Below are 56,868 nucleotides of genomic sequence, written 5' to 3'. Positions count from 1 at the left end.
CAGACGCGAGAGTGGCTTTCCGGTCGCCAGCGAGTTGATGCGTATGGCTAATGACGCTCAGCAAGCTTCACGCCATCTGACAAATATGCCAAGTACACGCGAGCTCAAGGCTCAGATGATTCGCACCATCCTTGGTGAGTGCCGTTCGCCTACCCGACTTCAGTATGCCATGTCCCAGCGACTCTATTACGAGGAAATCTCTCGAGGCGCTCTTTTCTGGATTCAAAATGACCCTCAGTGCGAGATGCTGGACAGTGACGGTGGGCGAAGGCGTTTTTTCATCCATTGGGCTGTCTACGACAGCCAGGTCAATCTGCCTGTCATCTACTTGATGGAGGTCGATGACAGTGGTTCTGCCCCTCTGCCAAAAGACGAATACCGTTGGCCAGCTGTCCAGGCTCACCTGATGGCCCAGTCCCTTGCTGGACTGACATTGCTGACCATTGCCCGTGGGTTGGATGCGGACTTTGATGACGTTCATCCAAAACGGCTCCACCGCTATCACATTGGGCCCATGTACTCGTCCTCCTATACCGAGCAGGCCGGACCGTTGCGGCAGATTCTCGAGCAGGCCTGTCCAGGGGGAGAGGACGATTGGGCCTTGGCCTGGACCCAGGAGGAGCTCGATAGTGATGGGACGCAAGAAGAACGTAGTGGATGGTTCAGTAAGGTCGAGCGCGAAATCTTTGCCCTGGACCCCTTCTCTGATGGTGCAGGTCACTCCGGAGCTACTCGTACGTTACGCTCCATCATTTTGCCTCAGCGTCCGTTTCAGGTCCTGGCTGAGCTGGCCCCCTCCGGGTTTGCCGATGTGCAGAAGTTTGTGGTCAGCCCATCGGGACAGGTGCTGCACTTATAACACGATGATGGCGCCGTCCTGAGGTGCGAAGCAACAATAGATAACCGTGGCAGGAAGGCCCGGTAGCGAGGGATTCATGAGTCTTGACAGCGATCAGATGGAACTGCGCGAAGATGATATCCAGAGGCACTACGCTGCGGCTGAAAGGATGCTGGAGGGCTTTGATCACAGTCCCCGTATCGCCCGCCCACGGCAGCAGCTTACGCTTGACGAGAAAGAAATATCTCCAGGTATAGGTCGTACTCGCAGGCTTCGATCGACCACGCCGGGGCTCGCCACACGCTCCACGGGGCGCCCGGATGGAGTGCACTTGGGCGAACGGATAGCGACAAGCAATGGAGGAGACCCATTGATGTCTCCGCTCCAGGCGACCGTCCAGCATGGCCTCCGGCGATCCATCGCGATTGCTCTGGCGATTGGCGAATGCTGGGCCGAGCGCAATGGGTTGCTGGAGCTTAAACAGGCCAATCTCTCTGGCTCACTGGCTTCATCGCGGCGTACCGAGTTCACGGAGCTGCTTGCCGCCGAGGCGCTGATCTCCACCCATGTTCTTGCCAACGCCTTGGCATGGCTATTGCTCGATCATGGCAGCGAGACACAGGTTGATGTGGGCGAGTTACAAGAACTGGTTACTGACAACGCTCAACTGGCTCTTCATGGTGTCTTGTGGGAACTGGATCAGATTGTCGCTTTGCATGCCAGCGATGACGTTCACCTTGTTGCCGCCCTGCTTGCCTGGACCGAACAGTTGTTGGAGAAGGTGGTTCTAAGAGCAGAGAACGCTCCGCGACTGGGATCCTTCACCGCCAGCGTATGGAGAGTAGAGGCAGATAGGCTCACATTGAGAGGTTTCGAGCCGGCGCGTCGAGGTGGATCCAGTAATTTGAACATGGTGTTCAAGCGACCTGAAGAGGTCATCGGAAATCATATCGCCAAGCACCAGGCGCAGAGGCTTGCCCGTATGGTGATGGCGTATGACTTTGAACGTCGCATGAACCCCTTCGCCGAGCTGGGAGGTTTTATCTTCACCTTCATGGGGGACGGTAAACCAGGCACCGGCAAGACCACTCTGATCCAGATGATGGCGGGATTGATTCATGACTACTGTCAAGTGGCGGGTTACCCCTTCCGCTACCAGAACTTCGGTGTTGACAATATTGACAGTTATCAAGGCAAGTCGGGACAGAACGCCAAGGCCTTCATTCATCATGTCATGGATCCTTCGGTGATAGGATTTGGAACTATTGATGATATCGACCAGATTGCTGGAAAACGCGGTGACCGTCAGTCCTCCGCCGGGCAGCAGGAGGTGACTGCCGTGTTGATGGAGGCATTTGCCGGCGCCAATACCGTGGTAAGAGGGAATTGTACTTTCGGATTGTTTTCGAACTATCCGGAAAATGTCGACGACGCTCTTCGCCAGCGGGCGGGTGCCAGATTTCTGGCTGATGGACCAAAAACCAGAGAGGACTATATCGATATTCTGCATCTTTTGCTGGGCAGTCACCATGGTATCCCACTCGGAAAGCACGAACTCTATTCTTCTCAGAGCATAAAGCAAGTAATCGCTCAATCCTTTTCTTCCTACAATAGGCCTGCTGAGCCACGCCTGAAAGAGGTTCTTGAACGAGTTTTCGAGAAATTCGGCGATATTGATTCAGTTGCTGCTTTGGGGACATATCTGAAGGAGATTCAGCAGGTTGATGAGAAATTTACCGGCCGCGCAATAAAAAACATAAGCGACGCGGTTAAAGTTCGCTCGATGGATTTCGATATACCTGATGAGTGGATGGAGGTTCCGGATGTCTTTCTGGCCAAGGACTATGAAACGAAGAAGGCGATGATTTCAGAGCTTCGTGTCCCGATCACTTCAAATATGGTCCTTCAGGAAATCAATCGCTACGCCGACAGCGAGTTTCGCTATGCAGGAAGCTCCGATGAAGCAGCGATTGATGCCTTGGTACGTGATATGGAACGTCGTCACGAAGCTCAGCGTCGCTTCCAGGATGGCAGAGGGTGATCCTATGCAGCGGCTGATCGAAAGTGGTCTGATGTATTCCAATCTTTTCCACGTCGACTCGCCTGTGTTGGTGGATCGCTACAACAGAGTACTCGAGCATCTGACTGGTGCGACCACCCAGCTTTCCGAGTTTCATGTTGATGTTTCCGGGTATTCCCCGGAAGTTGGTTCAGAGTTGGGTGATCATCAGTACTTGAATCATGGCGGAGTCAATCGTCAATTCATTCTATTGAGTAACGAACAAGGCCGATGCCCCTTGCTCAACGCCCATTTTTCCACCAGTCGACAAATCTTGAACCGATTTATCAGAGAGAACGAACGACAACTATTTGCCTTGACAGCGACCGACGCCATAGCCGGTGAATTGGAGAATTCTGTTTTCAGTGTCGAGAGCCCCCGGGACCTTTTCGATATTCGTCAAATCAAGGTGGTTGCGGACACGACGAATGGCACCATTGCCAAGGCAGGCCACCTTGCCAGACTGGTGGATCGTTTCCACGATGAGAAGGATGGCTGGTTCAATGAACTACTGATCAACGAAATGATCGATGTTGCTCGTTGTACTGGTGATGTCACGCGGAACCCGATCCAGCTCCAGCATGCTGTCTTCGAGCAGAGGAATTTCTGGACGTCTTTGTTTGGCGGTCTGTATATCTTTCAAGATATGGAGAAGCCGAGTGTTGTCGTGCGCGAAGAGAAGTACCGGCGCCAGCTGCCGTCGGCGCTTGTAATGCTGCTCGATGATCGACGTGATGTGGCCCGTTTTTTGAGTGACAACGAGCTTGTCGAGACTGTCGTCAAGTTTCCAGGCGATGAGGGTGTTGCTGTCCTGCGCCGAAAGCTGGACCTTATGCTTGGTCTGGAGTTGGCGAAAAAGTCTGTTGATTCAACTGGACATGCCGGGTCTCGACTACGTCGTCTTGCGGCCCGCAATGGCGTCTCACTACCCATGGAATATGAAGGGCTGGCGTCCATTGTCCGGTGGGCAGAGGCCGGTGGAACAAGGCCAAAGGTTGGCATAAGTCATCCCGCCTACTTTGCCACCCTTCGTGCTGCTGATACGCCGGTGAAGGATCTGGTCAATATGCTGCTGGCGGAACTGGTTCCGAATGACGTTCTACAGCTCTACATCTGTCACAAGGATGAGTTCTATCGCCGCTACCGCAGCTGGCCGCGTGAGGTCAGAGATTTTTCCGTCGATGCTATTGTTCGTGAGTATATCTCCGATAAAGACTCCGCTCGCGCCATGCTATTTGGCAGTAACAAGGAATAATGCGTGATTGCTTTTGCTCGCCTGATCCTGGTCGTCATGGTGCTTATGACGATCTGCTATATCATTGTCAATGTTTACCTTTTTTTTCGTTGGCGCAAGGGGCTTGAAGATGAATGGAAAAGGCGTTCTTCAGCGGGTGACGAGAGAGTCTTTGTGCGCAGATCGATGCGTCGGTATCGTCGCCGCTGGCGGCCTATATTGATATCCTTGATTTATATCTTCCCCGTCACGTTGATGACTGTTTTGGTGTTTGTTATCAATTTTTTCTAGGGGGCAGTCAATGGCAATCGTGAAGTGGAGTTTCTGGGGTGTTTTCTGGCTGATGGTCGGAGCGGTCATGCATTATAGCCTTCCCCAGTATGACGTCGTTCGTATCGTCGATACCTACGAGAAGCGACAGGATATCAATGATTGGACGCGCATCTTTTGGTCTGATCCGGATGATTTGACCAATACGCTGGAAAATCGTGATGTTCAGTTCATACAAGCAGTTTTCCCTAGTGGTAAAGCGATCGTCTATCGCAATGAGGATACCGGCTGGAGCTGGCCACCTTACTTCAAGTTCGATACCGCAAATCTTTATACGGAGGCCAGTGACCGGATTTCGACACGGGCGGATCCTCAATGGGTTTCTATCATGCATTACGGTTGGCGCAACCAATTCTTTTCCATCTTTCCTAATGCTGTCTCGATTGAGTCGGTCGAGGGCCCGAATGACAAGCCATTCAATTGGTTTACATACGGTTTTCTGGTGCTGATGGGAAGCGCTGTCGCTTTCCTGTGGCGAGCCTGGGTGCGCTTCAGGCGGCGCCATCTCGACCCGGTGATGGAGGAAGTTGAAGGTGGCCTCGATAGTGCTGGTGAAGCTGTAAATCACCGTTGGCACCGTCTACGCCGATGGCTGGATACATGGAAGGGCCGCAACAGGCGCTAGGTGTCGGGTCGCGGATGAACCTCGGTTCTTGGAAAAACCGCATTGAAGGTGGTGTACTCGGAAACTGCGTCCGCGCACGCCCAGCTCGAAGTGTTTTGGCATCAGACGCAACGCCGGTGGAACAGATCGCCGAGCGCCGCCGGCAACGCTAGACCTATTGGCAGATTGCCCAGGCGCTGGGGATTGGCTAAAGCACGGTGGCACGTATTCTCAAGCGCGAGTGGGCCTATCCCTGGTTTTACGGAGCTCGGAGGAGTGAGGCCAGCAGCTGCGCGCCTGGCTTCATCAGGACAACTGGCACCGACCACATGCCTTCCTGAATGATCAGTCTCGCGTTGGCCGGCTGGCCCGTTCCGTGAACAACCTGGCGGGTTTTCACACCTAGCGTTTGAGTTCGTCTCTCAGCGTGCTGACCTGCGCGATGTCCAGCCCCGACAGATCCGCCACCGTCTGGTCGTCCAGCTGAGTCCGCTCGATCATGTTGCGGGCGACCTCCAGGCGAGCCTTCTGTTCACCCTTCTGTTCGCCCTTTTGTTCGCCCTCCTGCAGTCCTTCCTGACGTCCTTGCTTGCGGCCTTCCTCACGTCCTTCCTCACGTCCTTGCTTGCGGCCTTCCTGGCGGCCTTCTTCAAGACCCTGTTGCTTCCACTGCTCGGGCCATCGTTTTGCACGCTCGGCCAGCATGTTGTGTACCTCATTGAGTTCGTTAAGATTCTGCCACTCGGTTCCTTCGCTCTCGGGTATCCAGTTGGGCAGCAGCACGCGTTTGATCCAGATGGCGAAGTGACGGCGCAGACGAGTCTGGTCCGGCGCTTCGAGCCATCTTGCCAGCAGTCCGATCAGTTCGACCGCCTCCCTGGTGCCACGGTGGTGTTCCAGTCGAAATATGGCGGCTACCACGTTGCGTGCCTCCGGCGACCAATGCTCCGAGTCCACGATGGCGCCTTCGTCCAGCAGAAGATAGGGCATTCGTGGGCGGTATCGCTCCAGCTCCCTGGGCACGCTCTGAACGAGGTCCGATACGTCGACGGCGGCGTTCCAACGCTTCTCTCCATTGTAGAGCACGACGGGCAGCACCGGGGGCAACCTGGCGTGGGGCGAGAGCTTCTGCTGCTTGATCAGGTCCTGATACAGGAGGCCCACGTAGGTCATGATGCGCAGCGCCATGAAGGGATCGATGGTGCTCTGGAATTCGATCAACAGATAGACGTAGATCCAGTCATCGCCGAAGCGTGCGCGCCAGATGACGTCGGACTCCCGATCGCGCAGGTCGTCGCTGACAAAGCTGCTGCTGACCTTCTCCAGTGAGTCGAGGTCGAGATGCGCTATCCAGTCCTCCTTGATGAAGCCTGTCAGGAGGTCTCGAATGACTCTAGGTTCGCTGAACAGCAGTTTGTAGCTGTGGTCGTGCTGGTGGTTCATGGGATATCAGCCGCCGACTGGCGAGAGCCAGTAATGGAAGGAGATGGCAATCATCCTGGCGGCTAATGGCTGGCATGTACGGCTACGGAGTCGATTGGGTGGAAACCTGACCAAATGTCAGAAGTTTGAGCAAAGTCTTGTTCAGATCTTTTTCAGAGAGAGGCGTAGTGACAAGCCCTCAGCCCCCCAGGATGGCCTTGGTTTCCAGATATTCCTCCAGGCCCTCTTCGCCCCATTCGCGACCGTTGCCGGATTGGCCGTAGCCGCCGAAGGGGGCATCGAAGGAAAATTCCGCCCCTTGCAGGTAGCACTGGCCGGCCTTGAGGCGGCGGGCGATGGGCAGGGCGGCTTCGGCGCTGGCGGCGTAGACGGCGGAAGACAGCCCATAGGGCGTGTCGTTGGCGATCTCGATGGCCTGTTCCAGGTCGTCGTAGGGAATCAGGCACAGCACCGGGCCGAAGATTTCTGATCGTGCGATTGCCATGTGGTTGCTGACGTCGCTGAAGAGGGTGGGGCGAACATAGTAGCCCTGCTCCAGCCCCTCAGGGGCCTCGGTACCACCCAGCATCAAGCGCGCTCCCTCGGCGATACCCTGCTGAATGTGCTGGCGTACGCTGTCGCGCTGGCGTCGGGACACCAGCGGCCCCATGGTGGTGGCGGTGTCCGTCGGGTCACCTGCCACCTGCTCCCGGGCGACCGTCAGGGCGATGCGTTCGGCGTCGGCCAGACGTGAGCGTGGTATCAGCATGCGGGTGAAGGCGTCGCAGGTCTGACCGCTGTTGGCCATCACGTTTTCCACCCCGAAGCGCACCGCCCGGGGCAGGTCCGCGTCCGCGGTGATGATCAGCGGCGACTTGCCCCCCAGCTCCTGACACACTCGCTTGACCCCGGCGGCGGCGTTGATGGCCACCTCGATACCGGCGCGGGTGGAGCCGGTGAAGGACACCATGTCGACCTCGGGATGGCTCGCCAGCAGAGGGCCGATCTCGCTGCCGGAGCCCGTCACCAGGTTGAAGACCCCGGCTGGGAGGCCGACGCTGTGAAAGATCTCGGCCATGATGAAGTCCTGCAGCGGCGTCTGTTCGGCCGGCTTGGTGACCACGGTACAGCCCGCCGCCAGGGCCGGGGCCAGCTTGCCGACCAGCTGATGCAGTGGGTAGTTCCAGGGGTTGATCAGCGCGCACACGCCGACCGGCTCGCGGACGATGGCGACGCCATTGCGGCGTTCGATCTCTTCGGAACGCAAGGCCCGCTCGGCGTAGTAGCGCATGCCTTCGATGGGGCCATCCACGTGCATGGTGGGTGTGATCTGGACCGGACAGCCCAGGGTGATGACGTGCGCCTCGACCAGGTCTGCGTGGCGCCTTTGCATCTCGTCGGCGACGGCGAGAAGTATCTCGCGCCGTTGCCCGGCGGGGGTCGCCGACCAGTCGGGCAGAGCGCGCCGCGCCGCCTCGACGGCGGCGTTGATGTCCGCTCGGTGCGCTCTTGGCACCGAGGCGCACAGATTCTCGGTGGCAGGGTCGAGGATGCCAAAGCGCTCGCTGTCGCTGGGCGTGTGCCAGCGGCCATCGATAAAGAAGTGTTCTCTGTAGTGCATGGCGAGGTCCTCGTTGGCTCGGATGATGATCAAGACCGGCGTATGCCGTCGCGGTCAGCCTGGCAGCCCTTTATCCGGACCTGCCGCGCACGACCACCTCATGGCCGACCTCTTCCGGCTCGGTGTCGGTCAGTTCGGCGGGGAAGCCGTCGCCGAGCACCTCGACGTCGCAGTCGTCCTCGAGGCGCCGGATGATGTTGGATGACCACTCACGGGGGCCATAGCGCTCTTGGCCATCCTGAAAGATGTCGAGCAGCAGCGGCGATATCTCGAGGGGCACCTCGAGGCTTCTGGCCAGGGCGTCGAACAGGCCCACGTCCTTGAGCACCAGATCCATGGTGAAGCTGATATCGCGGCTACCGTTGAGAATGACCTGGGATTCGGTTTCGTGGACAAAGGAATTGCCCGAGGAGATACGGATGGCCTCGAAGGTGGTGTTCATGTCCAGGCCGGCCTTGCGAGCCACGGTCAGGGCCTCGGCCACCGAACACAGGTTGGCGGTGGCAAGGTAGTTGGTCAGCACCTTGAGCATCGAGGCCGTGCCCAGAGGGCCGGTGTGCAGGACCCGACGCCCCAGGGTGGTCAGCACCGGTAGCACCCGTTCAAAGGTGTCGCGATCACCGCCGGCGAAGATCGAAATGTTGCCGGTGGCGGCGCGGTGGCAGCCGCCGGAGACCGGTGTCTCCATGGCGAGGGCGCCGGTGGCGGCGACCCTGGCGGCGATGCGTACCAGTTCCTGTGCATCGGTGGTGCTCATCTCCAGCCACACCTTGCCGGCAGAGAGCCCGGCGATGACCCCATCCTCGGCTTCCATTACCGCGCTGCAGGCGCGAGGAGATGGCAGGCAGGTGATGATCATGTCGCTGGCCTCGGCCACTGCTCTGGGGCTGCTGGCGGCGGCAGCGCCCTGGTCGATGAAGCGTCGAGTGATCTCGGGGTCGAGGTCGCGGATCGTGACGTGATAGCCGTTGCGCAGCAGGCTGCCGGCGAGCTTGCCGCCGACGTTGCCAAGTCCGATAAAGCCGATGTTCATGGATGTCATCTCATGCCGGTGAGCCGATCACCTTGCAGTGACATCCTTGCGCGGGGGCGGATGAAATGCTGCAGGTAGGCTTCACGCTAGGCACGGCGGGGGCAGACGACAATTCATCTTTTCTTGGTGATTGGTCACTTTTGTTGAGTGAAGGCGACTCAGCCCCGCTGACTCAGCAGCCAGGTGCTGAAGGCCACCACTCGCGGATCGTCGGCCAGATGGGAGGGGGAGGCGATGCCCCATTGGCCGCTGGCGGGCTGTACCTTGCCCATCGGGTTGATCAGCCGACCCGTCGCCAGGTCATCCTCGGCGAAGGGGCCATTGACCAGGGCGACGCCTTCACCTCGGGCGGCCATCTCGAGCGCCGCAGCCAGGGTGTCGACCTGCAGGGCGCGTGGTGGCGCGGGCCGTGTGGCAGGAGGCGACTGGGTGTCGAACCAGCCCTGCCAGCTCCAGCTCTCGGTGTAGACGCTGATCAGCGGGAAGGCCTGCAGCGCCTCAGGGGATAGCGGCAACGAATGCCCCATCACCAGCGACGGGCTGCACACAGGGGTCAGCGTCGAGGGAAACAGCGGTGTCCAGTCAAGTCGAGAGGGTAGTGGGCCATCACGGAAGAGGATGGCGATATCGGCGTGAGCGCTGTCGAAGGTCCAGTCCAGGCTGTAGGTCTTTATCCTCAGTTCGGTCTCGGGATAGCGCTGGTGAAATTGTGCCAGTCGTGGGGCCAGCCAGCGGATCGAGGTGGTTACGTAGACCTGCACGCGCAGAGGCTCAAGGCAGGGCTGGCGACGCAGTGTTTCGGCGCCCAGGATCAGCGCTTCCAGGGCGTCGCGCACAACAGGGTAGAAACGTCGCCCGGACTCTGTGAGCTCGATATGCCGACCCCGGCGGGCGAACAGTTTCGTCCCCAGGCTCTGCTCCAGACGCTGTATCTGGTTGGCGATTGCGGGGTGGGAGAGGTGCAGCTCCTCGGCTGCGGCGCGCAGGCTTGATAGTCGCGCCGCGGCCTCGAATCCCTTCAGCGCACTCAAGGGCGGCAGGCGATCCAGCGGCAGCGGTGCCGTGGATGTCCGATGACGCGGAACGTCAGACAACGCGGGACGACAGCTGGCGCGCGGCCTGCACCAGGTTCTTGGAGTAGCGGCGCGCCTCCTGGGGGCTCAGGGTGTCGCTGCTGATGGCGGCGCTGATCGCTGCGATGGGCTCGTTGCGCAGGTTGAGCACCGGGGCGGCGATGCAGCTGACGCCCTGCTCAGGCGCGCCGTTGGAGGTGGCGTAACCGAGCCGATGGGCCCGCCCCAGTTCCGCCATGACGCCTTTCACTCCCTTGTTCTCGGGAGCAAGACCAAGTTCGTCGGCGAGATAGCCCTGCCAGGAGTCCTCGTCGCGCATTGCCAGAATGATCTTGCCACTGGCGGCTTCGTGCAGCGCCATGGTCTTGCCCACGTAAAGGTTGAAGTTTGCACCGCTGGCACCGTCGATCTTGGACACCACCACGACCTTGTTGCCGATGGGCACGCACAGAAAAATGGTCTTGTGGATTTCGTTTTTCAGGATTTCCGCGATCGGATAGAAGTAGGGTATCAGGCTCTGCTTGTTATAGATGGTGGAGGATATCTGGAAGATGCGTGAGCCGATGCAGTAGGACTTCTTGCGGCTTGGATCCTGGGCCACCAGCTGGTGGTGAAGCAGGGCGTTGATGACACGGTGACCGGTGGCCGGCGAGATACCGGTAGCGTCACAGATTTCCGAAAGCGTCATGGGATAGCTGGTGGCCGCCAGCAGGTCCAGGATCATGACGCTATGATCGACCGCCGGAGCCTTGGTCTTTTCCGAGGTCCTTTCCGAATTCATGATCAGCCGCGGTCTCCAAAACGCGAATGCGAGGACGAACGCAGATGACTCGTCCGGTCAGACTCAGGGGCGATGTGGCTCCTGGGCGTCGTTCAGATCGGGTGGTCCTGAAGGATCAGGTCGGCCCCCTTTTCCGCCACCATCATCACCGGTGCATTGAGGTTACCCGAGGTGATGTTGGGAAAGATCGAGGCGTCGATGACCCTGAGCCCGGACACGCCATGCACCCTGAGACTGCCATCGACCACCGCCTCGCGAGGGTCGGGCCCCATGGCGCAGGTACCGCACAGATGATAGATGGAGCCTGCGTTGGCGCGAAAGTACTCTAACATGCTTTGGTCATCGTGGACGGCATCCGCCGGAGTGACCTCGGCGTCGATGACGGCACCCAGGGCCGCCGTTTCGGCCAGCGCGCGAATGAGCCGGCTGCCCTGAATGGCCTCGTCCTGATCTCGCCGGGTTCCCAGATAGTTCGGCCGGATCACCGCCGGCTCATTGGCATCGGCGCTGGCCAGATCGATGGTGCCACGACTGTCGGGACGGCAGGAATTGAAGGCCAGCAGGAAGCCGGAGTAGGCATCCGCGGTCAGTGTCGTGTCCGGCGGTGCCGGGATGCGATAGGACAGCGGGTTGAAGTAGAGCTGGATATTGGGCACGGGTTCGTCGGCATGGCCGCGAAAGAAGCCGCCGGCCTGGTTGACGCTCATCGCCAGCGGGCCGCTGCGATTGATCAGGTACCTCATCGTTGCCCTGGTCAGGCCGGGAAGAGAGTTGAAGTCGTCGTTCAGGGTCCGGCAGTTGGCGCGATAGAAGTAGCTGACGGCCAGGTGATCCTGCAGGTTTCGGCCCACGCCGGGCAGCTGCTGGAGCGCTGCGATCCCGTGTTGTCGCAGCTTCTCGCTGTCCCCGAGCCCCGATAGCATCAGCAGCTTTGGCGAGTCCACCGCACCGGCGCAGACGATCACCTCGCGGCGTGCGCGCAGGGTCTTCAACTGGCCCTGCTCTCGGTATTCAATGCCGCTGGCGCGACGCTGATCGTCGAACAGCACCCGTTGAACCTGGCTGACGTGCTTGAGGGTGAGATTAGAGCGCTCGAGCGCCGGCTTCAGGTAGGCGGTATTGCTGGAATCGCGACGGCCTCGGCGGATGTTCGTCTCATAGAGGCCGGCACCTTCGATGGAGGCGCCATTGAAGTCGTCATTGAGCGGGTAGCCGAGTTCATCGGCAGCCCTGAGGTAGGACTGGCAGATCGGATGGGCGATTTCCTTGAGCGGGGTGATGCCGATCAGTCCCTGGCTCGAGTGGAATTCGGTATCGCCCGCAGGGTGCTGCTCGAGTTTCCTGAAATAGGGCAACAGCGCCTGGTAGCCCCACCCCGGGTTACCCGCGCGCTCCCAGTCATCGAAGTCCGATGGCTGGCCTCGCACATAGATCATGGCGTTGATCGAGCCCGATCCTCCCTGGACCTTGCCCCGGGGTGTGTAGATCCGCCGGTTGGCCAACGCCGGCTCCTCGGCGCTGTAGTACATGTAGTTGTAGCCGGGGTGATAGTAGGTCTTGGCAAAGCCCACCGGCACCCGAAGCCAGGGGGAACTGTCACGGCCGCCGGCTTCGACGATCAGTACCTTGTGGTGTCCGCTGGCACTCAGCCGGTGGGCCAGCACGCAGCCTGCGGAACCTGCACCGACGATGATGAAGTCGTAGTCCATCGCCTCAGGCCTCCGGTCGGGTCTTCCAGCGGGTGCAGGACTGCTGGACGACGTCGTAGGGCGTGGCGTCCATGCTCAGGTGCAGGCGCTTGCCGGTGTAGGGCGAGTGGGCCCTGACCACCGCCATGTCCAGTTCCACCCCGAGCCCCGGTCGATCGGAGGGAATGATAAAGCCGTCACTCCACTCGATCTTGGCTTCGAGCACCTCGGCGTGGAAGCCGTCCCAGGTGCCGATACTCTCCTGGATCAGGAAGTTGGGTGTGGTGGCGGCGAGCTGAATGCTGGCCGCCGCACCCACCGGGCCGTTGTACAGGTGGGGCGCTATCTGGGCGTAGTGGACCTCGGCCAGGGCGGCGATCTTCTTGCCTTCGAGGATGCCGCCGACCCGGCCAAGGTTCATCTGCAGGATCGAGGCGGCCTGGTGGCGCAGCAGGTCATGGAACTCGTACTTGGTGGTCAGCCGCTCACCGGTGGCCACCGGGATGGAGGTATGGTCGGCGACCCTGGCCATGGCCTCGCTCTGGCCGGGTGGCACCGGCTCCTCGAACCACAGCGGGTCAAAGGGTTCGAGGCGCTTGGCCAGGCGGATCGCCGAGGCCGGCGTCATCTGGCCGTGGGTACCGAACAGCAGGTCGCAGCCGTTGCCGACCGCCTCACGGATGCGCTGGCAGAAGGTTGCGCTCTTTTCCAGCGCCTCCAGTGACAGCATATGCCCGCAGTAGGCGGTGTAGGGGCCCGCCGGATCGAACTTGAGCGCGGTAAAGCCGAGGGCCTTCTGCTCCAGGGCGCACTCCACCGCCAGCTCGACATTGTCGTAGTCATATTCACCGCCGGGGGCCCGGGGATAGAGGTAGGTGTAGGAGCGCAGCCGATCGTGGAGCTTGCCGCCGATCAGTGCATGTACCGGCTGGCCAGCCGCCTTGCCGACGATGTCCCAGCAGGCCATCTCGAGGCCGCTGAGCACCCCCATCATGGTCAGGTCCGGGCGCTGGGTGAAGCCGCTCGAGTAGGTCTCGCGATACAGCCGTTCCAGATGGTGGGGATCCCGTCCCTTCAGGTAGCGCTCGAACACGTCCTCGATGGCGGCGACCACCACCTGCGGGTGGAAGGTCGCCGCATAGACCTCGCCGACGCCCTCGATGCCACAGGCGGTTCCCAGTTTGACGAAGATCCAGTACATGCCGGCGATGTGGGGCGGAGGTGTGGCGACCACATGGCTTTCACAACTGACGACTTTCATGAACGGCGAGTCCTCTGAAAAGGGCAGCAAGCGGCCGACCGCCCGGCGTAGACGCGGCGGTGATGGGCTTGGGTGTGGGGTGGCGCGGGATGGCGTCAGTAGTTCAATACCACCAGCCGGGTCTGGGTGTAGTCCAGCATGCCGTGCTTGCCGTCGTCGCCGCCGAGACCCGAACGCTTCCAGCCGGCGTGGTAGCCCTGGTAGGGGTCCGATGGGGTGCGATTGATGTAGACCTCGCCTGCCTCGATGTTGTGGGCCACCTTCATGGCGGTGCGGTAGTTCTCGGTGAACACCACCGAGGCAAGGCCGAACTGGTGGTCGTTGGCCAGCGCCAGGGCTTCATCCACATCGGCGTAGGTCAGCACCGGCAGTACCGGGCCGAAGATCTCTTCCTGGACGATCTCCATGTCCTGGCGGCAGTCGGTCAGCAGGGTCGGCGGGTAGAAGTGTCCGGGGCCAGGGGGAATCGCGCCGCCGGTGGCCAGGGTGGCGCCGTCGTCGATGGCACGCTCGACCATCTGGTGGACATTGAGGCGGGTGTTCTCGTTGATCAGGGGGCCCATGTGGCTGGGGTCCTCGGCACGATTGCCGAAGGTGCAGGCCTCCATGTTGGCCTTGAGCAAGGCGATGAAGGGCTCGGCGATGGACTGATGCACGTAGACTCGCTCGATGGCGGTACACAGCTGGCCGCAGTTGGTGGTCTTGGAGGCCACGATCTGACGGGCGGCCTGCTCAAGGTCGGCGTCGGGCTCGACGATGGCCGGTGACTTGCCACCCAGTTCCAGCGACGACTTGGCGATATTGACCTGGGAGTACTCCAGCACCTTGCGGCCGGCGCCGACGCTGCCGGTGAGGGTGATCATGCCGACCCTTGGGTGAGTACACACGGCCTCGGCGGTGGCGTGGTCCATGCTCAGGATGTTGACCACCCCCGGCGGGATCTCGGCCGCCTGGACGGCCCGGGCAATTTCGAAGGCCGAACGCGGGGTGTTGTTGCTCGGGCGCACGATCACGCTGTTGCCGGTGATCATCGCCGGTGCAATCTTGCGCAGCAGGGTGAAGACGGGGTAGTTGAAGGGAATCAGGCAGGCCACCACGCCGATCGGCTCCCGAGTGAGCAGCAGGCTCTCGTCAGGGGTGTCGCTGGGCACGATATCGCCCTCGATCCGTCGCGCCCATTCGGCGTGGTAGCGGGTGATATCGGCCGCGTATACCGCCTCGTTGGTGGCGTCCTCGAGGCTCTTGCCCGACTCTTCGGCCAGCGCCCGCCCAATGGCCTCGCGACGCTCCATCAGGGCGTCGGCCAGGCGCTGCATATGTACCGCCCGCTCGGCACTGGTCAGCCTGCGCCAGTGCTTCTGGGCCCTGGCCGCGACCTCGACAGCTTCCATCGCCTGGGCGTTGGTGGCGGCCTGGACCTCGCCCACCATCGCTCCCGTAGCGGGGCAGTAGACCGGGATCATGCTGGCCTGGGGGGCGCTGACAAAGTCGTTGTTGATGAAGTTCCCATCGGTGCTCATGGCTGATTCCTCGTCAAGTTCAAACCAGCCTAGGAAGCGACCCTGAGGGCGTCAAGAAAATTCCCTATGTAGAAATAAAATTCCACATATGGAATATGCGTTGGTGTGCTGGTGCCTGTATGCGAGCCGGCAGGAAGCCATGACAGCGCCAAGACAGCGCCAGGTACGCGCCAGGTAAGGTCCGAGAAAGCGCCGAGGAAAGCAACATCAGGCGCCCTGCCGGCGACGGCCAGCAGGGCACGTGTCATCGGGCCTAGCGGGTGGCGACCACCACGCGGCCTCTGACCTTGCCTTCCATCAGACGCTCTGCGGTGGTGATGGCCTCGCTCAGCGGGATCTCGCTGGCGATGTCGTCAAGACGCTCTTCAGGCATCAGCTCGGCCAGACGCTGCCAGGCTTCCAGGCGAACTTCTCTGGGCTGCATCACGCTGTCGATGCCGGCCAGGGTCACGCCGCGCAGGATGAAGGGCATCACCGTGGCGGGAAGGTCCATGCCCTGGGCCAGGCCGCAGGAGGTCACCGTGCCGCCGTAGCGGGTCGAGGCCAGCACATTGACCAGGGTGTGGCTGCCGACGCTGTCGACGGCACCCGCCCAGCGTTCCCTGGCCAGGGGCTTTCCGGGCTGTTCGAGCTCGCCGCGGTCGATGATCGAGGTGGCGCCGAGCGCCTTCAGGTAGTCCGCCTCCTCGACCTTGCCGGTGGAGGCAACAACTTCGTAGCCCAGCTTGGCCAGCAGGGTGATGGCAAAGCTGCCGACGCCACCGCTGGCGCCGGTGACCAGCACCTCGCCCTGGTCCGGGGTCACCCCGTGGCGCTCCAGCGCCAGCACCGAGAGCATGGCGGTGTAGCCGGCGGTGCCGATGGCCATGGCGTTTCTGGTGCTGAAGGCTTCTGGCAGCGGGATCAGCCAGTCGCCGTTCAGGCGTGCCTTCTGGGCCAGCCCGCCCCAGTGCTTCTCGCCGACGCCCCAGCCGTTCAGGACCACCCGGTCACCCGGCTGGAAGTCCTGGTGCTGCGAGGCTTCCACCACGCCGGCAAGGTCGATGCCCGGGACCATGGGGAAGGACTTGACCACCGGGCCCTTGCCGGTGATGGCCAGCCCGTCCTTGTAGTTCAGGGTGCTGTAGTCGACGTTCACGGTCACGTCGCCCTCGGGCAGGGCCTGGTCATCCAGTGACTCGATGGCGGCCTTCTGAGTGTCGCCTTCCTTGCGGATCACGATGGCGTCGAACATGGCGGTCTCCTTTTTAGACGGTTTGTCTATAAATTGGCGCAAGCAGTATCAGGGCGCCGTATACGACCCCGCAGGAGCGGGCTCTCGGTTCAGTGTCGGACTATTGTCAGTTCAGTTCATGGCGACGGACGACCCTGGCGTTGGGTGTCCAGGCCCGAAAAGAAGCTGTCGGTGAACACATCGATCGGGCGCGGGCTGCGTTCCAGCCTGGCGCGCATGATGGCACCCTCCCAGCCGATCCAGAAGGCCTCGGCCAGCCGATCAGTGTCCCTGTCGGAGGCGATATCGCCGTGGTGGCGGGCTTCTTCCAGGCAAGCGGCGAGACGTCGTTGCCAGTCGGCGAGCGTGGCGATCAGCCGCTCGCGGTAGTCTGCCGGCAGTCCAGCCGCCTCCTGACCGAGATTGCCCACCAGACAGCCACGGCGATAGTCGTGGCGTGCCATGCCAGCCTTGGCATCGTCGACAAAGGCCTGCACGCGCTCGAGTGGTGGCCGGGAATCGTCTTGCAGATGGCGGTCGAGCTTGTCGGCAAAATAGCGGGCGTAGCGCTCGAGCACCGCCTGGCCGAAGGCTTCCTTGCTGGCAAAGTAGTGATAGAAGGAACCCTTGGGCACCCCGGCACGCTTGAGCATGCCGTCGAGCCCCGCGCTCAGAAAGCCGTGTTCGGTCAGGGTCTCGAGGCCGCTGGCGATCAGCGCCGCTCTGGCGTCGCCCTGGGTGGCGCCGACGCTGTAGTCGGTCTTCGGCGGTCGCCCCCGGCGCCTGGCTATCGTCGGATTGGTCATGCAATGATTTTAGACCAGGTGTCTATAAAATCAATGATGGGGCTGACCACGAGGGCAAACGAGAAGACACGCGAGGGTGGCCACGGGGGGCGACAGCGTCACCTGACACGACACCAGCGGCCCGGTATCGGGCCGCTGGCGATTGGAGCAGGTCATCGACGAGGGTCTATCAGACCTGGGGTGACAGGCACTCGACCGGCGAGCGAGACTCGCGCGACTTGCGCATCAGGCTGATGACGACAAAGATCGCCGAGTTGACCACCAACCCGCAGAAGCCCGGGTGCCAGCCGAAAGGCGCATCGATGCCGAATTGCAGCAGCAGGGTGATGACGGCGCCGACACTCAGCCCGATAAAGGCCGCGGTCTGGGACGCGCGACGCCAGAACAGGGCACCCAGCAGCATCGGCAGCAGTTGCACAATAATGCCGTAGGCTCCGAGCAGCAGGCTGACCAGCGAGCCGGGGTTGGCCAGTGCCAGCAGGTACGCCATCAGCGATATCGCGATGACCCCGTAGCGCGTCAGTGACAGCGCCTTGTGCTCGGGCAGGGCGCGCATCCTGGGCGTGAACTGGACCACGTCACGTACCAGGATGGTGGCCGAGGTGTGGGCCAGGTTGGCGGCGGTCGACATGGCCGCCGCCAAGGCGCCGGACAGTGCCAGTCCGATCACCCAGGCGGGCAGGTCGGCGAGTTCCACCACGATGGTCAGCAGCACCCGGTCAGGCGAATCCAGTGGCGTGTCGGCGAGCAGCACGATGCCGGCGAAGCCGATGATCAGCAGCGGTACCAGCAGGTAGCTGTAGAGCGGGTAGAGCACAAAGACACGCTTGAGCGTCCTGACGTCCTTGGCGCTGTAGAACTTCATGAAGATGTGAGGCCACATCACGCAGCCCAGCGCGCTGACCAGTACCGCAGTGGAGAAGGCGCCCCAGCCCATCCCGGTGGCGCCGGGCATGGTCAGATATTCCGGCGCCTGGTCCTTGATCTGCTGGAACATTTCACCGACGCCGCCAAAGAACTGCTCGGCCGTGGTCAGCCCCAGTGCCCAGGCGATGACGACCATCATCAGGCCCTGCATCAGGTTGGTCCAGCCGATGCCCTGAAGGCCGCTGGCGTAGACGTAGGCGGCCACCACGCCGCAGGCCAGTAGACTGCCCAGCCAGAACGGAATGGTGCCGGAGGTCGCCGCTTCGAACAGCATGCCGGCGCCAGCGATCTGGATGGTCAGGTAGGGAATCATCGCCAGCACGCTGACGACACCGATGACCAGGCCCAGCACATTCTTTGGAGTGGGGTAGCAGGCCGACAGAAACTCGGCCTGGGTCAGAAAGCCGTGGCGGCGACCCAGCCGCGAGATATGCGGCGCGATCAGCCACCACACGATCACCGCCAGCGTCAGGTAGGCGATGATGTAGAACGCCGGGGCGCCCTTGCTGTAGGCCCAGCCAGGTGCGCCGAGGAAGGCAAAGGCGGAGAAGATCTCGGCACCGAGGATGAAGAACAGCACCAGCAGGCCCATATGGCGACCGCCCGCCACGTAGCCTTCCAGCGAGGAGCCCTGGCCACGCCTTGCGCGCAGGCCCACCAGCAGCACGATGACCAGATAGCCCACCGTCATGGCGGTGATCAGCATCGAATCACTCATGGTCTGCCTCCTCGCCGGTATCCTTGCGATAGGCGATCACCAGGCCCACGAACAGCGCGAAGACCCAGGCCACGTACCAGAACATGAAGAACGGCATGCCGAGCACCATCGGATCGATGCGATTGGCGATCAGCGCACCCGGCCACACCATGGCCAGGGTGCACAGCACGAAGTAGATCAGCAGGCCCTTGGAAGGCATGCCTTTTTGGTGGTTCATGGGAAGACCTCTTGTTGTTGAGTGTGGTCGTTGTCGGCATCGCCTCAGCGATGGTCGTTCAAGGCGCCAAGAGCGATGGCAACCAGCAGTCGGCTGCCCACGGGAATGATGGCGTCGTTGAAGTCGTAGCGAGCGTTATGAAGCGGCGGGGGGGTGTCCGATTCGGCGCTGCCGAGGAAGAAGTAGGCTCCCGGGCACTTTTCGAGCATAAAGGCGAAGTCTTCGCCACCAAGGCTGGGATTCACGTCGCGCTCCAGTGCGGTCTCGCCCAGCAGTTCCTTCGCGGTGGCGATGACGTGGTCGGTCGCCGCCGGGTGATTGACCGTGGCCGGAAAGATGCGCTGGTGATCGACGTCTATCTCGCCGCCGTAGGTCGCCGCCACACCATCGCAGGTGCGCTGGATGGCCTCGGCGATGCGATCCTGGGTAGCGCTGTCGAGGGTTCGCACCGTGCCGCTCAGTCGGACCTCGTCGGGAATGATGGCGAAGCCCTCGAGTTCACCTCCCTTGATGCCGCACAGGCTCAGTGCCGCTGGAGACAGCGGGTCGGCATCGCGCGAGACCACGCTGTGCAGGGCCTGGATCAGAGCGCCAGCCATCCTGACCGGGTCGGTAGAAAGGTGTGGGTTCACCCCGCCGTGGCCGCCCTTGCCGCGGATGCAGATATCCAGGCGATCGGTGGCGGCCATGATCGGGCCCGGGCGAATCGCCACCTGCCCCCGGGGCAGAGCCGGCCAGTTGTGCAGGCCGTAGATCGCATCCATGGGGAAGCGCTCGAACAGCCCCTCCTCGACCATCGCTCGTCCACCGCCCAGGCCTTCTTCCGCCGGTTGGAACACCAGCTGGATGGTGCCGGAAAAATCGCGGTGGCGGGCGAGGTAGCGAGCGGCGCCGATCAGCATGGTGGTGTGGCCATCGTGGCCGCAGGCATGCATGACACCAGGCACTTCGGAGACATGGCCGTGGTCGCTTGCCTCCTGAATCGGCAGCGCGTCCATGTCGGCGCGCAGGCCAATACGGCGACCGTTGTCGGGGCCAAGCCCTCTGATGGTGGCCACGACACCGGTGCCGCCCAGGCCGTGGTCGAAGGGAATGTCGAGCCGCTCCAGCTCATCGCAGACACGCGCGGAGGTGGCGTGTTCCTTGAAGCCGAGTTCCGGATGCCGATGAAAGTGCTGGCGCAGTTCGGTCAAGCTGCTGTGCTGGTCGTCGAAGAAGGTGGGGTCGATAGGCTGGGTCATGAGATTCCGGACGCTTGTTGATTGTGTCCTTCATCATGGTTGGCGGTATGTCATAGATAAAATATTATTATTTTTATATTTCCATGCTTTTATTGTATGGATTTGCCGTATGAGCCTTCGACTTGGGTGAATCCTGGCACTGGCGTGGTAGCCCCGCTCAACAAGGATCGAACATGGACTTCAAGCAGCTGCGCTACTTTCTGACGGTGGTCGAGGAGGGCGCGATTTCCAGCGCGGCAAGAAAGATCCCGTTGGCCCAGCCGGCCTTGACCCGCCAGCTCAGGCTGCTGGAGGAGTCGGTGGGAGCCACCCTGCTGGAGCGATCACGTCAGGGCGTAAGCTTGACCGCTGCGGGGGTTGCCTTTCACGGCGAAGCGCGACGACTGTTGCGAGAGTTCGAGACCGCCAAGCTCGATGCTCGTCGGATTGCCGATGGACAGCTCGGACAGCTGCGTCTGGGCGTCACCGTCATGCACCTGTGGGTGCCTCAGATCGTCAAGCTGCTCAACGGGTATCGCCAGCGTTACCCGGACGTCAGCCTCAAGGTACAGTCGCTGCTGTCCGCGCCCCAGGTGGAGGCGCTGCGCCATCATCAGCTGGACGCGGGGATGCTGTTCTTTCCCCCTGACGATGATGATCAGCTCGACAGCCACTGCCTCTATGAAGACCGTCTTGTGCTGGTAGCCAGCGAAGGATCACGCTTGGCGCAGCATCCCCCCTCTCGACTGGCGGACCTGGCCGGTGAAGACTTCATCTGGTTCGAGCGCAGCGCGACACCGGTCTATCACGACAAGCTGATACATGCCTTTCAGCGACGTGGCTTCACCCCCCACGTGGTGCAGGAAGGCACCGACAACGCCACCATGCTGTGCCTGGTGGCGGCGGGCATGGGCTGCACGATATTGCCGGAAATGACCATGGCCGGGGCCCCGGAAGGCGTGGTCAGCTTTCCTCTGGAGGATCTGGATATAGTGCTGCCACTGATGCTGGTCTGGCGCAGGGATGCCAGCCTGCCGGCGGTCCGACGCTTGATCGAGGTGGCAGAGTCGCAATCGCTGGCCTGAACGGCCGCGCCCTGTTATCTGCGCTTGGCCTGGTGCCGTGCAAAAGGCCACCCGAGGGGTGGCCTTTGTCATTGCTGCGAGGCTTGGTGTCAGGTGCTGCGCATTACAGCACCATGGCGGCGATCCAGGCGAACACCAGCATGCCGATGTTGCAGTGCAGGAAGGTGGGGATGACGCTGTCGCGAATATGGTCGTGCTGGCCATCGGCGTTAAGCCCGGCGGTGGCGCCCAGGGTGATGGTCGAGGCCGGGGAGCCAGCGTCGCCCAGGGCCGCCGAGGCGCCCAGCAAGGCCATCGCCGCCAGCGGGTCGAAGCCCAGGGTCAGCGCCAGTGGCAGGTAGATGGGTGCCAGGATCGGCACGCTGGCGAAGGAGTCACCGAAGCCGATGGTGATGAACAGTCCCACCACCAGCATCACCGCTGCGCCCAGCGCCATGTTGCCGCCGATCAGTTCGGCCGACGCCGCCACCAGAGGCTCGATTTCGCCGGTGGCGGTCAGCACGCCGGCAAAGCCGGAGGCGACGGTGATGATGACCGCGATCTGCGCCATCATCCGCAGCCCGTCGGTGAAGACGTCATCCTGCTCCTGCCAGCGGAAGATACCGGAGACCCCCAGGATCAGAAAACCGACCATGGCTCCGAGCAACAGCGAGTCGAACTTGAGCTGAAAGACCAGGGCCACCGCCAGGGCTCCCAAGGTGATGACCAGCTGTAGCGGCTTCAGGCGAGCCGGCGAGGCGGGCCTGGCGGCGGCGGTGGTGCTTGGTGTGACGTAGTCGCGCGGGCGGCGATAGCTGATAAAAACGGCCACCAGCAGCCCCGCGACCAGGCCCAGCACCGGTAGTGCCATGGCCTTGGGGGCCATGTCGGCGGTGGCGGTCAGCCCGTAGTCCGCGCCGACGCTGTTGACGTTGGCCAGCAGGATCTCGTTGAGAAAGATGGCACCGAAGCCGGTGGGCAGCAGCAGGTAGCTGGCGCTGATCGAGCAGGCCAGGATGCAGGCCACGGCGCGGCGGTCGACTCGCAGGCGATCGAGCACCACAAGCAGCGGAGGCAGCAGGATCGGAATGAAGGCGATGTGCACCGGCACCAGATTCTGCGACATCAGTGAGGCGACGATGAACAGGCCGAACAGCGTCCACTTGACGCCCTTGCGGGTACTTTGCTCGTCGCTGCCGAGGCGCGCCGAGATAGCATCGGCCAGCAGTTCGAGCAGGCCCGAGCGTGACAGCGCCACGGCGAAGGCGCCGATCATCACGTAGGTCAGGCCGACCTGGGCGCCGACCAGCAGGTTGTCATTGAAGGCGCCGATGGCGTCGTTCATCGACAGCCCGGCGTGCAGCGCGCCTAGCATGGCGGCGCTGATCAGGGCGATGGCCACGGGGATCCGCAGCAGGCACAGCACGATCATGCTGAGGATCGTCAACACCGCCGCGTTGATGTGGTAGCCGACGGCCAGGGTCGAGGCGTAGATCAGGGCGCACAGAGCAATGGTCGGCAGTGCGCGGGTGCGGGCAACACGGTTTGCCTTGGGAGAAGGGTCGGTAAGGGCGGTCTCTTGCATGGGGTCTCCGGCTCGTCATGAGCCACGTGTCCAGGGGGCGTGAGAGTGCCGGCGAGCGTGGCGTAACCGCGGAGGGCTGGTCCTCTTCTAGGGGAGGTTGAAGCCTGACGGCCGTTCGCTAGCGGGCGAATGATACCCCAAACCTGGGCCGTGGCCCGCACTGGCCTCGATAGTTGCCTCGATAGCGGTCTCGATGGTCGCCGCCATGGTGGCAAGGGGGGAAAGGAGGAAAGGAAGAAAGCAAAGAAGCGGCTGCGCTGCCTTCCATCAAAAACGCCGCCCCGAAAGGGGCGGCGTGAATCGCCAGGACGCGTCGGCGAAAAGCGGGGCGCAGAAACGCTGTCTCTCAAGCCATCGCTCAGGCGGGTACCGCCTGGGCGGCGCCAGAGGAAGCCGGTACTGCAGGCATGGACGGTGGCAGGGTCGCCATCAGCGCGCGCTCCAGGTCCATGGCCTTGCACTTGTAGGCGGTGCAGTTGGCGCAGTGAACGCTGTCGCCGTCGTCTTGACCAACAGGCAGCGTGAAGCGGGAGTGGCCACAGATGGTGCAGCTCAGGTCCAGGGCGACGGTGATCATGCGACTCGCTCTCCCTTGGTGTGCTGCTGCTCGATCAAGGCATCGTGCTCACGTCGCATGGCCATCATCAGGCTGCGAGACTTGTTGAGAAAGCGCAGGCGGTCGGGCGTCTGCTGTTCTTCCCAGGCGCCCAGGGTGGCATGAAACTCACCGCACTCGGTGCAGTTCAGCTCTTCCCAGTCATTGGGCTGAGCCGTTACAGGTCCCGGTGTGCTGGCCAGGTCGTGGCCACAGCGGGTACAGGAAATCGGGTAGTACACGGGTCGCCCTCCTTGGCGCATGACGTGCCGTCGTTCGTTCCGTTGTGGAAGCGAGGCTGCGCATGGCCCTCCTGGCCGAGCCTCAACGGTACGAAAGGTTCTCATCGCCAGGCTTGATATGCAAGTATTGTATAGGTTTTCTGTCGCCGGAAGCGTATCGGCATCTCGCCGTCATTACCGTCTTTCCGAGCAGCGCCCATATCATGACGTCAAAAGATGACGCTTTGATGATCAGAGTGGCGAAAGCTGTCGTAAAACTTTTTCTTGTACATGACTTGTTCTTGATCTAATTTTTGTACATGAACTGCGTCGTCCTGGTTGAACAGCCCCGACAGAGAGGTTCCCGGGAGGCGCGCAGTGGCGACGCGACATCTCGGAGCAATCACCGCAAGGAGGCGAGAGCATGAAAAAAGCAATGTCTGCCGCAACGTCGTTCCTGCCGAGCTGCGTGCTCGGCGTAGCGCTGCTCGCTGGCGGGGTGGCCGAAGCGGATCAGCAGCAACAGCAGGATCCCTCACGCAATCTGCTCGAAGTCGCCCAGGCCGACGGACGTTTCTCGACATTGCTTGATGCTGTCGAGAAGGCTGGCCTCGACGAGCCGCTACAGGGAGATGAAACCTATACGCTCTTTGCTCCAACGAACGAAGCCTTCGGTACCCTGCAGCCAGGACAGCTCGACGAGTGGATGAGCGACGACAAGGCCTCCCATCGACGTCTGGTCGAGGTCGTTTCCTACCACATGGTGGAAGGAGAAGTGTCACTGGAGGAGTCATCCGAGGTGACCACCCTGCAGGGAACCGACATGGCCATCGACGCCCAGGAAGGCTCGGCAAGCGTAGGCAATGCCGCCGTGGTGGAGTCCGACATCAAGGCCAGCAATGGGGTGATCCACGTGGTGGACAGCGTGCTGATTCCTGAATAACCGAGGCTGAGTGAGTGACGCCAGTGCAACATCTGCTGCACTGGACGTCAGAGGCCGGGCACGAGGTCCCCCGGTCACTGTTTCGATAGATCCCTGTCCCGTTTGGCCGCCCGTCGAGGGCGGTTTTTTTGTGTCAGGGCTGTGGATATAGGAAGCAGCACCCGGCATTGGCAGGCCGCTATTGGCTTATGAGGACTGCTCGGGATCTCGTTGCCAGTAGCGGCGGGTCAGGCGCACCAGCAGTACCAGGGTCAGGGCTGCATACAATGCCGCCATTGCGTCGTCGGCGACGATGCCGAGTCCCCCGCCAATACCTTCGATCTCGCGTACCGGGGACAGCTTGGAGATATCGAACAGGCGAAACAGTAGATAGCCCAGCGGCAGGATGATGCGCCGTCGGTAGCGCGAGAAGGCCAGCACCGCGATGGGCAGGGCCACCCATTCGTCGAGCACGATCTGGGGCAGGTCACCGCCGCCCAGCCACAGCGAAGCGAAGTGGCAGACGGGAACGGCCAGCACGAGGAGCGTCAGGGTAACGGCCAGGCGCGTGCCGAGCGGTAGCCGGAACAGCCACCAGGCGACCGGTAGTCCGATCAGGGAGCCGACCGTCCCCGGCGCCCAGGGGGAATAGCCCAGGCCGAAGCCGGTGGCGATCCAGATCAACAGGTCCTGCATGGAATCTCTCCTGGAAGACGGTAGGCAGGGCAAGGCCGGGCAGAGCCTGCGCAATATAAAGGACAGCGAATCAGCCGGCCATCGGCGCTGCCGGGTGATCGCCAGGGCTGGCGGAGGTCGGGCCGGTGGCCGCGACTTCCCCTGCGGGAACAACGTCCACTTCCACCTCGAGGCGCTGGCGCCCACCACCGGTCACCACGCCCTTGAGCGGCGCCACGTCCTCGTAGTCGCGGCCCCAGCCAAGCAACAGGTGTCGTTCGCCGGCGCGCACACCGTTGGTGGGGTCGAAGTCGAGCCAACCCCAGCCGGGTATCAGCACGGAGAACCAGGCGTGGGAGGCGTCGGCGCCCATCAGTCGAGGCTGTCCTGGAGGCGGTCGAGTCTCGAGATAGCCGCTGACGTAGCGCGCGGCCAGACCCACCGAGCGCAGGGTGGCGATGGCCAGGTGGGAGAAGTCCTGACACACCCCACGGCGATGCTGGAGCACCTGGGACGGTGTCGTCTCCAGGTCGCTGAACTCGCTGTCGTAGCGGAATTCCTCATAGATGCGACGGTTCAATCGCTCCACGCAGTCCACCAGATCGCCACCAGCGGGAAAACAGTCTTCGGCCCAGGCGGCGAGCAGCGGGCGGCGCTCGATATAGGCGGAGTTTTCAAGAAACGGCTGTGCTTCGCGGAAACCTGGCTGGTGGCGGTCTGCCAACAGCTCTCGACACCGCTCCCAGCCCATGATGGCCTGCGGCGGTGTGGCGCGAGGCGAGGTCATGACCTGCGCCTCCAGCGTGACCTCGAGCTGGGTGTGGGGGGTGTCGACCGCGAACAGCGCGATATGGTTGCCGAAGGCGTCCTGTCGGCTCTGTCGTAGCGACTCGCCCGGCGAGATCGACAAATGCGCCCAGGCAACCTGCTGGTAGGCCATCTCACGGGGCATCAGGCAGGCCTCGTTCTCGCTGAGTGTCACGATCTCGCTGTAGTAGTAGCGCGTGGTGTGGCGAAGTCGATAGATCATCTGCCGGATCCCGCCGTGACACCCCTGCCAAGGCTGGCCACACGGCACAGCCTGGTGCCGCTGTCTTGAGCAGGGCAGGACAGCGGTGCGCACGAGCCAGGGAGGGCGGAACGAGAAGAGGCAGGCATGGGAAGCGAGGAGGCTCCTGGGTGTCGGCGAATGTTGCAGAAGGTGACGATATCCCCCCCGAACCGTGGCGACAAGATGTACCCGACTCCTGCCTTTCTCTCAAGCCCGAAAGGTGGGCGTCGTCAGCAGCAGATGCCATCGACCGGCTTCTGCAAGGGCTGCCGAGGGCTGCCGCCCACGCTTGTCGGGGGTCGCCATGGTTGCACCAGATCGGTGCTCGCTGCCCCGTCTTGCTGGTTCGTGGGGCACTTTCGGCAGGAACAAGTGGTCGCTTTTTGTCCAAACTGCTCAATTGCGCCAGCCCATTCGGCGAGAAGGCTCGGCGCTGCGGCCTATTCTCGGCGGTCTGGTACAGGGCTTGCTATACAGCAAGGAGGGACCCGGTACGGTCGAAGGCGGGGGTGCCATCGTCGTTGTCGGGTCGCCGGATGCCGAAAACAATCGAGGGTGTGCCGATGAGCCATGTGGATTGGCAGCAGTACGACTGCGCAGGGTTCTATGACGAACTGGTGGCGACGCCCGGGATGCCGCGGGAGGCGGCCAAGATGCTGTGTGACGTGCTCGCGGGCTTTGCCCCTGACGAGCTGGAAGAGCGCAAGAACGCAGCAGAGATCGCCATTCGCACCATGGGGATCACCTTCACGGTGTATTCCGAGGGCAGCATGATCGACCGCGCCTGGCCTTTCGACATCGTGCCTCGCATCATCCCCGCCGACGAGTGGCGACGCACCGAGGCAGGCCTCAAGCAGCGGGTCGAGGCGCTCAACCTGTTCATCGACGACCTGTACCACGACCAGAAGGTTGTCAAGGATGGCGTGCTGCCGGCGGCGGTACTCGAGCAATCCGTCAACTTTCGCCCCCAGTGTGTAGGGATCGATCCGCCCCACGGGGTCTGGGCGCATATCTGCGGCTCCGATCTGGTGCGTGGTGGCGACGGCACCGTCTATGTGCTGGAGGACAACCTGCGGATACCGTCCGGGGTGTCCTACATGCTCGAGAATCGCAACGTGACCAAGCGCGTGCTGCCGGAGCTGTTTGCCTCGGGCAAGATTCATCCGGTGGACGACTATGTGCCCCAGCTTTACGACATGCTGGCGGGCATGTCGCCACGCCACTGGGACGATCCCCAGGTGGTGGTGCTGACCCCGGGTATCTACAACTCGGCCTACTACGAGCACGCCTACCTGGCCCAGCAGATGGGTGTGCAACTGGTCCAGGGCCCGGATCTGCTGGTCGATGACGACGACGTGGTCTACATGCGCACCGTCCAGGGGCTGACCCGTGTGGACGTGATCTACCGCCGCGTCGACGACGCCTTCCTCGACCCGGAGGCGTTTCGCAAGGACTCGGTGCTGGGCGTGCCCGGATTGATGCGGGCCTGGCGCAGCGGCAAGGTGGCGCTGGCCAACGCCCCGGGGGCCGGTGTCGCCGATGACAAGGTGGTCTACGCCTTCGTGCCGAAACTGATCAAGTACTACCTGGATCAGGAGGCGCTGCTGCCCAATGTGCCGAGCTACCTGTGCATGCTCGAGGAAGACCGCCGCTATGTGCTGGAGCACCTGCATGAACTGGTGGTAAAGCCCGCCAACGAGTCCGGCGGCTACGGCATGTTGATGGGGCCTCAGGCCTCCCAGGCCGAGCGTGATGCCTTCGCCAGGCTGATCCAGGAGAACCCTCGCAACTACATGGCCCAGCCCATGCTGAACCTGTCCACCACCCCCACGCTGTTCGATGGCAGGCCCGAGCCGCGCCACGTCGATTTGCGCCCCTTCATCCTGTCGGGCCAGGACGGCGCCTACGTCACCACCGGTGGCTTGACCCGTGTGGCCCTGGTCAAGGGCTCGCTGGTGGTCAACTCGTCCCAAGGGGGCGGCAGCAAGGACACCTGGATCGTCGAGACGGGGGAGGACTGAGACCATGCTGATGCTTTCCAGAGTCGCCGAAAACCTGTACTGGATGGCCCGCTACATCGAACGTGCCGAAGATACCGCCCGGCTGATCAACGTCTCCAGTCACCTGATGCTCGACATGCCCTACCGCCAACCGCTGGGATGGGCGGCGATGGTCGATATCACCGGGGGCGCCGAGGTGTTCGAGACCCTCTACGATGAGCCCAACGATCGCAACGTGGTGCAGTTCCTGTGTGCCGACCGACGCTACTCCGGCTCGATCCTGTCCGCCCTGGCCCAGGCCCGCGAGAACCTGCGCACCACGCGGGACGTGGTACCGCGGGAGGTATGGGAAGAAATCAACCAGCTCTACATGACCGCCAGTGCCCACGCCGATGCGGGCCTCGGCCCGGGACGCCGAGAGCGCTTTCTGAAGCTGGTGATTCGTGGCTGTCAGACGTTGATCGGGTTGATCGAGGGCACCCTCAGCTACGGTGGGTCACGGACCTTCATGATGCTCGGGCGCCAGCTCGAACGGGCCGACATGATCACCCGCATCATCGATGTGCGCTCGGCCAACCTGCTGCAGCGTGACAGCGACGAGATTCGTCCGTTCGAGCACCTGCAGTGGATGAGCGTGCTCAAGTCGTTGACGGCCTACCAGATGTATCGACAGCACGTGCGCTGCCGGGTCAGGGCCACCGACGTGCTGCGTTTCCTGGTGCAGGATTCCCTGTTCCCGCGTTCGGTGTCGCGCAGTCTCAAGGACAGCATCCGCGCGCTGCGCTCGCTGCCGCGACATGAGCGCGCCCTGGCCACGGCGACGCTGGTGCTGGCCGATGTGGCCGAGGCCGACGTCCGTGCCCTGGTGCGCTCCCCCGAGGCCCTGCACGACTTTATCGACGTGCTGCAACAGGGCTTTGCCGAGCTGCATACGGCGATCGCCCGCACCTACTTCCCGACCCTCGATGACCTGGGCGATGGCGAGCTACTGGCGGCCAGCGACCAGGCGTGAAGCCAGGCGGGCCAGGTTTCCCATGGCCCGCCTGCTCTGAGCCACTGCTGAATCTAGCCAGGCCGGACCTTGCCAAGCCGGATCTTGCCAGGCCGGATCTTGCCAAGCCGGACCTTGCCAAGCATTGCGGCCCCCTCTGGAAAGAGGGCCGCATGGTGGTGCCCGGCGGGGCGACGGGCGGTTCACTGCTGTCGTCGCGCCGCCAGCACCATGTCGTGGATATAACCCAGCTTGCAGGCGATGGTCGGGGTGATCACCTCCGGCACCAGGTCGAGCAGCCCCATCTCGCGATTCATCTCGTTGAAGCCGAGACTCAGGCGGCGAAAGGTGGTCAACATCGCTTCGAGGTCCTCGTCGAAGCCGGTGGGGGTGATGCCGAAGTGTCCGGCGGTATCGAGGATGGCGACCATGTCCAGGTAGAAGCCGAAGGTTTCGGCGAAGTCTTCCCAGGGGTGCATGGTGGCGTAGGCCGACACGAAGCGGCCGCGCCAGTCATTCGGTGGTCCCTGCTGATAGTGGCGATCGAGGGCTTCGCTGTAGCTGGGGTTGTTGTGGTCACCGAATACCTCGATGCAGGCAGGCTCGTCCCGATTCTTGATCAACAACTCCCAGTAATAGTGTCCGATCTCGTGGCGGAAGTGCCCGATCAGGGTGCGGTGGGCCTCGTTGAAGTCGTTGCGCAGGCGCTCGCGCTCGACGTCGTCGGCTTCCTTGACGTTGATGGTGATCAGTCCGCCGGCGTGACCGGTGAACACCGGCATGCCCTCGTCGCTGGAGTGCCAGTCGCCTTCTGCCGCCACTTCGTCGGCGAGGAAGGCGAAGGCCAGCGGCGGGTTGGCACGGCGGCCATCCACCTCGTGGGGCAGCCCCAGCAGGTCGAGGGTGTAGAAAAGCCGGCGCTTGGCACTCTCGAGCTTGGCCCAGCGTTCACGATGACCGGGCACCGACAGGTCGGGGATGGCCTGGTTGTGGCGACAGCAGTCGCACAGCGTCATGCCACGGTCGGCCTCCTCGCTGGTGATCATGCGGTTGCAGACCCCTTCCACGGAATAGTTGTGGCACTTGACCAGCAGCGTAGCGCAGGTGTCGTCGACGCAGCGGTAGCGACCATCGGGCTGGAGATCGACCGTCACCAGAGCATGGCAACCCGGGCACCAGCCAAGTTCGGAGTGGCATACCAGGCAGAGGGTATTGTCGAAGAACAGGCGGTTGTCACAGCGTTGGCAGGGGTAGTGGCGCATTCGCATGCCCTCGGGCGTGGCCAGTCAGGTGTCGTCGCCAGTATAGCCAGGCTACCGGGCGGGCGGCGGGTCGGTCTCGTCTGGAGTGTGCTGAGGCGACTCGGTGGTGTGGGCCGTGGGCGCTGGCGCCGGCGACTGCGCCATCGCCTGGGCGAGAAATTCCCGCTGGTCGTCGGCGAAGGCCGCCCGCCAGTCACCCTCGTAGATCTCGAAGTGGCCGGTGTCGTAGGTCTTGAGTGTGGCCCGTGATCCCAGTGCTTCGGCCAGTCGGTAGCCGGGGGCGATCGGCGCGACGCTGTCACGCAGGCAAAGTTGCAGCAGCACCGGACAGTGAACCTGGCGGGCCCGGGTGACCGGACGGTAGAGCCCAAGCCCCAGCAGGGCGCGTGGCGCAATGCGATTGTCGAAGTCGTCATCGACAAACGACAGGATCCCCGTCAGGGCGTCCGGGGCGGAGAGCGCGGCCAGGGTCCCCGGCTCGCCGGCCAGTGGCAGGTACCGAGGAGCCCGGCCGAGGCAACCCCTGGCAAGGTCGGCGAGTCCCACTCCGGTCATGCGCAGGAAGGTGCCAGGTCCTGCGTCCTTGAGCTTGAGCAGCGACGAGGCCCGACCGTCGAGCATCGGATTCATGGCGATGACCGCAGCGACATCGTCGCGACGAGCCGCCAGAGTGATGACATGGGCCGACGAGAACGACGTACCCCACAGCACCAGCGGGAGGGCCGGTGCCCGGCCCAGGGCGTACTCGATGGCGGCCGTGTAGTCCTGTTGCTGGCGCTTGATGCCGAGCAGCTGGCGAGGCTCGCCGTCGGAGCGGCCGAAGTGACGATAGTCGAAGACCAGCACGCTGTGGCCGGCGTGATGCAGGGCCTGGGCGTAGCCGACAAGGCCGCCTGCCACCGTGCCACCAAGACCGTGGGCCATGACCACCACCGCACCATCGTCGACACCTTCAAACCACCAGCCGCGACAGCGAGTATCACCGCTGTCGAAGGTTACCGCTTCGGCGCAGGACAGCTCGCGGGTGCCGGCACTGTCGAGGGGCAACGGTGTGGCGCTGTTGTCGGGACTGGCGTCATCACTTTCGCTCATCGGCTGGCCTCCTTCAGCTCGCCATCCAGGCCGTCATCCCGCCCGTCATCGATGACGGCCAAGGTCATGTAGACGCTGTTGGGATCCTCGACATAGCCGGCGAAGGGCGCACAGGGGGTAAAGCCGTGACGCGTGTAGAACTGGCGAGCCGGAGCGAAGCCCGGCTGTGAGCCGGTCTCCAGGCTCAGCCGGCGATAGCCACGCAGTCTGGCCTCCTCGATCACCTTGTCGAGCATCAAGGAGGCCAGACCCCGGCGAAGGTGGCTTGGTGCCGTGCGCATGGACTTGATCTCGCCGTGGTCGTGGCTGACTTCCTTCAGGGCGACGCAGCCGACCAGATCGTCATCATCCCACAGCCCCCACAGGGTCACCTCCGGTGCCTTCAGTTCATCCAGGGTCAGGGCATGGCGGCTTTCCGGCGGCGAGGTGGGCGCCAGTTTCTTCAGCCCGCGGCGGTGGGCGCGGATCATCGCCGCCATGGCGGGGGCGGCGGGGTCCTCTTGCTGGAAACGCAACATGGCTACCTCGATGCAGTGGTGCCTTCAGGGTACCTCAGGTGGCACGGTTTTCGGACATCGAGTATGCGGTGGCACGTCGTCTCGCACAGGAGGTCGATGAAGGTGTCTCGCCTGGAGGCTCCTGCGACGCTGTGAGCGTGGTGACGTCTCGGCGAAGGGCGGTATCGATGAATTAAGGGTGGCTTAAGTATCGCCGGGCAAGGTGACGGTATTCTCCAGTCCGAGGCGAATCCCATGCACGCTGTCACCGTATCGGTAGTGATCCCCGCCCACAACGAGGCTGCCAACCTGCCCGCGCTGCTCGATGAGATCGAGCAGGCGCTGTCGCACCAGGCCTACGAGGTCATCGTGTTAGACGATGGCTCTGACGATGATACCTGGCCCCTGCTGGTGATGCGGGCCCACCGTCAGGACACGCTGAGGCCACTTCGCCATCGCGATAGCGCGGGTCAGAGCACCGCCCTGTGGCAGGCAGCGAGGCATGCCCGAGGCGAGTGGCTGGCGACCCTGGACGGCGATGGCCAGAACGACCCCGCCGATATTCCTGCGTTGCTGGAAGCCGCAAAGGCGGCGCGGGTGGACCTGGTGGGCGGCCATCGCGTCACGCGCCAGGACTCCGCGCTCAAGCGGCTGTCTTCTAGGGTGGCCAACGCGGTTCGAGCACGACTGCTCGGCGATGGCTCGCCGGATAGCGGCTGTGGTCTCAAGGTGATCCGCCGGCAAGCGTTTCTTTCGCTACCGTACTTCGATCATATGCATCGTTTTTTACCTGCCCTTGTCGCCGCCCAGGGCGGGCGTTGTCTGTCCCACCCCGTCAAACACCGGCCTCGCAGGGCCGGGCGCTCTCACTACGGCCTGAGCAACCGCCTGTGGGTCGGCATCACCGACCTGATCGGAGTGCGCTGGCTGCAACGTCGCTCGCGACTGCCGGTGGACTGTCGTGGTATCGATGATGCGCTCGACCCGCCTCGGGTCGGGACGACGCTGGGGCATGGGGAGCTGGCCTTTGCGACGGACACCACCGTCAGCAAAACTGGTCGGCAGCAGCCGATGCCTGACGGTCTCGATGTTGTCCTGCCCCGTGTCGTCTTTGGCAGTACGGCCTCAAGCAGCAGCGTTACCCTGAACCAGGCCGCCGCAGGGCCGTCGCAATGACGCTGTCCTGGTGGCTGGCGGTGGGTTTTCTCGGCCAGGCGCTGTTCTCGGCGCGCTTTGTCGTGCAGTGGATCGCCAGTGAGAGGGCGAAACGCAGCGTGGTGCCGGTGGCCTTCTGGTTTCTCAGCCTGGCCGGGGGTGTGACCCTGCTGGTCTATGCCATCCATCGCCGAGACCCGGTGTTCATGCTCGGGCAGGGGGCCGGGCTCTTTATCTATCTACGCAACCTGACGTTATTGCGAGGCAACAGGTTCTGCAGCTCGGGTCTCCGCCAGCAAGAAACGTCGCAGGCCTCCATCAAGTCGACGTCGTCGCGTGCCGGAGGATAGCGTCATGCCCCCCTTGAGAATGCCTCTTCGCCTGTCCTGGGCCGGTTGGCTGGCCTTCGGCGCCTTCGCCGTCCTGCTGCTGGCACTCGGTCTCGGCTGGCGCGATCCTTGGCCCGCCGATGAGCCCCGTTTCGCCTTGAATGCCATCGAGATGCTGGTGACCGGAGATTTCTGGATCCCCCATCGCGGCGGTGAACTCTACGCTGACAAGCCGCCGATCTTCATGTGGGCGAGCGCCCTGGGCATCTGGCTGACCGGCTCGATGCGAATCGGCTTTCTGCTGCCGTCGCTGCTGGCCGGGCTCGGCACCCTGGCGCTGATCGTGGATCTGAGCCGGCGCCTGTATGGCCAGCGCATTGGTCTGCTGGCGGGCCTTGCCACCCTGGCGACCCTGCAGTTCGTGCTGCAGGCCAAGACCGCCCAGATCGACATGCTGTTGACCTTCTTTACCACCCTGGGCGCCTACGGACTGTTACGCCATGCCCTGCTGGGGCCCTCTCGCTGGTGGTGGCGGGCGGGCTTTGCGGCCATGGGGGCCGGCATCCTGACCAAGGGGGTGGGCTTTCTGCCGCTGGCGCTGCTGCCCGCCTGGTGGTGGTTGGGGCGCGGCGGTGTCAGCGGTAACAGGGGGCCTGGCCGGCTGACGCCGCTCCGCCTTCGCGACCTTCGCGAGGGACTGGGGTGCCTGCTCGCGGTGGTGCTGGCCTGGGGGTTGCCGATGATCCTGATCACCAGCCTGAGCGACGACCCAAGCCTGGCGGCCTATCGCGACAACATTCTGTTCAAGCAGACGGGTGAGCGCTACGCCGACTCCTGGGCCCACCTGCGTCCCTGGTACTACTACATCGCCCAGGTGCTGCCCTGGGCCTGGATGCCGCTGGTGCTGACCTTTCCCTGGGCCTTTCCCAACTGGTGGCGACGCATTCGCCGCGGCGATGCGCGTTCGCTGCTGCCTGTAAGCGCCGTGGTGTTGATCGTGATCTTCTTCTCGCTGTCACCGGGTAAACGCGGCGTCTATATGCTGCCGACCCTGCCGCTGATGGTGCTGGCGCTGGCGCCACTGCTGCCGGCGCTTGCCAGGCGGATCGGCCCCAATCGCACGGGTTTTGGAGCCGTCATCCTGCTTGGCGGGCTGCTGGGATTGGCTGGCCTTCTAGGGCTCTGCGATGTCGCGCCGTTGGAGCGTCTGGCCCATCGCTACGGGATCACTCCCTGGTGGGAGTGGCTGGCGCTGGGGGGTCTGGCCCTGGGCCTGGCGCTTGTGGTGAAGCCGCGCCGGGGCCTGGTTGCCGTGACCCTGTTCCTGTGGTGCCTGTGGGGCTGGTGGAGCACCCTTGGATATTCCTGGATGGACCCGGAGCGCTCACCCCGGGACATGATGGCGAGGGTGGCGCAACAGGTAGGGCCGATCGGTGAGGTGGCGTTGTTGAACTTCGATGAGGAGATCCTGCTGCATGCGCGCACGCCAAGCGTTCACTTCGGCGACATGACGCCCATCGAGGAAGAGCTTCCCGCCGCCATGGCCTGGCTCGCCAAGGCACCCTCCCGGCGCTGGATGCTGGTGGTGGACAAGGATCTGGAAGACATCGACTGCGGCGAGCTTGGCCAAGGGTTCGACCTCGGCCATCAGAATCGCCACGACTGGCTGCTGCTGCCGGGCATCGCCTTCGCCGGCTGCCACCAGGATCGCGGCGAGGCACCGATCTACCTTGCGCCAACGTCGGTGCCCGGCTCCGGCGCCTGGCGCTACTTCACCGAGACACAGCCTGTCCCCGGCGAGGTAGCAGGAGTGACGCATCGCTGAAAGTTGGACGCAAGTTGTGCAAGGGTTGAATTCAAGAGGCGGCTTTTGTAGCTTGGGCTCGGGGAGATAGCCTTCTCCTTCAGGGCGGCGCTATACCTCAAATTCAGCCTTGAATGCAGCCTTGAGTTCAGCCTTAGATGCACCCTGTGATGTGGCCTTGAATGCTGCCCTTGATGCAGTCGGTGATATGGCCTTTGACGGTCGGTGACGCCTGTGTGGCGCAGCATTTCTGGGCCGTCGCTGGTGTACAGGTATGTAGCGCCGCGGGTACGAGTTCGAATCTGAAAGCTGATCAATACCAAGGGAGGGTGATCGGATGGAAGTGCAGACATCGTCCAATCCGCAAACCAAGCATCGCAGCAACCTGGACCCACAAGACCAGCAGCGTTTCGACTGGCAACGTTTCGCCGGGCTCGACAGCGGCCAGGCTCGCGCCACCCACTACCCGACGCGATTGCCTGAACCGATGGACAGCCTGTGGGTCGACCGCCAGGGCCCGGTGGTCAAGGGCAGCGCCGACCAGGGGCCGCTGAGCCAGCAGCAGCTCGACGAGTTCGAGCAGAAGGGCTTTCTGTTTGAGCCCGACTTCCTCGGTGGCGAAGAGCTCGCACGCCTGCGCGAAGAGCTCAAGGCATTGCTCGACAACGACGCCTATCGGGGCAAGGACTACAGCATCGTCGAGCCGAGCGGCAAGGAGATCCGCTCGCTGTTCGCCGTGCACTATCTGTCCCGGGTGTTCGCCCACCTGGCCAATGATGAACGTCTGGTCGGCCGCGCTCGCCAGATTCTCGGCGGCGAGAGCTACGTCCACCAGTCGCGTATCAACTACAAGCCGGGCTTCGAGGGCAAGGGGTTCAACTGGCACTCGGACTTCGAGACCTGGCACGCCGAGGACGGCATGCCCGACATGCACGCGGTGAGTGCCTCCATCGTGCTGACCGACAACCACGAGTTCAACGGTCCGCTGATGCTGATTCCCGGCTCCCATCGGGTGTTCGTGCCTTGCATTGGCGAGACGCCGGACAACAACCACGAGAAGTCGCTGCAGAAGCAGGAGATCGGGGTGCCGAATCAGGAAGCCCTGCGCCAGCTGATCGATCGCAACGGTATCGAGGCGCCCAAGGGCAGCGCTGGTGGGCTGTTGCTGTTCGACTGCAACACGTTGCATGGCTCCAACGCCAACATGTCGCCGGATCCGCGCAGCAATGCCTTCTTTGTCTACAACCGCGTCGACAACCGCTGCGTCGAGCCGTTTGCGGCCAACCGCCGTCGCCCGGATTTCCTGGCCCACGAGCCTGGCAGCGATTTCAATCCTTGAAGCGACGGTCGCCACCGCTCGCGATGAGCGCGATGGCTGGGATAGACTCGAAAGGCGCGCCCTGGGCGCGCCTTTTTTGCATGCCACGCGACCCCGTTCGCTGGGCCGTGTCGTTTCCTATCCTTCTTCATGCCTTCAGGAGCCTGCCATGTCTCTCGTCCCGAGCTTTGTCGACGGTGACGCCTTCTCCCAACCACTTGGCAAGGTGGTCTGTGTTGGACGCAACTACGCCGAGCACGCCAAGGAGCTCGACAACCCGGTACCCGACGCACCCTTGCTGTTCATCAAGCCGGCGACCAGTGTGGTGCCCCTGGAAGAGCCGATCGGCGGTCCCTTCGAGCGCTCCGACGTACACTTCGAGACCGAGCTTGCGCTGTTGATCGGCGAGACCCTGCGTGAGGCCACGCCCGAGCAGGCCGAGGCGGCAGTGGTCGGGGTCGGGCTTGCGCTGGACCTGACGTTGCGTGATGTCCAGTCGGCACTGAAGAAGAAGGGCCATCCGTGGGAGATCGCCAAGGCCTTCGACGGCGCCTGCCCGCTGTCGCGTTTCGTGCCCATCGAGGCGCCGCTCGACTGGTCGGCCATCGAGTTCAGCCTCGACATGAACGGTGAACGTCGCCAGCACGGCGTGGCCCGAGACATGCTGTTCGCGATCCCGGCGCTGCTGTCCGAGATGAGCCAGCACTTCACCCTGGCCCCGGGTGACGTGGTACTGACCGGCACCCCGGCCGGTGTCGGCAAGCTGGAGAAGGGCGCGACCCTGGCTTTCGAACTGACACTGCCCAGCGGCCAGCGCCACGCCCTCGAGACCCGCGTGCTCGGTTGACGCCTGGCTAACCCGCAGTCCCGACGCCTTCGGCGTCAGTCCAGTGGCGGCGGCAGCAGCACGAAGTTGCCCACGTGCTGCTTCTCGAGAAAGGCCTGCTGGGCCTCGACGATCTGCGCAAGCGGGAAGGTCCTGGCCAGCAGGGGACGAATCTCGCCGCGCTCGATGTAGCCGATCAGGTCCGGAAATATCGGCTCGTCCCAGGCGGTGGAGCCGATCAGGCGCACGTCCTTGAGGTACAGCTTGCGCATGTCGAGCTCCACCACCGGTCCTGCGATGGCACCGGAGGAGACGTAGCGGCCGCCGCGGTCGAGCACCTCCAGCACCCCGCCAAAGCCCTTGCCGGCGACGTTATCTACCGCGACGTCGATGCTCGACTCGCCGAGGCTTGCCAGCAGGTCATCGTCGCGGTCGAGCAGGTGGTCGGCGCCAAGGGCGCGGATCGCCTCGTGCTTGGCGCTGCCCGCCACCGCCGTGACGTGGGCGCCCCGGCGCTTGGCCAACTGCACCACCGCCGAGCCGACACCTCCCGAGGCACCGGTGACCAGCACCCGGTCGCCGGCGCTGACACCAGCGCGGTGCAGCATGTTCTCTGCGGTGCCGTAGGCGCAGGGGATGGTGGCGAGTTCCTCGTCGCTCCAGTCGCAGTCCACCGGGAATATCTCGCTTGCGGGCACCTTGACGAACTGGGCGAAGGCTCCGTCGAAGTCCGAGGCCATCCACACCGAGTCCCAGTGATCGAAGCCCCTGGTGCGCATGCAGGCGCGTACCAGTACCCGCTTACCCAGCAGGTCCGCCGTGGCCGAGGCGTTGGCACCTTCCTCTCCCGGCGCACCCAGGGCCACTACCTCGCCACAGCAGTCGGTGCCCTGAATCAATGGAAAGGGAGTGGCGCCATTCCAGCCGCCATCCTCGGCGTCGGCGGCGTTCTCGGCGCTGTCATCGAAGGCGTCCGCCGATGCCCGGGTGTCGCTCTTGACGCTGGCGGAGTACCAGCCGAGCCGGGTATTGATCTCGGTGTTGTTGACGCCGGCAGCGAGCACCCGCAGAAGCACCTCTCCGGGACCCGGCGTCGGGGTCGGGACTTGTTGATAGCTGAGCTTGTCGTAGCCGCCGTTGCCGGTGGTGACCACAGCCATCATGGTGGGGGGAATGCTGCGCTGTGAGTCTCGGGGCTGTGAGTCTTGGGGGTAGGGGGCCGGGGATGCGATGGCGCTGTCCTCCTGTGGTCAAGATGTGTCTGGCTTGATGCATATCTCGCCACGAGCGTGGGCCAGGCGCAAGAGCTCAAGTCCCCAATAGCAGGCGCCCGGCGATACCTGTAGGCATCGCCGGGCGAAGGCTCACACGGAGTGGGGCGTGCGGGTCGGCTCACTCCAGGTAGGTGTAGCCGTCGAGCCCTTCTGACAGATCATCGAGGAAGTGACGCTGTTCGCGTGGGTCGAGGTTGCTGCGGGTGAGCTGGACCCGGAGCCGTTCGCGCAGCACGTCGGCGTTGAAGTTGACGTAGCCGAGCACGTCGGAGACCCGGTCGCCCCACTGCAGGTTGGTCAGGCGCCAGCCGCCGTCGCGATCCAGCGAGGCATCGACGGCGTCGGTATCGCCGAACAGGTTGTGCAGGTCACCGAGGATCTCCTGGTAGGCGCCGACCATGAAGAAGCCGAGCAGGCGCTCGTCGTCTTCGCGCCACTCCGGCAGCGGCAGGGTGGTTTCGACCCCCTGGCCGTCGACGTAGCTGTCGATGCGCCCATCGCTGTCGCAGGTGATGTCCTGAATCACTCCACGGCGGCTTGGGCGACGGTCGAGCCCGGACAGCGGCAGCACCGGGAAGATCTGCTTGATGCCCCAGACGTCGGGCATCGACTGAAACAGCGAGAAGTTGACGAACAGCTTGTCGGCGAGTTTCTCGGCCAGCTCGTCGAGGATCTCGCGGTGGGCGCGATTGCGTGGGTCGAGCTGTGACCTCAGGGCGGCGCAGGCGGCGAAGTAGACGCTCTCGCCCTCGGCGCGGGCGGCCAGATCGGCGGCCCCCAGCACGAAGCGGTCGTGCAGGTCGCCCATGTCCTGGATCAGGTCGTGCCAGGCCTCCACCAGCCCTCGCGGCTCCGGCTCGCGCTTGAGGAAGTCCAGGGTGCGCCACAGCGCCTCGACCTCGGGGTCGTCGCTCTTGCGTTCGGTCGGCGGCGCGGTGTCCACGCTTTCCTCGCCGATCACGTTGGTGATCAGCACCGCGTGGTGGGCGGTCAGGGCACGGCCGGATTCACTGATCAGATGAGGCTGCGGCAGCCCTTCGGCGGCACACACCTGATTGAAGGCGTAGACCACGTTGCGGGCGTACTCGAGCATCGAGTAGTTGATCGAGCAGAAGTTGCGCGAGTGGGTGCCCTCGTAGTCGACCCCAAGTCCACCGCCCACGTCCACGGTGTCCACCGGCGCGCCTAGCTGGCGCAGGTACTGGTAGAAGCGCGCGCACTCGCGCAGGCCACGCTGGATATCACCGATGTTGGCGATCTGGGAGCCCAGGTGGAAGTGCACCAGCTGCAGGCTGTCGAGTCGCCCGGCTTCGGTCAGGCGCTCGACCACGGTCAGGATCTGGCCGGCGGTCAGGCCGAACTTGGACTTCTCTCCGCCGGTGTCCTGCCACTTGCCGCGGCCCACCGAGGACAGTCGGGCACGCAGACCGATGCGCGGGGTCACCCCCAGGCGTTCGGCCTCCTCGAGGATCATCGGCAGCTCGGAGAGCTTCTCCACCACCAGATAGACCCGATGGCCGAGCTTCTCGCCCATCAGCGCCAGGCGAATGTACTCGCGATCCTTGTAGCCGTTGCACACGATCAGCGAGGGGCCATCGCCGGACAGCGCCAGCACCGCCAGCAGTTCCGGCTTGCTGCCGGCCTCCAGGCCAACCCGGTCGCGCCCTCGCTCGTTGGTGGCGAGGATCTCTTCCACCACTCGGCGCTGCTGGTTGACCTTGATCGGGTACACCGCGGTGTACCCGCTCTCGAAGTTTTCCTCGCCCATGGCCTGGTCGAAGGCCGCGCACAGCTGCTCGACCCGGTCGTGCAGGATATCGGTGAAGCGGATCAGCACCGGCAGGCGCAGGCCGGCCTGGCGGATCTGGTCGACCAGGCCACGCAGCGGCAGGCTGGGGCCGGGTTCGACCTCGCCTAGCGGACGGACCAGCGCCTGTCCGTCCTCGTCCACGTCAAAGTAGCCGCTGCCCCACTGGTCGATGTTCCAGGTGCGGCGGGCGCGTTGCACGGCGGAGTCGGCTTCGGGCTTGTGGCTCACGGGCGGGCCTCGATGTCTGGCAAGGGCAGGGCTCCATGTTCCAGGCGCGCAAGCAGGATGCGCCGGAACTGTTCGGGATCGTGGGGAGTCAGGTCGTGGGCCGGCGGGTCAACGTAGACCACCAGCAGGCGAGATAGCCAGTAGCGCAGGGCGGTCAGGCGCAGCATCAGCGGCCACAGTTCGCGCTCGGTGGCGGTCAGCGGGCGTTCGGCCAGGTAGGCCTCGAGCAGAGCGTCGTGGCGCTCGGCTACCAGGCGACCGTCGGCGTCGGTGGCCCAGTCATTGATGACGATGGCCAGGTCGAACAGCAGGTCGCCGGTGCAGCCGTTGTAGAAGTCGATGATGCCACCCAGGCGCTCGCCGTCGAACAGCGTGTTGTCGCGAAACAGGTCGCCGTGCAGGGCGCCCTGGGGCAGCGGCTCCGCGCTTTCCAGCGCGGCCTGATAGGCGTCGACCTCGTCCTGCATCAGCGCCTGGTCCTCGGGCGAGAGGTAGACCAGCACCTTGTGGTGCATGGCCGACAGCCAATGAATGTCGCGAGGATTGGGACGGTGTCCACCGAAGTGGCGGGAGACACGATGCATCTCGCCGAGCGCCTGCCCCAGCGCTCGGCACTGGGTCACGTCGGGCGCGCTGGGATGGGCGCCCGGCAGGCGCGGAAACAGCAGCGCCGGCCGACCCGCCAGTTCGTGCAGGGCGATACCGTCACGGTCGTGAATCGGCCCGGCCACCGGGATTCGGTGCTCGTCGAGGAAGTCGAGCAGCTCGACGAAGAACGGCAGCTCTTCGTGCTCTCCCTGCTCGAACAGCGTCAGCACCAGTTCGCGACGGTCGGTGGTGACAAAGAAGGTGCTGTTCTCGGTGCCCGCGGGCACGCCCTGCAGCTTCGTCAGTTCGCCGACGTCAAAACGGCTGAGAAAGCCTGCGACCTGTGCGTCGTCAAGCGGAGTGAATACGGCCATGAATCGTCTCGCCCGGGGTTGCCAAGGCGCCTATTGTAGCGACTTGGCACCGAGTTGCACGTGATCTACGGGAGTGGTCTCAGCGGGCTTTCGCGCCGCTTGCCAGACGGGCATCAACAGCTAGGGGACGCAGCGGCGGGCGCGCCGCCCAGGCAACGGCCTTGGGTCAGCGAACCCAGCCGGGGATATCGACGTTGTCGCTGCCCTGGCGCTCGAAGTTGCCGTCGCCGTTGCGGTCGACCAGGAAGTAGGCGCTGCCATCCTTGGGCTCGACCTTGATGGCGTACAGCTTGCCGTTGACGCGGTACTCGCGCAGCGTCTGGTTGGCTTCCTGGCGGACGCTGATGTCGGGTTGCGCCTGGGCGAGCACCGGCGAAGCGGCGGCCAGCAGGGCCAGCGACAGCAGGAGGGCGCTCGCAATGCGGGTGATCGTCATGGTGGGGCTCCAGGATGGGAGAATGAACGGTTGGCAAAACAAAGGGAACACTGTTCGATCAGACCATGATACGTCGGCACAGGTTCCCCTCGCAAAGTAAAGGAACAGGGCCGATGCCCCAGGTCGACGCCTGATGGCCGGCATAAGGGGCGGGCGCAGGGTGGGCCAGGGGCTGACGCAAGGACAGGGCGATGGCCGTGACCGCGTCGAGGGTCGCAAAAGCGTCCGGCAAAAGACGAAAGGGATGCGTATCATGGGTGGCATCGTAGTCATTTATCCTTACAGGGACGCCGATCCATGGCCTCAAGCCCCATCGTTCTCGTCGACGGTTCCTCCTATCTGTACCGTGCCTTCCACGCTCTGCCGCCGCTGACCACCTCCGAGGGTCAGCCCACCGGCGCCATCAAGGGCGTGATCAACATGCTCAAGCGGCTGATCAAGGACTACCCGGACAGTCCCATGGCGGTGATCTTCGACGCCCCGGGCAAGACCTTCCGCGACGAGCTCTACGACCAGTACAAGGCCCAGCGGCCACCGATGCCCGACGACCTGCGCGCTCAGGTGAAGCCGCTGCACGAGTGCGTGCGTGCGCTCGGCCTGCCACTGCTGTGCATCGAGGGGGTCGAGGCCGACGACGTCATCGGCACCCTGGCGAAGATGGCCACCGACGCCGGTCGCGACGCGGTGATTTCCACCGGTGACAAGGACATGGCCCAGCTGGTCAATGGCCATATCACCCTGGTCAACACCATGAAGGGCGAGACCCTCGACGTGGACGGGGTCAACGACAAGTTCGGCCTGCCGCCGGAGCTGATCATCGACTACCTAGCGCTGATGGGCGACAAGGTCGACAACATCCCCGGAGTCCCCGGGGTGGGCGAGAAGACCGCCATCGGCCTGCTGCAGGGCATGGAAGGCGGGCTCGACGTCATCTATGGCGATCTCGACAAGGTCAAGACGCTGTCGTTTCGTGGCGCCAAGACGCTGCCGAAGAAGCTCGAGGAGCACCGCGACAAGGCCTACCTGTCCTACGAACTGGCGACCATCAAGACCGACTGCGAGCTGGAGCTCGGCCTCGATGATCTGGCCATCGCCGCGCCGGATCGCGAGGCGCTGAAGACGCTGTATCAACGCCTGGAGTTCAAGAACTGGCTGTCGGAGCTGCTGGCCGGCCAGGATGAAGGCGTCGATGACGTCGCCGGTGGTTCCGCCACCCCCGAGGGGGACAACGGAGGCGAAGGCGATAACAAGAACAAGGCCCAGGCGACGCCCTCCAGCGAGCGTCAGGATACGGTGATCCTCGAACAGGCCGAGCTGGACGCCTGGCTTGAGCGACTGGCCGCTGCCGAGGCTTTCTGCTTCGATCTGGAGACCACCAGCCTCAACTACATGGAGGCCGACATCGTCGGTGTCGGCCTGTGCCTGACGCCCGGCGAGGCGGCCTACATTCCGCTGGGCCACGACTATCTCGATGCCCCGGCCCAGCTCGATCGCAAGGCGGTGCTCGAGGCGCTGGCGCCGATCCTGGCCGACGAGGCGATCGCCAAGATCGGCCAGAATCTCAAGTACGATATCTCGGTGCTGGCGCGCTACGACATCCCGGTCAAGGGGCCCTTGGTGGATACCATGCTCGAGTCCTATGTGCTCGACTCCACCGCCACCCGCCACGACATGGACTCGCTGGCGCTCAAGTACCTGGGCGAGGGCACCGTCAAGTTCGAGGACATCGCCGGCAAGGGCGCCAAGCAGCTGACCTTCAACCAGATCGCACTGGAACAGGCCGCGCCCTACGCCTGCGAGGACGTCGACATCACCCTGCGGCTGCACCAGACGCTGCGCCCGCGAGTGGACGAGACTGGCCGCCTGGCCGAGGTCCTCGACGAGCTCGAACGCCCGCTGGTGCGGGTGCTGTCGCGCATGGAGCGCAACGGCGTGGCGCTGGACGCGGAGCTACTGCACACCCAGAGCCGGGAGCTGGGGGAGCGCATTCGCGAGCTCGAGGCCCGCGCCTATGAGCTTGCCGGGCGCGAGTTCAACCTGGGCTCGCCCAAGCAGCTCGGCCAGATCCTGTTCGAGGAGCAGGGCATCCCGGTGATCAAGAAGACCCCCAAGGGCGCGCCCTCCACCGCCGAGGCGGTGCTCGAGGAGCTGGCGCTGGACTACCCGCTGCCCAAGGTGATCATCGAGCATCGCGGCCTGTCCAAGCTGCGCTCGACCTACACCGACAAGCTGCCGAAGCTGGTCAACAAGGCCACCGGCCGGGTTCACACCAGCTACCACCAGGCGGTGACCGCCACCGGGCGGCTGTCGTCTTCCGACCCCAACCTGCAGAATATTCCGATTCGCACCGACGAGGGACGGCGCATCCGCCAGGCCTTCGTGGCACGCCCGGGCTATCGCATCGTGGCGGCGGACTACTCCCAGATCGAGCTGCGCATCATGGCTCACCTGTCCGGCGACAAGGGCCTGTTGTCAGCCTTCGCCGAGGACAAGGATATCCACGCCGCCACCGCCGCCGAGGTGTTCGGGGTGGCCCTGGACAAGGTCAACGGCGAGCAGCGGCGCAGCGCCAAGGCGATCAACTTCGGCCTGATCTACGGCATGAGCGCCTGGGGCCTGGGCCGCCAGCTGCATATCGAGCAGAGCCAGGCCAAGACCTATATCGACCGCTACTTCGATCGCTATCCCGGGGTCGCCCGCTACATGGAGCGCATCCGCGCCCAGGCCGCCGAAGACGGCTACGTCGAGACGGTGTTCGGACGCCGGCTCTACCTGCCGGAGATCCACTCCCAGAACCGTGCCCGGCGCCAGGGCGCCGAGCGTACCGCCATCAACGCACCGATGCAGGGCACCGCGGCGGACATCATCAAGCGCGCGATGATCGATATGGACGCCTGGCTCGCAGACCAGGCCGACAGCGACGGCTTCGACGCCTGGATGGTGATGCAGGTCCATGACGAACTGGTGTTCGAGGTCAGAGAGGACCAGGCCGAGACCTTCATGGAAGAGGTCAAGACGCGCATGCAGAACGCCGCCAGCCTCGACGTGCCGCTGATCGTCGAGGCCGAGTGCGGTGACAACTGGGACGAAGCGCACTGAGGCGTTGCCGCGGATGCTGGAGCACCGAGCCGGAGCTTCTATCGCCATCGCAGAGGATGACGCAGGCCCAGCCGGCCTTTTTCGTCCCAGTCATCCCACCCTGAGAAGGGGATCGTCGACTCCCCTTCCAGGCCCTTGAGCCTGGCCCGCCAGTCGGCCTTGGTGCTTTCGAGGTGCCGGCGGAATGCGGTCTCCTCCTGATAGGCGAGGCCGCCGCCCTGGATGCCGAAGGCGAGCTGTGGTGGCAGCACTTCGAGGCCCAGGTAATACAGGGAACAGTGGAAGGGGTACATCAGCCTAACAATGTCTCCCGCTCTGCCAGCGGGCTCGAAGGCTTCCGCCGGCGATCCTGTCGTCACCGCGCAGATGGCGCGTTTGCCCTTGAGTCGCCCGTGATCATAGCGGCGACTTCCGGAGTACATCCCTCCGTACACCATCACGCGATCGAACCAGCCCTTGAGCATGGCCGGTGGTCCATGCCACCACAGTGGAAACTGAAAAATCACCAGCTCTGCCTGTTCCAGCCGTTGGATTTCTCTTGCCACGTCGTCGGGAAGCTGTCCTTCTTCGAAGGCATGGCGTTGCTCCGTCAGTGCACTAAACACCTGCGAATCCTGGCGATTGCGATAGTGGCGAGGGTGTTCAATGGCATCGAAGCCTTCAGCGTACAGGTCGCTGATGACCACCCTATGGCCCTGGGAGGTCAGAGTGTCGGCGGTGATGGCGGTCAAGGCGCCGTTCAAGGAGTGGGGTTCAGGGTGACAGTGAACGATCAGGACATTCATGGTCGACTCCGTTGCGGTGGGTGTGGTTCAGGCTATGCCTTACACTTTTGCAACGAAATTCCCTATTCTTGTCAGCAGGCTTTGCAAAAATGAACAGTTGGGACGACTTGAGGACGGTGCTCGAGATTTCGCGCTCGGGCTCTCTCTCAGGGGCGGCACGCCAGCTTGGCGTCAGCCACGCCACCGTGTTTCGGCGCCTGCGAAACATCGAGCGGCGCCTGGGGGTGCTGTTGTTCGAGCGCTCACCCGGTGGTTACCAGCCCACCTTGGCAGGGGAAGAGATGGCGCAGGCGGCAGCGCGCGTGCACCAGGAGGTAGAAGGGGTGACGCGCCGCATCCAAGGGCGGGATCAACGGCTGGAGGGCGTCATTCGCGTCACCCTGACAGACTCCTTGCTGCAGGGGCTGTTGATGCCGGTATTCGAGGCGTTCCAGCAACGCCATCCCGCCATCGTGCTTGATGTCTCGGTCTCCAATGCCCTCTATGATCTGGCCGCTCGCGACGCCGAGGTGGCGATTCGGCCCTCCAACCAGCCACCCGAGACGTTGGTCGGTCGGCGAGTCGGTTCGATCCGCCAGGCGATCTACGTGGCTCGCGATGGCGAGATCTCCGAGCCGGGAGATATTACCGCCTGGATCGATCAGGGACAGCGCCCCGACGATGCGGCGCTGGCGGCTTGGATGGAAGACAAGGTCGAACGAGCCATGGTCCGCTTCCGTTGCGATAGCCTGCTGGGGCGGCAGCAGGCCGCCAGGCGTGGCTTGGGGGCGGTGGTGCTTCCTCGTTATCTGGGCGATGCTGATGTCGGCTTGAAACAGGTAGGAGATGAGTTGGAGGCATTGGCGGTGGACCTGTGGCTGTTGGCCCACCAGGACATGCGTCAGGTCGTGCGTATACGCCTGTTTCTCGACTTTCTTGCCGAGTCGCTCAGGGCGAGGTTGGCGCCCGGGGCGGCAGACCCAAAGCGCTAGGCCAAGCCTTGGTACCTGACGTAGGGTACCGCTACGACTTTGGACAAGACCCACCGGCCGCGAAACAAGGAGAGCGACCATGACGACAGCACCGGTACGCCCGCAGATACTCGCCTTCGATATCTTCGGCACTGTGGTCGACTGGCACGGGAGCATCGCCCGGGAGGTCGAGGCGTTGGGTTTGCTCACGTCGCCTGCTGCATCGGCATCGATGACGCCCGCGGACTTCGCCAGAGCCTGGCGTGCGGGCTATCGGCCGGCCATGGACAGGGTGATGTCCGGCGAGCTTGGCTGGACGCGTATCGACGACTTGCATCGGATGATTCTCGATGAGCTGCTCGATCGCCACCGGCTGGCACTGGACGAGGCGGGCAGGGCCCATCTCAACCGCGCCTGGCATCGTCTGGCGCCCTGGCCCGACAGCATCGAGGGGCTGTCACGGCTCAAGCGCGACTACACCCTTTGCACCCTGTCCAATGGCAACCTGGGGCTACTCGCCAATATGGCCAAGCACGCCGGCCTGCCCTGGGATCTGATCCTGTCCGCCGAGGTCTTTCGCGCCTACAAGCCCCATCCCGACACCTACCTGGGAGTGGCCGAGGTCTTCGAGGTGGCCCCCGAGGAGGTGATGCTGGTGGCCGCCCATCAGGATGACCTCGACGCCGCCCGCCGCTGCGGCCTCAAGACCGCCTACATCGAGCGTCCCCATGAGTTCGGCGAAGACGCCCCCAAGGCGGTGGATGGCTCACCCGACAACGATCTCCACTGCACCTCGTTGATCGATCTGGCCGATCGTCTGGGCGCCTAGTGTCATCGCTATCCAGTCGTGGCGTGGGCGCTGACAGCGCCCGATGGCGGCAGGTGTGGCACCAGGTCGATGGTGCCGAAGGACTCGAGCGAGACCCACACCACGAAGGCCGCGTAGACCACCAGCAGACAGATCGACTCGCGCCGCGACAGGATCATGTGGGTGCGCATCATCAGAAACAGCAGCACCGTGGCGAAGGTCAGCGCGGCCATCATCGGCGCCGCCAGCGAGAAGTCGATCACCGCGGTACCGGCGATCAGCACGCCTGCCGGGATGCACACCAGCAGGTCGAAGGTGTTGCTGCCTAGCACATTGGCGATGCTGGTGACGCCGCGTCCCTGGCGTGCAGCGCGGATGGAGACGAAGGCATCGGGAATCGAGGTGCCGGCCGCGACCACGGTGATGCCCCACAGGAAACTCGGAGTGCCGAAGATCTCGCCGAAGTTGATCGCCGCGCGCACCAGTCCCTCGACGCCGACCACGATGACCACCAGCGACAGCGCCAGTCGTCCCCACTCACGTCCCGGGCGGATGTCGCTGACGTCCTCGTCGGATTCATGATCCAGAGTGTCCTGGTACTGCACAAATAGGTAGAGCCCGTACAGGGCTACCGGCATCAAGGCCAGCCAGCGGGTCATCTCGCCCTGGATGCTGCCGCCCTGGGGCGAGGTCTCCACCGGGTGGTAGATGGCGGCGAAGGCGAAGGTCAGGGTCAGCACCGCCACCGCGATCATGTAGAACTGGGCTTCCTTGTAGACCAGGTCGCGATTGGCCTGAAGCGGTGACTTCGAGGCCAGCCCGCTGAGCCCGGGAATCACCAGAATATTGAACAGCGCCGAGCCGACGATGGCCGCCACACCGAGCTCGAACTCGCCGTGGACCAGGGTCGAGATGACGGTGGTGGACAGCTCCGGGAAGCTCGAGCCCACCGCCACCACGATGGCACCCTGAACGATTTCCGGCAGCCGGTAGTAGGCCGACAGGCGCTGGCTCGAGCGTTCGAGCAGACCGCTGCCCTTCCAGATGATGGCGGTGGCGATGACGGCGACCAGCGTCCAGAGCAAGATGGCGGACATTCCCTATCCTTGAGCGAGAAGTGGCCTTGTCAGCTTAGCCTTCCTGATCGCTCGCGCAAAAGTGCCAGGGCATTGGCATCGCCATGGTCGGCGTGATCCGTGGCACAATGGCAAAGTTGGGGTGGCGGATGCGCCTATCGCCACTGCCGGGATGGCACTACGGGTGCTATGGTGTCGGTCATGGATTGCTTATCTGGTCGTGGTTGCCACGGCCTTACTGCCGGAGACAAGGATATGACACGGGGAAAGATGGGATGGGCCGCTGTGGCCATGCTGACACTGGCTGGCTGTGCGTCGACCTCACAACCGCAGACGGCGGCCGAGATGTTCGACTGCGACGCCCTCAATCAGGCCGTGGCCAGTGCCGACAATGATTTCACCGACATCAAGGGACGCTTCGACGACACTCGGCTGACCCGCAGCTGGGAAACCGATGTCCAGGCCTTCCACGACTCCTGTCTGATCACCTCGGCGCAGCGCCCGGATCACTACTCCTGTTTCGGACGGATGGACAGTGACGACCCACGTGGTGCCCTGGTGGCCGGTGGTGAGGCCCTTGGCCAGTGCCTGGGCAGTGACTGGACCTCCACCCGCGAGACGTCTGATCGTCTGGTCTTCTCCAGGGCCGGCAGCGACACCACCGTGACGCTGGAAACCTTCCTCAACGACCGCGGCCGCCGTATGGGCAGCCTGGATGTGTGGCAGCATCCGGATGATCTGCGTCTGGAGTCCACCGACGGCTGACTGCCGCTGTTGGGCCCATGACGGGTCCATTGACTGGACCAATGACAGGGCCCGTGCCGATCGGCACGGGCCCTGTCGTTGTGGCCTTGGCGTTTGTGCTGCTTTCGCAGGCCCTCGTCAGCGGCGAGGGCCTGCGTGGACGGGCTTAACGCCAGCCGACGCGATCGAAGATCTTGACCGCTTCCGGGTTGTTCTCGCCCAGCACGCTGACGTTGACTTCGTCCTTCTTGAACTCGCCCCAGGAGCCGAGCACCTCGTCCACGGCGACGCCCTCGACCACCGGGAATTCGTGGTTGCCCACGGCGAAAAGTTCCTGAGCTTCGTCGGAGGCCAGGAACTCGAGGAAGGCGACGGCGTTGTCGTGGTTAGGTGCACCCTTGACCAGGCCGGCACCACCGACGTTGACGTGGGCACCACGGTCATCCTGATTGGGGAACAGGATCTGCACGCTCTCGGCGGCCTCGCGCTCGTCGGCGTCGTCGGAGGTCAGCAGGCGCACGTAGTAGTAGTGGTTGGCCACCGCTACGTCGCACTCGCCGCTGGCTACGCCCTTGATCTGGTCGCGGTCGCCACCCTCGGGGTCGCGTGCCATGTTGTCGACCACGCCCTGGGCCCACTCTTCGGCACCTTCCTCACCGTGGTGCTCGACCATCGAGGCCAGCAGTGACTGGTTGTAGATGTTGCTGGAGGAACGGATGCAGATCTTGCCCTTGAGGCTGGGGTCGGCCAGCTTCTCGTAGCTGTCGACCTGCTCGGGCTCGATGGTCTCGGGGTTGTAGAAGATCGCCCGTACACGCTGGCTGAAGCCGAACCAGTCGCCTTCGGGATGGCGCATGCTCTCGGGCAGGCGCTCGTTGAGCACCTCGGAGTCCACCGGCGCGAAGATGCCTTCCTCCTCGGCGCGCCACAGGCGGCCGGCGTCCACGGTCATCATGATGTCGGCGGGGCTGGCCTCGCCCTCGCGCTTGATGCGCTGGATGAGCTGGTCGGAATCGCCCTGCAGCACGTTGACCTCGATGCCGGTCTGTTCGGTGAAGGCGTCGTACATAGCCTGGTCGGAGTCGTAGTGACGTGCCGAGTACACATTGACGCTGCCGTCGGCGTAGGCGAGACCGGAAGCGCCGGCCAGGGCGATGGCGATGGCAAGACGAGAGACGTTGGACATCGGAGACCTCGATTGGCGGATGGAATGATAATACGTGTCATTCGGTGTCCGTATTGAACGACCTCCCGGGCACGGCGTCAATCACTGTGCCTCCTTGGGCTGATGCAGGGTGCTTCTCTCGGCATAGTGGAGGGGGCACGATCGATGTACTGATGGGGGCTACGTCGGGGGCGGATAGCTCCGGCCATCGGGCGCTCTAGCCTGGCGCTGCGCCCCCTGGCACCCGCTGCTTCGGGAGCCGGCAGAACTGCGAGGCTGACCTGTTGGAGCGGGAGATATCGCACAGGCAAAGGAGAAGGCGTGTCGAAAGGATTCGCGTTACCATGGCCAATCCATCGGCTTTCGCCGTCGTCCATCCGACCTTCGACACGCGATCCCCTCCATGACCTCACACCTTGCCAGCTCCGCCACCGTTTCCGAGCAGACCTTCGAGGAAGGCGTTGTCGCCGATCCTCTGCTGGCTGTGCGCAATATCCAGCATCGATACGACAGCAAGCTTGCCGTCAGCGACGCCTCCTTCGACATCGCGCCGGGCGAGGTGGTGTGCCTGCTCGGGCCGTCGGGCTGTGGCAAGACGACGCTGCTGCGCATCGTCGCCGGACTCGAGGCGTTGCAGCAGGGGGAGCTCAAGTTCGACGGCCAGACCCTGGCCGCACCGGGGCGCCCCCACGTGCCGCCGGAGAAGCGCAGCGTGGGGCTGGCCTTCCAGGAATCGGCACTGTTTCCCCACTTGAGCGTGCTCGACAACGTGACCTTCGGGCTCAAGGGGATGCCGGCGCGCGCGCGCCGTGAACGAGCCCTGGAGCTGCTCGCTCAGCTGGGTATGGACGGCTACTCCGAGGCCTTCCCGCACACCCTGTCCGGTGGCCAGCAGCAGCGGGTGGCCCTGGCCAGGGCCCTGGCGCCCTCGCCGCAATTGATGCTGCTGGACGAGCCTTTCTCGAGCCTCGACGCGCGTCTCAGGGACCGTATCCGTGATGACACCCTGCACGTGCTCAAGCAGGTGGGCGCAGGCACCCTACTGGTGACCCATGACCCCGAAGAGGCGATGTTCATGGCCGATCGCATCGTGCTGATGCGCGATGGTCGGGTGGTGCAGGTAGGCACGCCGGAAGAGCTCTACTGCGCGCCGGCCGACCCCTTCGTGGTGACCTTCTTCGGGGACGTCAATCGCCTGGAAGGCGTCGCCCAGCGTGGCTATGTGCATACCGCGGTGGGGCCCGTCGCCACCGACCTGCCTGACGGCGCCCGCGCCCAGGTGCTGATGCGCCCGGAGGCGCTCAGGGTGGTGGAAATCGAGAGCGACGGCCAGCACGCCCACCACAGCCACGTGCTGATGGCACGACTGCTGGGGCGTTGCAGTCTGCTGCACCTCTGCGTGCACGGTATCGATGGCCAGGAGGCCCACATGCACGCCCGGGTACCCGGGGTCTTTCTGCCGAGGGAAGGCCAGGCCGTGCAGGTCAGTCTCGACCCGGCCCAGGTATTCGTGTTCCCCGCCGAGGCGTCCGGCCTCGAGGCCGTCTAGGGCCCCTGGCCCCGGCGCACCAGGGGGGGGACTATTCGTATCGGGTCGTATCCAGCAGGGGCCTGCGTCAGTCGCTGGCCTGGCCCGGGCGCGAGCGGCGCATCGCCAGGCTCAGCAGCACCACCGGAATGATCCCCACGGCAACGATGGCCAGGGACGCTGTCGAGGCCTCGGCCAGGCGTTCGTCAGCGGCCAGGTTGTGGGCTCGTACCGCCAGGGTGTCGAAGTTGAACGGGCGCAGGATGATGGTGGCCGGCAGCTCCTTCATCACATCGACGAAGACCAGGATCCCGGCGGCCAGCAGGCTGCCGCGCATGATCGGCGTATGCACCTTGCGCAGGGTGCCGGTGGCGGTCTCGCCGAGGGTGCGGGCGGCCGCGTCCATCGACGGGGTGACCTTGCCCAGGCTCGCTTCCACGGCGTTGAACGACACCGCGAGAAAACGCACCACATAGGCATAGATCAGGATAAAGGCGGTACCGCTGAGGATCAGGCCGATCACCTCCCCGGTGGCGGCCTTGTACAGCTGGTTGAGCTGGACGTCGACCCAGGCGAAGGGGATCAGGATGCCTACCGCCACCACCGACCCCGGAATCGCGTAGCCCAGCGAGGCCACCCGCGTGGCCGTGCGGGTCAGCGGGCCCTGTTCGAGTCGGGCGCCATAGCTCAGCACCACCGCCAGCCCCACCGCGATCAGGGCGGCGACGGCTGCCAGCAGCAGGCTGTTGCCAGCGTATTCGAAAAAGGCGCTGCCCAGCACGCTGTCTCTGGCCTTCAGCGCCATGTACCCCAGCAGCAGGCAGGGCAACAGGAAGCCCACCGTCACCGGCAGCGCGCAGGCCAGGGTGGCCGCCCAGGCGCGTGCACCGCTTAGACGGTACTCCGGTAGTTGCTGGTAGCGGTGAGAGGTGTGGTGGAAGCGGCGCTTGCCCCGGGACCAGCGCTCCAGCAGCACGAACAGGATCACGAAGGCCAGCAGGCACGCCGCCAACTGGGCGGCGGCGACCTGTTCGCCAAGTCCGAACCAGGTGCGATAGATGCCGGTGGTGAAGGTATCCACGCCGAAGTACTGCACCGCGCCGAACTCGTTGAGGGTTTCCATCAAGGCCAGCGACACGCCCCCCACCAGCGCCGGTCGCGCCAGCGGTACCGCCACCTGGGTAAACATCTGCCAGGGGCCGCGGCCCAGGGTGCGTCCCACGTCGAGCATGCACACCGACTGCTCGAGGAAGGCCGCCCTGGCCAGCATGTACACGTAGGGGTAGAGCACCAGGGTGATCAGGGTGGCGGCACCCGGTAACGAGCGGATGTCGGGAAACCAGTAGTCCCCGCGGGACCAGCCGAAGGCTTCGCGCAGGGCCTCCTGCACCGGCCCTGCGTACTGCAGAAAGTCGGTGTAGGCGTAGGCGATGACGTAGGTGGGTACCGCCAACGGCAGCAGCATGGCCCATTCGAACAGGCGCTTGCCGGGAAAACGGCACATCACTACCAGCCAGGCGCAGCCGGTACCGATGGCCAGGGTGCCAAGGCCGACGCTGAGCACCAGGAACAGGGTGTTGAGCAGATAACGCGTCAGCACAGTGTCGGCCAGGTGACGCCAGATATCGCCGGCGGGCACCAGAATATGGGCCAGGATCACCAGCACCGGCAGTGCCACCACCGCGGCGACTGCCAGCGTCAACCAGCCCCAGCGCGAAAGCCGCCGGGAACGAACCTTGGCCACGGAATGAGTACTGCTGGACACGGACGGACTCCTGCTGCGGGCACCGCTGACGGACGGGAGGCCAGATCATACCAGTCCGTGCCGGCGGCTGCAGTTGGCCATCAAGGGGAGGCATGGAGGCGCGCACCAAACGGAAGTGAGACCTTGGCTCGGCGGGCTTTGAAAGTGAATAACTATTCATTTATTTTAAGAGGCATCTCAAAAGAGGGTAAATGTCATGCGCCCACGCGACGACACCAAGCGGGTGGCACTGCTCGAGGCGACCCTGGTCGAGGTCACCGAGCACGGCTTCGGCGTGGCCTCGGTGGCCCGTATCGCGCGTCGCGCCAGGGTGTCGCCCGCCACCCTCTATATCCACTTTGCCGACAAGGACGCCCTGCTGGAGGCGACCTTTGTGCACGTCTGTGACCAGCTGATCGATACCGCCCTGGAGGCCTTCGATGCGGCACTTGAGCTGCGCCAGGCGCTGCGCGAGATGTGGCATGCGCTGTTTCATCTGGCCCTCGAGCAGCCGCGCCTGTTTCGCTTCCACGACGCCTTCAGCCATTCGGTATGGATGAATGATCGGGTCCGCGAGCGCAACGATCTGCGCCTGGCGCCCTTGCTCGATGCCATCGCCCAGGGGCATCGGGATGGCGTGCTCAAGCCGGTTGGGCTTGCGCTGCTGGAAAGCTTCATGTTCCGCCCGATCTACCACTTGGTGCAGAGCCAGGGGAGCCACCCGTTCGAGCCCACCCACACCAATATCGACCAGGCCTTTGCGATGGCCTGGGACGCCATTGCCGTTCGCCACGACAACCCGCGTCCCTGACGCCTCAGGAGCCCCCATGACCTTCTCTACGTTTCCTCCGACGTCGCGCCTTGAGCGCCTGCTGGCCAGGTTCAGTCTGCTTGCCGTCGTGGCGCTTGTCGCCGGCTGTGAATCCGACCAGCCGCCCTTGTCCCAGCAGCAGGTACACCCGGTGAAGCTGGTGTCGCTGGACGCCGGGCGCCAGGGCATGTTGATGCGTTATCCCGGCCAGGTGCAGGCCTCGGAGCGTTCGGAGCTGTCGTTCCGGGTCGGTGGGGAACTGCGCGAGCTGGCCGTGCAGCCGGGGGATGAGGTGGAAGCGGGGGACCTTATCGCCCGCCTCGATGATCGTGATGCCAAGAGCCAGCTGGCCAACGCCCGTTCGAGCTACAACCTGGCCGAGGCGACCTACGAGCGTATGCGTATCTCGCTGGAGCGTGGTGCCATCAGTCGGTCCCGCTTCGACGAGGCGCGTGCCGAGTTTCTGTCGGCCCAGGCCCAGCTCAAGCAGGCCCAGGACCAGCTCAGCTACACCGAGCTCAGCGCGCCCTTCAGCGGCGTGATCGCGTCGGTCCCGGTGGACAACTATCAGGTGGTCGGTGCCCAGCAGACCATCGCCGAGCTGCAGCAGCCGGGGTCCATCGACGTGACCTTCCAGCTTCCTGAGCAGCAGGTCCGCCGGATCAATGACGAGCGCGCCCAGGCGGTGCAGGACGGCGAGGATGCGGTGGTCTGGGTGACCTTCGCCGAGAACCAGCAGCAGCGCTACCCGGCCCGCTACAAGGAGCACGACAGCAGCGTCAGCCAGGGGTCGCTGAGCTATGAGGTCACCCTGACCTTGCCTGAACCCGACGACATCACGGTGCTGTCGGGCATGAGCGCCACGGTGCTGCTGGACATGAGCGCCCTGACCGGTGATAGCCAGGATCCCTGGCGGGTGCCGGTGGCGGCGGTGGCCACGCGGGAATCGCAGCCTGACCAGGCGGTGGTGTGGCGCTTCGTGCCCGACGACGAGTCCCGCGCCGACGGCCCTGGACGTGTCGAGGCGGTGCCGGTCGTGCCGGGGCGCATCACCACCCAGGGGATGCTGATCGAGGGCGAGCTCGAGGCCGGCGACCGGCTGGTCGCCGCCGGTGCCGAACGCATGCAGGAAGGACGCAGGGTACGACCCTGGATCAAGGAAGAGGGGCTCTGATCGATGGTCGACTACTTTCTGCGCCAGAAGGTCATCAGCTGGATGATCACCCTGCTGCTGGCCGTTGGCGGGGTGGTGTCTTTCTTCGGGCTCGGGCAGCTGGAGTTTCCCGAGTTCACCATCCGCAACGCCATCATTTCGACCCAGTACCCCGGCGCCACGCCAGAACAGGTAGAAGAGGAGGTCACCCTGCGCCTGGAGAAGGCGATCCAGCAGATGCCCGACCTGAAGCGGGTCAGCTCGGTCAACGCCGACGGCCTGTCGCAGATCACCGTGGAGCTCGAGAACACGGTGCGCGAGCACGAACTTGCCCAGTACTGGG

At 63.9% G+C, this 56,868-nt stretch carries 51 protein-coding genes (2 of these 51 only partly in view); 22 read left to right on the top strand and 29 right to left on the bottom strand.

Going from position 1 to position 56,868, the window contains the following annotated elements:
• The 5 genes from KUW00_RS04940 to KUW00_RS04920 form a co-directional block, all read left to right on the top strand.
• Positions 1–859 carry the 3' portion of a hypothetical protein gene (locus KUW00_RS04940; protein ID WP_222515776.1) on the top strand. It extends 260 nt beyond the left edge of the window, so only the last 859 of its 1,119 coding nucleotides appear in the window; its start codon lies beyond the left edge, outside the window; its stop codon occupies positions 857–859.
• A gap of 76 nt (positions 860–935) precedes the next feature.
• Positions 936–2,879, top strand: a complete 1,944-nt coding sequence (locus KUW00_RS04935) for an AAA family ATPase (protein ID WP_222568374.1) — start codon at positions 936–938, stop codon at positions 2,877–2,879.
• Positions 2,797–4,152, top strand: a complete 1,356-nt coding sequence (locus tag KUW00_RS04930; protein ID WP_222568373.1) for a DUF6638 family protein — start codon at positions 2,797–2,799, stop codon at positions 4,150–4,152. The genes KUW00_RS04935 and KUW00_RS04930 overlap by 83 nt, the downstream gene beginning before the upstream one ends.
• Before the next feature lie 3 nt (positions 4,153–4,155).
• Complete coding sequence (locus tag KUW00_RS04925; RefSeq protein WP_108448397.1) at positions 4,156–4,422, top strand: hypothetical protein; 267 nt, start codon at positions 4,156–4,158, stop codon at positions 4,420–4,422.
• 10 nt (positions 4,423–4,432) lie between these two features.
• Complete coding sequence (locus KUW00_RS04920; RefSeq protein ID WP_108131099.1) at positions 4,433–5,086, top strand: DUF1523 family protein; 654 nt, start codon at positions 4,433–4,435, stop codon at positions 5,084–5,086.
• 381 nt (positions 5,087–5,467) lie between these two features.
• Here the strand turns inward: KUW00_RS04920 and KUW00_RS04915 are convergent, their stop codons facing one another.
• The 13 genes from KUW00_RS04915 to KUW00_RS04855 form a co-directional block, all read right to left on the bottom strand.
• Positions 5,468–6,508 carry an Rpn family recombination-promoting nuclease/putative transposase gene (locus tag KUW00_RS04915; RefSeq protein ID WP_222568372.1) on the bottom strand — a complete coding sequence of 347 codons (1,041 nt, stop codon included), beginning with the start codon at positions 6,506–6,508 and terminating at the stop codon, positions 5,468–5,470.
• A gap of 178 nt (positions 6,509–6,686) precedes the next feature.
• A complete protein-coding gene (locus tag KUW00_RS04910; RefSeq protein ID WP_222568371.1) occupies positions 6,687–8,108 on the bottom strand; it encodes an aldehyde dehydrogenase family protein in 1,422 nt (473 codons plus the stop codon).
• A 70-nt stretch (positions 8,109–8,178) separates the two neighbouring features.
• Positions 8,179–9,141 carry an NAD(P)-dependent oxidoreductase gene (locus tag KUW00_RS04905; RefSeq protein ID WP_222568370.1) on the bottom strand — a complete coding sequence of 321 codons (963 nt, stop codon included), beginning with the start codon at positions 9,139–9,141 and terminating at the stop codon, positions 8,179–8,181.
• A 158-nt stretch (positions 9,142–9,299) separates the two neighbouring features.
• The gene (locus KUW00_RS04900) at positions 9,300–10,235 is read right to left on the bottom strand and encodes a LysR substrate-binding domain-containing protein (protein WP_222568369.1); all 936 of its coding nucleotides are present in this window, start codon (positions 10,233–10,235) and stop codon (positions 9,300–9,302) included.
• A complete protein-coding gene (locus KUW00_RS04895) occupies positions 10,228–10,995 on the bottom strand; it encodes an IclR family transcriptional regulator (protein WP_222568368.1) in 768 nt (255 codons plus the stop codon). Before KUW00_RS04895 ends, KUW00_RS04900 begins: the two co-directional genes overlap by 8 nt.
• Positions 10,996–11,087: 92 nt before the next feature.
• Entirely contained in the window at positions 11,088–12,704 is a 1,617-nt protein-coding gene (locus KUW00_RS04890; protein WP_222568367.1) for a GMC family oxidoreductase, read from the bottom strand.
• A 4-nt stretch (positions 12,705–12,708) separates the two neighbouring features.
• A complete protein-coding gene (locus KUW00_RS04885) occupies positions 12,709–13,944 on the bottom strand; it encodes a mandelate racemase/muconate lactonizing enzyme family protein (protein ID WP_222568366.1) in 1,236 nt (411 codons plus the stop codon).
• A gap of 95 nt (positions 13,945–14,039) precedes the next feature.
• On the bottom strand, positions 14,040–15,464 hold the full coding sequence (gene aldA / locus KUW00_RS04880) for an aldehyde dehydrogenase (RefSeq protein ID WP_222568365.1): 1,425 nt from the start codon (positions 15,462–15,464) through the stop codon (positions 14,040–14,042).
• A 253-nt stretch (positions 15,465–15,717) separates the two neighbouring features.
• Complete coding sequence (locus KUW00_RS04875; RefSeq protein WP_222568364.1) at positions 15,718–16,698, bottom strand: MDR family oxidoreductase; 981 nt, start codon at positions 16,696–16,698, stop codon at positions 15,718–15,720.
• Between the two features lie 116 nt (positions 16,699–16,814).
• Positions 16,815–17,483, bottom strand: a complete 669-nt coding sequence (locus tag KUW00_RS04870; protein ID WP_222568363.1) for a TetR/AcrR family transcriptional regulator — start codon at positions 17,481–17,483, stop codon at positions 16,815–16,817.
• Between the two features lie 169 nt (positions 17,484–17,652).
• Complete coding sequence (locus KUW00_RS04865) at positions 17,653–19,128, bottom strand: sodium:solute symporter (RefSeq protein WP_222568362.1); 1,476 nt, start codon at positions 19,126–19,128, stop codon at positions 17,653–17,655.
• A complete protein-coding gene (locus KUW00_RS04860) occupies positions 19,121–19,345 on the bottom strand; it encodes a DUF3311 domain-containing protein (protein WP_213230781.1) in 225 nt (74 codons plus the stop codon). The genes KUW00_RS04865 and KUW00_RS04860 overlap by 8 nt, the downstream gene beginning before the upstream one ends.
• Before the next feature lie 44 nt (positions 19,346–19,389).
• On the bottom strand, positions 19,390–20,586 hold the full coding sequence (locus KUW00_RS04855) for a M20 aminoacylase family protein (protein WP_222568361.1): 1,197 nt from the start codon (positions 20,584–20,586) through the stop codon (positions 19,390–19,392).
• Between the two features lie 173 nt (positions 20,587–20,759).
• On the opposite strand from KUW00_RS04855, the gene KUW00_RS04850 reads away from it, so the two are divergent.
• Positions 20,760–21,650 (top strand): LysR family transcriptional regulator, encoded by an 891-nt coding sequence (locus tag KUW00_RS04850; RefSeq protein ID WP_045992614.1) that lies wholly within the window; start codon positions 20,760–20,762, stop codon positions 21,648–21,650.
• Between the two features lie 103 nt (positions 21,651–21,753).
• Here the strand turns inward: KUW00_RS04850 and KUW00_RS04845 are convergent, their stop codons facing one another.
• The 3 genes from KUW00_RS04845 to KUW00_RS04835 form a co-directional block, all read right to left on the bottom strand.
• Positions 21,754–23,091 (bottom strand): Na+/H+ antiporter family protein, encoded by a 1,338-nt coding sequence (locus KUW00_RS04845; protein ID WP_213230862.1) that lies wholly within the window; start codon positions 23,089–23,091, stop codon positions 21,754–21,756.
• A gap of 481 nt (positions 23,092–23,572) precedes the next feature.
• Entirely contained in the window at positions 23,573–23,791 is a 219-nt protein-coding gene (locus KUW00_RS04840) for a hypothetical protein (protein WP_108131112.1), read from the bottom strand.
• The gene (locus tag KUW00_RS04835; protein WP_045992616.1) at positions 23,788–24,051 is read right to left on the bottom strand and encodes a hypothetical protein; all 264 of its coding nucleotides are present in this window, start codon (positions 24,049–24,051) and stop codon (positions 23,788–23,790) included. Before KUW00_RS04835 ends, KUW00_RS04840 begins: the two co-directional genes overlap by 4 nt.
• Before the next feature lie 403 nt (positions 24,052–24,454).
• On the opposite strand from KUW00_RS04835, the gene KUW00_RS04830 reads away from it, so the two are divergent.
• Positions 24,455–24,973 (top strand): fasciclin domain-containing protein, encoded by a 519-nt coding sequence (locus KUW00_RS04830; protein WP_222568360.1) that lies wholly within the window; start codon positions 24,455–24,457, stop codon positions 24,971–24,973.
• Between the two features lie 186 nt (positions 24,974–25,159).
• On the opposite strand, the gene KUW00_RS04825 is transcribed toward KUW00_RS04830, so the two are convergent.
• Together KUW00_RS04825 and KUW00_RS04820 are read right to left on the bottom strand one after the other, a co-directional pair.
• On the bottom strand, positions 25,160–25,648 hold the full coding sequence (locus KUW00_RS04825) for a phosphatidylglycerophosphatase A (RefSeq protein ID WP_108131115.1): 489 nt from the start codon (positions 25,646–25,648) through the stop codon (positions 25,160–25,162).
• Positions 25,649–25,718: 70 nt separating this feature from the next.
• Positions 25,719–26,657, bottom strand: coding sequence for a transglutaminase N-terminal domain-containing protein (locus KUW00_RS04820; protein WP_222568359.1), 939 nt, complete (start codon positions 26,655–26,657; stop codon positions 25,719–25,721).
• 584 nt (positions 26,658–27,241) lie between these two features.
• On the opposite strand from KUW00_RS04820, the gene KUW00_RS04815 reads away from it, so the two are divergent.
• On the top strand, positions 27,242–28,699 hold the full coding sequence (locus KUW00_RS04815) for a circularly permuted type 2 ATP-grasp protein (RefSeq protein ID WP_045992620.1): 1,458 nt from the start codon (positions 27,242–27,244) through the stop codon (positions 28,697–28,699).
• A 4-nt stretch (positions 28,700–28,703) separates the two neighbouring features.
• A complete protein-coding gene (locus KUW00_RS04810; RefSeq protein ID WP_231498416.1) occupies positions 28,704–29,690 on the top strand; it encodes an alpha-E domain-containing protein in 987 nt (328 codons plus the stop codon).
• 182 nt (positions 29,691–29,872) lie between these two features.
• On the opposite strand, the gene KUW00_RS04805 is transcribed toward KUW00_RS04810, so the two are convergent.
• Genes KUW00_RS04805 through KUW00_RS04795 form a run of 3 tightly spaced genes read right to left on the bottom strand, consistent with a single transcriptional unit; the run spans position 29,873 to position 32,541 of the window.
• A complete protein-coding gene (locus KUW00_RS04805; RefSeq protein ID WP_222568358.1) occupies positions 29,873–30,931 on the bottom strand; it encodes a putative zinc-binding metallopeptidase in 1,059 nt (352 codons plus the stop codon).
• 51 nt (positions 30,932–30,982) lie between these two features.
• Complete coding sequence (locus KUW00_RS04800) at positions 30,983–32,023, bottom strand: alpha/beta hydrolase (protein WP_222568357.1); 1,041 nt, start codon at positions 32,021–32,023, stop codon at positions 30,983–30,985.
• A complete protein-coding gene (locus KUW00_RS04795) occupies positions 32,020–32,541 on the bottom strand; it encodes a GNAT family N-acetyltransferase (protein WP_222568356.1) in 522 nt (173 codons plus the stop codon). The genes KUW00_RS04800 and KUW00_RS04795 overlap by 4 nt, the downstream gene beginning before the upstream one ends.
• 234 nt (positions 32,542–32,775) lie before the next feature.
• Between KUW00_RS04795 and KUW00_RS04790 the strand changes: the two genes are divergently transcribed.
• The 5 genes from KUW00_RS04790 (at position 32,776) to KUW00_RS04770 (ending at position 37,973) form a co-directional block, all read left to right on the top strand.
• Positions 32,776–33,696, top strand: coding sequence for a glycosyltransferase family 2 protein (locus tag KUW00_RS04790; RefSeq protein WP_222568355.1), 921 nt, complete (start codon positions 32,776–32,778; stop codon positions 33,694–33,696).
• On the top strand, positions 33,693–34,025 hold the full coding sequence (locus KUW00_RS04785) for a lipid-A-disaccharide synthase N-terminal domain-containing protein (RefSeq protein WP_222568354.1): 333 nt from the start codon (positions 33,693–33,695) through the stop codon (positions 34,023–34,025). Before KUW00_RS04790 ends, KUW00_RS04785 begins: the two co-directional genes overlap by 4 nt.
• A gap of 4 nt (positions 34,026–34,029) precedes the next feature.
• On the top strand, positions 34,030–35,829 hold the full coding sequence (locus tag KUW00_RS04780) for an ArnT family glycosyltransferase (protein WP_222568353.1): 1,800 nt from the start codon (positions 34,030–34,032) through the stop codon (positions 35,827–35,829).
• A gap of 316 nt (positions 35,830–36,145) precedes the next feature.
• A complete protein-coding gene (gene thpD / locus KUW00_RS04775) occupies positions 36,146–37,147 on the top strand; it encodes an ectoine hydroxylase (protein WP_261391966.1) in 1,002 nt (333 codons plus the stop codon).
• A 148-nt stretch (positions 37,148–37,295) separates the two neighbouring features.
• On the top strand, positions 37,296–37,973 hold the full coding sequence (locus tag KUW00_RS04770) for a fumarylacetoacetate hydrolase family protein (protein WP_108131123.1): 678 nt from the start codon (positions 37,296–37,298) through the stop codon (positions 37,971–37,973).
• Positions 37,974–38,008: 35 nt separating this feature from the next.
• Here KUW00_RS04770 and KUW00_RS04765 read toward each other — a convergent pair whose 3' ends face one another.
• The 4 genes from KUW00_RS04765 to KUW00_RS04750 all read right to left on the bottom strand — a co-directional run bounded on the left by KUW00_RS04765 (position 38,009) and on the right by KUW00_RS04750 (position 42,662).
• Complete coding sequence (locus tag KUW00_RS04765; protein ID WP_222568352.1) at positions 38,009–39,115, bottom strand: alcohol dehydrogenase family protein; 1,107 nt, start codon at positions 39,113–39,115, stop codon at positions 38,009–38,011.
• Between the two features lie 229 nt (positions 39,116–39,344).
• Positions 39,345–41,264, bottom strand: a complete 1,920-nt coding sequence (speA, locus tag KUW00_RS04760; protein ID WP_222568351.1) for a biosynthetic arginine decarboxylase — start codon at positions 41,262–41,264, stop codon at positions 39,345–39,347.
• Positions 41,261–42,226, bottom strand: coding sequence for a homoserine kinase (locus KUW00_RS04755; RefSeq protein ID WP_045992627.1), 966 nt, complete (start codon positions 42,224–42,226; stop codon positions 41,261–41,263). The genes speA and KUW00_RS04755 overlap by 4 nt, the downstream gene beginning before the upstream one ends.
• Positions 42,227–42,392: 166 nt before the next feature.
• Positions 42,393–42,662 (bottom strand): DUF2782 domain-containing protein, encoded by a 270-nt coding sequence (locus tag KUW00_RS04750; protein WP_222568350.1) that lies wholly within the window; start codon positions 42,660–42,662, stop codon positions 42,393–42,395.
• A gap of 297 nt (positions 42,663–42,959) precedes the next feature.
• On the opposite strand from KUW00_RS04750, the gene polA reads away from it, so the two are divergent.
• Positions 42,960–45,761, top strand: coding sequence for a DNA polymerase I (gene polA / locus KUW00_RS04745; RefSeq protein WP_222568349.1), 2,802 nt, complete (start codon positions 42,960–42,962; stop codon positions 45,759–45,761).
• A 38-nt stretch (positions 45,762–45,799) separates the two neighbouring features.
• Here the strand turns inward: polA and KUW00_RS04740 are convergent, their stop codons facing one another.
• A complete protein-coding gene (locus KUW00_RS04740; protein ID WP_222568348.1) occupies positions 45,800–46,546 on the bottom strand; it encodes an NAD(P)H-dependent oxidoreductase in 747 nt (248 codons plus the stop codon).
• Between the two features lie 89 nt (positions 46,547–46,635).
• On the opposite strand from KUW00_RS04740, the gene KUW00_RS04735 reads away from it, so the two are divergent.
• The gene (locus tag KUW00_RS04735) at positions 46,636–47,517 is read left to right on the top strand and encodes a LysR family transcriptional regulator (RefSeq protein WP_222568347.1); all 882 of its coding nucleotides are present in this window, start codon (positions 46,636–46,638) and stop codon (positions 47,515–47,517) included.
• Between the two features lie 79 nt (positions 47,518–47,596).
• Positions 47,597–48,325, top strand: coding sequence for a haloacid dehalogenase type II (locus KUW00_RS04730; protein ID WP_222568346.1), 729 nt, complete (start codon positions 47,597–47,599; stop codon positions 48,323–48,325).
• An 8-nt stretch (positions 48,326–48,333) separates the two neighbouring features.
• Here KUW00_RS04730 and KUW00_RS04725 read toward each other — a convergent pair whose 3' ends face one another.
• Positions 48,334–49,401 (bottom strand): sodium:calcium antiporter, encoded by a 1,068-nt coding sequence (locus tag KUW00_RS04725; RefSeq protein WP_045992633.1) that lies wholly within the window; start codon positions 49,399–49,401, stop codon positions 48,334–48,336.
• Between the two features lie 234 nt (positions 49,402–49,635).
• Between KUW00_RS04725 and KUW00_RS04720 the strand changes: the two genes are divergently transcribed.
• A complete protein-coding gene (locus KUW00_RS04720) occupies positions 49,636–50,145 on the top strand; it encodes a hypothetical protein (protein WP_146164618.1) in 510 nt (169 codons plus the stop codon).
• Between the two features lie 145 nt (positions 50,146–50,290).
• Here KUW00_RS04720 and KUW00_RS04715 read toward each other — a convergent pair whose 3' ends face one another.
• Positions 50,291–51,310: a Fe(3+) ABC transporter substrate-binding protein gene (locus KUW00_RS04715; protein WP_222568345.1), complete on the bottom strand. Its 1,020-nt coding sequence runs from the start codon at positions 51,308–51,310 to the stop codon at positions 50,291–50,293.
• A gap of 382 nt (positions 51,311–51,692) precedes the next feature.
• Here KUW00_RS04715 and KUW00_RS04710 point away from each other — a divergent pair, with 382 nt between their 5' ends.
• Positions 51,693–52,838: an ABC transporter ATP-binding protein gene (locus KUW00_RS04710; protein ID WP_108448432.1), complete on the top strand. Its 1,146-nt coding sequence runs from the start codon at positions 51,693–51,695 to the stop codon at positions 52,836–52,838.
• Between the two features lie 67 nt (positions 52,839–52,905).
• Here the strand turns inward: KUW00_RS04710 and KUW00_RS04705 are convergent, their stop codons facing one another.
• The gene (locus KUW00_RS04705; protein WP_315901105.1) at positions 52,906–54,561 is read right to left on the bottom strand and encodes an iron ABC transporter permease; all 1,656 of its coding nucleotides are present in this window, start codon (positions 54,559–54,561) and stop codon (positions 52,906–52,908) included.
• Between the two features lie 217 nt (positions 54,562–54,778).
• Here KUW00_RS04705 and KUW00_RS04700 point away from each other — a divergent pair, with 217 nt between their 5' ends.
• The 3 genes in view from KUW00_RS04700 to KUW00_RS04690 are tightly spaced (at most 16 nt apart) and all read left to right on the top strand, a layout consistent with a single transcriptional unit that may run on beyond the window.
• A complete protein-coding gene (locus KUW00_RS04700) occupies positions 54,779–55,372 on the top strand; it encodes a TetR/AcrR family transcriptional regulator (RefSeq protein ID WP_222568343.1) in 594 nt (197 codons plus the stop codon).
• Between the two features lie 16 nt (positions 55,373–55,388).
• A complete protein-coding gene (locus tag KUW00_RS04695) occupies positions 55,389–56,546 on the top strand; it encodes an efflux RND transporter periplasmic adaptor subunit (RefSeq protein WP_108131137.1) in 1,158 nt (385 codons plus the stop codon).
• A 3-nt stretch (positions 56,547–56,549) separates the two neighbouring features.
• On the top strand, positions 56,550–56,868 hold the 5' portion of the coding sequence (locus tag KUW00_RS04690) for an efflux RND transporter permease subunit (protein WP_045991384.1). The gene runs 2,726 nt beyond the window's last position; the window shows 319 of its 3,045 coding nt (coding positions 1–319); its start codon is at positions 56,550–56,552; its stop codon lies off the right edge, out of view.

This window comes from Halomonas sp. DP5N14-9, assembly GCF_019802175.1.
Taxonomy (GTDB): domain Bacteria; phylum Pseudomonadota; class Gammaproteobacteria; order Pseudomonadales; family Halomonadaceae; genus Halomonas; species Halomonas litopenaei.
The sequence above is the reverse complement of the archived record's forward strand: the minus strand, read 5'-3'. Positions and strand labels throughout refer to the sequence as shown.

Coding starts and splice junctions, on each gene's coding strand:
- KUW00_RS04935 (WP_222568374.1), top strand. CDS start 936: ATGAGTCTTGACAGCGATCAGATGGAACTGCGCGAAGATGATATCCAG.
- KUW00_RS04930 (WP_222568373.1), top strand. CDS start 2,797: ATGAAGCAGCGATTGATGCCTTGGTACGTGATATGGAACGTCGTCACG.
- KUW00_RS04920 (WP_108131099.1), top strand. CDS start 4,433: ATGGCAATCGTGAAGTGGAGTTTCTGGGGTGTTTTCTGGCTGATGGTC.
- KUW00_RS04915 (WP_222568372.1), bottom strand. CDS start 6,508: ATGAACCACCAGCACGACCACAGCTACAAACTGCTGTTCAGCGAACCT.
- KUW00_RS04910 (WP_222568371.1), bottom strand. CDS start 8,108: ATGCACTACAGAGAACACTTCTTTATCGATGGCCGCTGGCACACGCCC.
- KUW00_RS04905 (WP_222568370.1), bottom strand. CDS start 9,141: ATGAACATCGGCTTTATCGGACTTGGCAACGTCGGCGGCAAGCTCGCC.
- KUW00_RS04895 (WP_222568368.1), bottom strand. CDS start 10,995: ATGAATTCGGAAAGGACCTCGGAAAAGACCAAGGCTCCGGCGGTCGAT.
- KUW00_RS04890 (WP_222568367.1), bottom strand. CDS start 12,704: ATGGACTACGACTTCATCATCGTCGGTGCAGGTTCCGCAGGCTGCGTG.
- KUW00_RS04885 (WP_222568366.1), bottom strand. CDS start 13,944: ATGAAAGTCGTCAGTTGTGAAAGCCATGTGGTCGCCACACCTCCGCCC.
- aldA (WP_222568365.1), bottom strand. CDS start 15,464: ATGAGCACCGATGGGAACTTCATCAACAACGACTTTGTCAGCGCCCCC.
- KUW00_RS04875 (WP_222568364.1), bottom strand. CDS start 16,698: ATGTTCGACGCCATCGTGATCCGCAAGGAAGGCGACACTCAGAAGGCC.
- KUW00_RS04870 (WP_222568363.1), bottom strand. CDS start 17,483: ATGACCAATCCGACGATAGCCAGGCGCCGGGGGCGACCGCCGAAGACC.
- KUW00_RS04865 (WP_222568362.1), bottom strand. CDS start 19,128: ATGAGTGATTCGATGCTGATCACCGCCATGACGGTGGGCTATCTGGTC.
- KUW00_RS04860 (WP_213230781.1), bottom strand. CDS start 19,345: ATGAACCACCAAAAAGGCATGCCTTCCAAGGGCCTGCTGATCTACTTC.
- KUW00_RS04855 (WP_222568361.1), bottom strand. CDS start 20,586: ATGACCCAGCCTATCGACCCCACCTTCTTCGACGACCAGCACAGCAGC.
- KUW00_RS04850 (WP_045992614.1), top strand. CDS start 20,760: ATGGACTTCAAGCAGCTGCGCTACTTTCTGACGGTGGTCGAGGAGGGC.
- KUW00_RS04840 (WP_108131112.1), bottom strand. CDS start 23,791: ATGATCACCGTCGCCCTGGACCTGAGCTGCACCATCTGTGGCCACTCC.
- KUW00_RS04830 (WP_222568360.1), top strand. CDS start 24,455: ATGAAAAAAGCAATGTCTGCCGCAACGTCGTTCCTGCCGAGCTGCGTG.
- KUW00_RS04825 (WP_108131115.1), bottom strand. CDS start 25,648: ATGCAGGACCTGTTGATCTGGATCGCCACCGGCTTCGGCCTGGGCTAT.
- KUW00_RS04820 (WP_222568359.1), bottom strand. CDS start 26,657: ATGATCTATCGACTTCGCCACACCACGCGCTACTACTACAGCGAGATC.
- KUW00_RS04815 (WP_045992620.1), top strand. CDS start 27,242: ATGAGCCATGTGGATTGGCAGCAGTACGACTGCGCAGGGTTCTATGAC.
- KUW00_RS04810 (WP_231498416.1), top strand. CDS start 28,704: ATGCTGATGCTTTCCAGAGTCGCCGAAAACCTGTACTGGATGGCCCGC.
- KUW00_RS04805 (WP_222568358.1), bottom strand. CDS start 30,931: ATGCGCCACTACCCCTGCCAACGCTGTGACAACCGCCTGTTCTTCGAC.
- KUW00_RS04800 (WP_222568357.1), bottom strand. CDS start 32,023: ATGAGCGAAAGTGATGACGCCAGTCCCGACAACAGCGCCACACCGTTG.
- KUW00_RS04795 (WP_222568356.1), bottom strand. CDS start 32,541: ATGTTGCGTTTCCAGCAAGAGGACCCCGCCGCCCCCGCCATGGCGGCG.
- KUW00_RS04790 (WP_222568355.1), top strand. CDS start 32,776: ATGCACGCTGTCACCGTATCGGTAGTGATCCCCGCCCACAACGAGGCT.
- KUW00_RS04785 (WP_222568354.1), top strand. CDS start 33,693: ATGACGCTGTCCTGGTGGCTGGCGGTGGGTTTTCTCGGCCAGGCGCTG.
- KUW00_RS04780 (WP_222568353.1), top strand. CDS start 34,030: ATGCCCCCCTTGAGAATGCCTCTTCGCCTGTCCTGGGCCGGTTGGCTG.
- thpD (WP_261391966.1), top strand. CDS start 36,146: ATGGAAGTGCAGACATCGTCCAATCCGCAAACCAAGCATCGCAGCAAC.
- KUW00_RS04770 (WP_108131123.1), top strand. CDS start 37,296: ATGTCTCTCGTCCCGAGCTTTGTCGACGGTGACGCCTTCTCCCAACCA.
- KUW00_RS04765 (WP_222568352.1), bottom strand. CDS start 39,115: ATGATGGCTGTGGTCACCACCGGCAACGGCGGCTACGACAAGCTCAGC.
- KUW00_RS04755 (WP_045992627.1), bottom strand. CDS start 42,226: ATGGCCGTATTCACTCCGCTTGACGACGCACAGGTCGCAGGCTTTCTC.
- KUW00_RS04750 (WP_222568350.1), bottom strand. CDS start 42,662: ATGACGATCACCCGCATTGCGAGCGCCCTCCTGCTGTCGCTGGCCCTG.
- polA (WP_222568349.1), top strand. CDS start 42,960: ATGGCCTCAAGCCCCATCGTTCTCGTCGACGGTTCCTCCTATCTGTAC.
- KUW00_RS04740 (WP_222568348.1), bottom strand. CDS start 46,546: ATGAATGTCCTGATCGTTCACTGTCACCCTGAACCCCACTCCTTGAAC.
- KUW00_RS04735 (WP_222568347.1), top strand. CDS start 46,636: ATGAACAGTTGGGACGACTTGAGGACGGTGCTCGAGATTTCGCGCTCG.
- KUW00_RS04730 (WP_222568346.1), top strand. CDS start 47,597: ATGACGACAGCACCGGTACGCCCGCAGATACTCGCCTTCGATATCTTC.
- KUW00_RS04725 (WP_045992633.1), bottom strand. CDS start 49,401: ATGTCCGCCATCTTGCTCTGGACGCTGGTCGCCGTCATCGCCACCGCC.
- KUW00_RS04720 (WP_146164618.1), top strand. CDS start 49,636: ATGACACGGGGAAAGATGGGATGGGCCGCTGTGGCCATGCTGACACTG.
- KUW00_RS04715 (WP_222568345.1), bottom strand. CDS start 51,310: ATGTCCAACGTCTCTCGTCTTGCCATCGCCATCGCCCTGGCCGGCGCT.
- KUW00_RS04710 (WP_108448432.1), top strand. CDS start 51,693: ATGACCTCACACCTTGCCAGCTCCGCCACCGTTTCCGAGCAGACCTTC.
- KUW00_RS04700 (WP_222568343.1), top strand. CDS start 54,779: ATGCGCCCACGCGACGACACCAAGCGGGTGGCACTGCTCGAGGCGACC.
- KUW00_RS04695 (WP_108131137.1), top strand. CDS start 55,389: ATGACCTTCTCTACGTTTCCTCCGACGTCGCGCCTTGAGCGCCTGCTG.